The organism is Stenotrophomonas sp. YJH_SMC_133, assembly GCF_059370655.1.
On the sequence record NZ_JCAFTW010000009.1, the window covers coordinates 1 to 57,671 of the forward strand.

A 57,671-nucleotide genomic window follows, 5' to 3' on the forward strand; every position below is an offset into this window, starting at 1 on the left:
CGCCGTAAACCCCCCTTCCGGGGTCCGGCCCAGCCGCTGGCGGCTGTGCGTTCGGGCGCTTGCGAAGCAGTGCTTCGCAAGCAAAGCGCCCTCACCCCTGGGGGCTCGATGGCGCCATCCATGGCGCCAACGGTCCTGCCAACCCACACCGCCCCACCCCCGACAGGTTCCTGGTGACGGTGGTAGATCCACGCCATGCGTGGATGAAATCTGTCAGATCTCGAATTGAATCCGGGGTCAGATCCGTTTTCCTGCGGAAAACGGATCTGACCCCAGGAGCCATTCCGACAGCTCGCAGGAAACTGTCGAAGGCGGGGTGGGTCCGGTTGCGGGAGTGTCCGCGGCATGGATGCCGCGGCCAAGCCCCCAGGGATGGGTTTACGGCGTCTCCCGCAACCGGACCCACCCCGCCTCCCACGGGAAGCCCGCTGTTGCTTCGGCAGTTGCTTCTGAGGTTGCCGGCCAGCGGCCGGCACTACTGCGGGTGCAGGGCGCAGCCCTGCCGATACCCCTCTCCCCGGCCGGGCTGGCAGAATAGGCGTCTCTGCCGTTATCCGAAGCCGACGATGCGCCTCTCCCAGTTCCACCTGCACACCACCAAGGAAACCCCCAGCGACGCCGAGCTCACCAGCCACCGGCTGATGCTGCGCGCGGGCATGATCCGCAAGCTGGCATCGGGCCTGTACACCTGGTCGCCGCTGGGCCTGCGCGTGCTGCGCAAGGTTGAACGCATCGTGCGCGAGGAAATGGACCGCGCCGGTGCCGTGGAATTCCAGATCCCGACCATCCAGCCGAAGGAACTGTGGGAGCAGACCGGCCGCTGGCAGAAGTTCGGCCCGCAGCTGCTGAAGATCAAGGACCGCAAGGACCAGGTGTTCTGCTACAGCCCAACCGCCGAAGAAGCCGCCTGCGACTTCGCGCGCAGCGAGCTGTCCAGCTACAAGCAGCTGCCGGTGAATTTCTACCAGGTACAGACCAAGTTCCGCGACGAGATCCGCCCGCGCTTCGGCGTGATGCGTTCGCGCGAATTCCTGATGAAGGACGCCTATTCGTTCCACCTGCACGATGAGTGCCTGGTGCGCGAATACGAGAACATGAAGTCGGCCTACAGCCGCATCTTCACCCGCCTCGGCCTGGACTTCCGCATGGTGCAGGCCGACTCCGGTGCGATCGGTGGCGATGCCTCGCAGGAATTCCACGTCATCGCCGATTCCGGCGAGGACGCGCTGGTGTTCTCCACCGGTTCGGACTACGCCGCGAACATGGAAGCGGCGATCGCCGCCGACCCGGCACCGCGTGCGGCTGCCAGTGAAGCCATGCGCAAGGTCGACACCCCTACCCAGAAAACCTGCGAGGACGTCGCGGCGCTGCTCGGCATCGAGCTGCAGCGCACGGTGAAGTCGGTGGCGCTGATCGCCGGTGAAGGCGAAGCACAGCAGTTCGTGCTGGTGCTGGTGCGCGGCGACCATGAGGTCAACGAAATCAAGCTGGCCAAGGTTGCCGGCCTGGACGAACAGCGCTTTGCCAGCGAGGCGGAAATCGCCGAGTACCTGGGCAGCGTGCCGGGCTTCCTCGGTCCGGTCGCCCCGGCCAAGGCCATCCGCGTGGTCGCCGACCGCGAAGTGGCCGCGATGTCCGACTTCGTCGTCGGCGCCAACGAAGCCGGTTTCCACCTGGCCGGGGTCAACTGGGGCCGCGACCTGCCGGAACCGGAAGTGGCCGACATCCGCAACGTGCGTGCCGGTGACCGCGCGCTGGACGGTGGCGAACTGAAGATAGCCCGTGGCATCGAAGTCGGCCACGTGTTCCAGCTCGGCCGCAAATATGCCGAAGCGCTGGATGCCACCGTGCTGGACGAGAACGGCAAGGCGGCGGTGATGGCGATGGGCTGCTACGGCATCGGTATCTCGCGCGTGGTGGCTGCCGCGATCGAACAGAACCATGACGATGCCGGCATCATCTGGCCGGACGCGATGGCGCCGTGGCAGGTGGTGGTGTGCGTGATCAACCCGAAGGGCGACGCCGCCGTGGCCGATGCTGCTGCCAGCCTGCTGCAGGAACTCTGCGACGCCGGCCTCGATGCCGCGCTGGACGACCGTGGCCTGCGCCCGGGTGCGATGTTCGCCGACATGGAACTGATCGGCATCCCGCACCGCGTGGTGGTGAGCGAGCGCGGCCTGGCCGCCGGTACCTACGAGTACCGCTCGCGCCGCGCCAGCGAAGCGGAAAGCCTGGACAAGGCCACCCTGCTGCAGCGACTGCAGGGCTGATCAGGAGAAGACCGGGGCACGCCCCGGTCTTTTTTTTTGCCTGTCGCCCAGTTGAGCAATATTGCAGCGGACATAATCCGGTCAGAATCGACGCAATGCAGCCGGGATGCTGCCAGGCCATGACCCGCCTGCATTTGTGCTGTGATTAATTCATCTTTATTCTGTCCCGCGACGCCATGGACTGGCTCGTCCCGTCCACATTTTAGTTTCCGGAGTAACCGTAAATGAGCATTGACCTGACCGGCCTGTCGGCACGCGAGCTGGGCGCCCTGATCCGTACCGCCAAGAAGCAGCAGACCATCGTCGCCAAGCGCCGGCCAATCACCAAGGTCCGGGCCCAGCTGACCAAGCTGGCCAAGACCGAGGGTTACACCATCGAAGAACTGTTCGGCGGCGCCCCGGCACCGCGCGCGCGCAAAGCCGCCCCGGCAGCCAAGGCACCGTCCAAGACCGCCGGCCGCAAGCTGGGCAAGGTTGCCCCGAAGTACCGCAACCCGGCCAACCCCAAGGAAACCTGGACCGGTCGTGGCAAGCAGCCGCGCTGGATGGCCGAGCTGACCGCCAAGGGCAACAAGAAGCCGGAAGATTTCCTGATCAAGAAGGCCTGAGGCCGGATCGGGATGCAATGAAAAACGCCGGCGGAAGCCGGCGTTTTTCATTCTTCGGTGTGCGGGCCAACGGTCCACACCTACAGGGTTTTGCGCGCCGGCATCAGCAGGTTGCCGAACAGCAGGCCGGCCACCAGCGCCATCACCACGTTGAGCACGGTGAGGAACACGCTTTGGCCCGCGCCAACGTCCTGCTGCTGGACCAGGGTCAGCACGCCGCGCAGGCTGGTGCTGCCGGGCACCATCATGATGATGCCGGGCAGGCGGATGATCGCTCCTGGGCGGCCAACGAGGCGGCCGAACAGATTGCCACCGGCGGTCAGCAGCATCGCTGACAGGAAGATGCCGGCCGGCGCGCCCCAGGCGTGCCCGCCGAACTTGGAGATCGCGTAACCCGCCACCGAGGCTGCGATCACCCACGGGTAATCGCGCCGGTTGGCCTTGAACAGCATCGCGAAGGCGAATGCCGCGGTCAGCAGCGAACCCCACTCCACCCACGGCCCCTGCGGCCGCGTGGCGCGGATCACCGGGTCCAGGCCGAGTACATCGGCCAGGGTCACCGCGATCATCGCGCCCACGCTGAGCTTCATGATGGTGGTCAACGCGCCGGCGAAGCGCGCGGTACCGGAGACCCAATGCTGGCTGGCGAGTTCATTGACCGCATTGGTCAGCGACATGCCCGGCAGCAGCACCACCAGCGAGGCGATGATCACCGTGTTGAGGTTGAGTGCGCCGACAAAGGACGCGACCAGAGTTGCGACCATGCCGGCCAGCAGCGCCGCCAGCGCCTCGGCCGCTTCACGGGTGGCCGGGCGACGGTCGGTGACCATGCCGAGCAGGCCGATCATCAGCCCGATGACACCGGCGGTGGCGATGTCCAGCCACGGCAGCTTCCACATGCCGGCCACGCCGGCCGCGCCCAGGGTGAATGAAAGAATGGTGCGCAGCTTGCCGCGCCGGCCCGGATCCTTGTCCAACTGGCGCAGTGCGGTGTGGCCTTGGGCAATGCTCATCCGCCCGTTGGCCACTTCCTCGGCGATATGGTCGGCGACGCTGAGCTTGTGCAGGTCGTTCTCGCCGGGTGCCAGGCGGATCACGCGGGTGATGTCGCTGGAACCGATCGCCTGTGCCGGGTCGCTGAAACTGAGGATGATACCGGTGGGATTCGACCACGGTTCACAATCCAGATCGAGCTGGCGGGCCAGTGCCACCACTGCCGTTTCCAGGCGCTGGGCCGTGGTGCCGTAGCTGTGCAGGCGTCCGGCGATCTCGGAAACAAAGGCCACGCGCTGCGCGTAGGTGGCCTGGGGCGTGGGGATCGTGTGAGCGTCTGCGGACATGCGCCGTAGTATTACCTACTGCCGGGCCGCACTGGATAAATTCATCCGGGTTCGACGCGATGCCCCAGACAGAACGGTTATGCTGCGACCCGAATGGCCCAAGTGACCCCGAACCACGCCCCCCAGCTCGAACAGGATGCCCATGACCCGGGCCTGATCCGCCTGTCCGGCACCTGGACCCTGAAGACCGCGCTGGCCGCGGCCGAAGTCCTGCGCGGCGTTCCCGACACGCTGACCGGCATCGACGCCACCGGCATCGAGAAGATGGATTCGGCCGGCGTGCTGCAGGTACTGCGCGTAGCGCATCGCGCCGACCTTGGCGAGGACGCGTTGCAGTTCCGGCCGGACCACCAGGCGCTGGTCTGCACCATCGAGGAAGTGGCCGACGACCGGCCCCGGCCCAAGCGCGATTTCGGCGTGCTGGCGGCGCTGGAACGGCTCGGTGTCAGCGTCCATGCCACTGGCCACAACATCAAGGCGCTGTGCAGTTTCCTCGGCGAGAACCTGGTCAAGGCGGCGCGCCTGGTCAAGGAACCCCGCCGCTTCCGGATGACGGCCACCGTGCACCAGATGGAGCAGGTCGGGCTGGACGCAGTACCGCTGGTGGCGCTGCTGTCGTACCTGGTCGGCGCGGTGATCGCCTTCCTCGGCTCGACCATCCTGCGCGACTTCGGCGCCGAGATCTACGTGGTCGAGCTGGTCAACATCGCCTTCCTGCGCGAGTTCGCGGTACTGCTGACCGCGATCGTGCTGGCCGGCCGCACCGCCAGTGCGTTCACCGCGCAGATCGGCGCGATGAAGGCGCGCGAGGAAATCGACGCGATGCGCACGCTGGGCCTGGATCCGATCGACCTGCTGGTGCTGCCACGCCTGCTGGCGCTGCTGGTCACCCTGCCCCTGCTGACCTTCATCGCGATGATCGCGGGCCTGGCCGGCGGCATCACTGTCGGCGCGTTCGACCTCGACATCCCGCCGCAGATGTACATCGCGCGCATGCACGAGACGATGGAAGTGCGGCACATGCTGGTCGGCCTGTCGAAGGCGCCGGTGTTCGCGCTGGTGATCGGCCTGATCGGCTGCCTGGAAGGGCTGAAGGTGGAAGGCACGGCGCAGTCGGTCGGTGAACGCACCACCTCCAGCGTGGTGCAGACGATCTCGCTGGTGATCATCATCGACGCCTTCGCGGCGTTGTGGTTCATGCACATGGACTGGTGACATGAGCACGCATCCGACTCCCGAAGAAATACCCATGCAGGACGGCGACGGCCACGACCTGGCCATCCGCGTGCGCGGGCTGGTCAACCGCTTCGGCAGCCAGACCGTGCATGAAGACCTGGACCTGGAGGTGCGCCGTGGCGAGATCCTGGGCGTGGTGGGTGGCTCGGGTACCGGCAAATCGGTGCTGATGCGTTCGATCCTCGGCCTGCGCGTGCCCGATGCCGGGCAGATCGAAGTGCTCGGCCGCGACGCGCGTGCCGACGATGCCGAGAGCCGCCTGCACATCGAGCGCAACACCGGCGTGCTGTTCCAGGACGGCGCCCTGTTCTCTTCGCTGACCGTGGGCGAGAACGTTCAGGTGCCACTGAAGGAGCACCACCGCGAATTGCCCGAGCGCTGGCACTACGAGCTGGCGCTGCTGAAGGTGAAGCTGGCCGGCCTGCCCGCCGATGCGATCAACAAGCTGCCATCGCAGTTGTCCGGTGGCATGCGCAAGCGCGCCGGCCTGGCCCGCGCGCTGGCGCTGGACCCGCCGCTGCTGTTCCTGGATGAACCGACCGCAGGCCTCGACCCGATCGGTGCGGCCGCGTTCGACCGCCTGATCAAGACCCTGCAGGAGGCGCTGGGGCTGACCGTGTTCCTGATCACCCACGACCTGGACACGCTGTACGCCATCTGCGACCGGGTGGCGGTGATCGCCGACCGCAAAGTGGTGGCCAACGCGCCACTGCCGGACATCGAGAAACTGGATCATCCGTGGATCCAGGAATACTTCCACGGACCGCGTGCGCGTGCCGCGCGCGGCGAACAGATCGAGAGTGCCTGAGCCATGGAAACCAAAGCCAACTACGTGCTGATCGGCGCGTTCACCCTGATCACCGGCCTGGCCCTGCTGGCCTTCGGCCTGTGGGCGGCCAAGTACTCCTCCGACCGCACCTGGCAGGAATACCGCGTGGTGTTCCGCGAGGCGGTGACCGGCCTGTCGGTGGGCAGCCCGGTGCAGTACAACGGCATCGCGGTCGGTTCGATCATCGAACTGAACCTGGTGCCGGACGACCCGCGCCAGGTGGTCGCACGCATCCGCCTGAACTCGACCACCCCGGTCAAGACCGATACCCGCGCCAAGCTGGCGATCACCAGCCTGACCGGCCCATCGATCATCCAGCTCAGCGGCGGCACGCCGCAGTCGCCGGCGCTGACCACGGTCAACAAGGATCCGGCGCCGATCATCCCGACCACGCCGTCGGCCCTGCAGAACATCACCGACGTCGCCAATCGCATTGTCGAGCGCATGGACCAGATCCTCAGCGATCGCAACGTGGCTTCGATCAACGCGACGCTGGCCAACCTGGAGACGATCAGCGGCGGCCTGGCCGACCGTGACCAGGGCACGCAGGCGCTGCTGCTCAGCGCGCGCGATGCCGCCCGCAGCCTGGACACCACGCTGAAGACCACCAACGGCACCATCGAGCGCCTGGACAGGAACCTGGTGCAGCAGCTGCCGGGCATCATCGACAAGCTGGACGGCACCCTGGCCAAGCTCGACTCGGCCGCCGGCAACGCCGATTCGATCCTTGGCGAGAACCGCGCCGCGATCAACAGCTTCGCCAATGATGGCCTCGGCCAGCTGGGCCCGACGCTGACCGAACTGCGCGGCCTGATCCGCGACCTGCGCCGGGTCAGCGACCGCCTCGAGAACAACCCCGCGCGCTACCTGCTGGGCCGCGACGCACCGAAGGAGTTCGAACCCAAATGAGCCCGATGCCCCTTCCGCGCCTGCTGCTGGCCGCTTCGCTGGTCACCCTGCTGGGCGGCTGCTCCATCCTTGGCAGCAGCGAGAAAACCGCGGTGACGCTGTACTCGCCCGCCGTGCAGGTGAAGGCCGATCCGGCGTGGCCGCAGGCCAGCTGGCAGCTGGTACTGGCCAAGCCCAGCGCCGCACGCATGGTCGACAGCCCGCGCATCAACGTGCGGCCGACCCCATCGCAGCTGGAGATCTACAAGGGCGCCAGCTGGGCCCAGCCGGCCACCGACATGATCGAGGACACCCTGCTGCGCGGCTTTGAGGATTCCGGACGCATCCACGGCGTCGCCCGCAGCACCGCCGGCATCCGCGCCGACTACAAGCTTTCCACCGACGTGCGCCGCTTCGAGTCGGACTACCAGGGCCAGGCCACGCCGACCGTGGTGATCGAGGTCAACGCCAAGCTGATCCACGTCGCCGACCAGCGCGTGGTGGCCGACCGTACCTTCCGCCAGGCACAGCCGGTCGGCAGTACCGACGTGCCGTCGGTGACCGCCGCGTTCGAGCGCGGCCTGCAGCAGCTGGCGCAGGATGTGGTGGGCTGGACGCTGGTGAGCGGGCAGGCCGACCAGCCGACCGTCACGCGCTGATCGATCAGCGTGGCGCAATCCAGCGGAACGTCAGGTTGATCCGCTCGCCCTGCACGCGCGCCATCTTCGGCAACGCGTGCTGGTAATAGCGCTGGGTCTGCCCGGCCATTACCAGCAGGTCGCCATGGCCGAGCAGGTACTCGGTCTTCTGCGTCGGATCATCACGCCGGCGTAGCAGGAAACGCCGTGCCACCCCCAGGCTCAGCGAGGCGATCACCGGCGCCGGGCCCAGTTCGGGTTCGTCGTCACTGTGCCAGCCCATGTAATCGCCACCGCCGCGATAGCGGTTCAGCAGTACGCTGTTGAAGGCATGTCCACAGAATACCTGCAGCCGTTCGCGAAGCAGCAGCAGGGCCGGCTGCCACGGCTCGGGCAGGAAATCGGCACCCGAATAGCGATAGCGCGCCTCGGCATCTCCCATCCAGCAGCTCAGGCGGGGCGAATCGACGATACGGCCGAACATGCGGATGCGATGCACCTGCCAGGAGATGTGGTGCTCCAGCTGCTGCTGCATCAGGTCCGCCTGGTCCGCGGCCAGCCAGCCCCGATGCCAGTGAATGTCGGCGTCGTCCAGTGGGAAATGCATGCCAGCACGCTAGCACACCCCCTCCGCGGCCAGCGACTATGATGGTCGCCCGCATTCCTGCGCGCCACCTGACGATGATGACGATGAAGCACTCCTGGTACAGCCTCAAATGGCGGATTCGCCAGGCCTCGCGCCGGCTGGCCTCGGTGATTCACAACCTGCGCCAGGTGGGCCCGGCGGCCACGCTGCGCAAGGTCAAGGCGGTGCTTCGCCCACATCCACCGGCCGTAGTATCGGTGCCCGCTCAAGCAGTGTGTTCTTCCGGCGAGGTGCACAGCACCGCCCCTGCACGTGCTGGATACGTGCTGGTGATTGATGCCAGCGCGCCCGATCCGACCCGCGATTCCGGCTCGGTCCGGATGTGCAAGATCCTCCAGTCGATCCGCGAGCTGGGATGGCAACCGGTGTTCATGCCGGACAATGGTGTCATCAGTGCCGAAAGTCGCGCTTTCCTCGACACACTGGGCGTGGACCTGATCGGCATCGCAGGCAGCCCCCGTCTCGACCAGTGGCTGCGTGTGCACGGCCAGCAGCTGCGTGCCACCTTGCTCAGCCGCCACCATGTGGCGGCAGCCCACATCGGGCTGATCCGCGATTACGCCGTCGGCAAGGTGATCTTCGACACCGTGGACCTGCACCATGTGCGTGAGCAGCGTGCTGCGGACCTGCGCCAAGACCCGGACCTGCAGCGTCAGGCCGCACGCACGCGGCAAAGCGAGTTCGCCCTGATCAACGCCAGCGACACGACGCTGGTGGTCAGCCAGACCGAGCTGGAGATGCTGCAGGCGCAACTGCCCGGCAGCGACATCCGGCTGCTGTCCAACATCCATGACGTGCACGGCGGCAAACGCAGTTTCGGGGACACCGCTGACCTGTACTTCGTGGGGGGCTATGCCCATCAGCCCAACCAGGAAGCGCTGGAATGGCTGGTCGGCGAGATCCATCCCCGCATCCGTGCGCAGCGCCCGGAGATCGTCCTGCACCTGATCGGAGAGATTCCGGAAGACGTGGCGGCGCGCTACGCCGGCAACGGCGTCATCGTCCACGGCCACGTGGCATCACTGCAGCCCTTCCTGTCGCGTTGCAGGATCGCGCTCGCCCCGCTGCTCTCCGGTGCAGGCGTGAAAGGCAAGGTCAATGAGGCCATGAGCCACGGTGTTCCGGTGGTGGCCACGCCCATTGCTGCCGAAGGCATGTTCCTGATCGACGGTCAGAATGCACTGATCGCGGCAGATACCGAGGCGTTCAGCAACGCCGTCCTGCGCCTGTACTCGAATGAGGCGTTGTGGTCCCACATCTCCGAACAGGGCTACCACAACATCCGCGAGCACTTCTCCAGCGATGCAGCGCGCAGGAGTCTGGAAGCACTCCTGCGCGACTGATCACTCCGGCGCGAACGCCGATTCAACCTCGGGCGAACGCCACGCCGGTTTTTTCCTTCAGTTCGTCATCGCTGACACCCGGCGCCGCTTCTACCAGCACCAGACCAGCATCGGTGACGTCAAACACGGCCAGGTCGGTGATGATGCGGTCGACCACGCCGACGCCGGTCAGCGGCAGCGTGCATTCGGCCAGGATCTTGTGCTCGCCGTTCTTGGCGGTGTGCTCCATCAGCACCACCACGCGCTGCACCCCGGCCACCAGGTCCATCGCGCCGCCCATGCCCTTGACCATCTTGCCGGGCACCATCCAGTTGGCCAGGTCGCCCTTGTCGGTGACCTGCATGGCACCGAGGATGGCCAGGTTGACGTGGCCACCGCGGATCATCGCGAAGCTGTCGTGGCTGCCGAAATAGCTGGCACCGGCACGCGCGGTGACGGTCTGCTTGCCGGCATTGATCAGGTCCGCGTCGATTTCGGCTTCGGTCGGGAACGGGCCGATACCGAGCAGGCCGTTCTCCGACTGCAGCCACACGTCCACGCCTTCAGGGATGTGGTTGGCGACCAGGGTCGGCAGGCCGATGCCCAGGTTCACGTACGCTCCATCGGTCAGTTCGCGGGCGGCGCGTGCCGCCATCTCGTCACGGGTCCACGCCATGTCAGTTGCCCTCCGCGCGGATGGTGCGCTGTTCGATGCGTTTTTCAGGATGTGCGTTGTGCACGATGCGGTGCACGTAGATGCCCGGCAGGTGCACCTGGTCCGGATCGATGGCGCCAACCGGCACGATCTCCTCGACCTCGGCGATGCAGACCTTGCCGGCCATCGCACAGGCCGGGTTGAAATTCCGAGCGGTCTTGCGGAACACCAGGTTGCCGGCCCCGTCGGCCTTCCACGCCTTGACCAGCGCCACGTCGGCGCGCAGCGCGGTTTCCATCACGTAGTGCTTGCCGTCGAACTCGCGGGTTTCCTTGCCCTCGGCCACCACGGTGCCGTAGCCGGTGGCAGTGAAGAACGCCGGGATGCCTGCACCGCCGGCACGCAGGCGTTCGGCCAGGGTGCCTTGCGGGTTGAATTCCAGCTCGAGCTCGCCGGCCAGGAACTGCCGCTCGAACTCCTTGTTCTCACCCACGTAGGACGAGATCATCTTCTTGATCTGCCGGGTTTCCAGCAGTTGGCCGAGGCCGAAACCATCAACGCCGGCATTGTTGGAGATCACGGTCAGGCCCTTGGCACCACTGTCGCGCAGCGCGGCGATCAATGCCTCGGGAATGCCACACAGGCCGAAGCCGCCCACGGCCAGCGTCTGGCCATCGGCGACCACCCCTTGCAGGGCCTCCGCCGCACTGGCGAAGCGCTTGCTGCGCTTGCCGGTGGAAGTCACGTGTTCCATTTCTACAGCCCCACACGGGAAGAATGAGCGCATTCTAGCGCTACGACCGCATACGGCTGGGATGCGCCGCAGCATGACGCCACGGCGCGTTGCGCCTCAGCGCGTGCCCGGGATCTTCGCGGTGGCGCGATGTTCCAGCGCCAGCAACACCGCAAACCCCAGCAGCAGTGTTACCGGCATGCGGACACGGTCTACACTGGTGCGCAGGTGCCAGTCCAGGTCATGCGGTGTTCCGAGGTAGACCAGGAACAGCACCGCTGCGTACGCCAGCGCCGCCAGCGCGGCGGCCGATGCCGCCGGAACCCGCAGCACCGGGCGCCAGAGCACCGCCAGCACCAGCAACGGCACCAGCACCCACACATCCAGCAGCAGGCGACCGACGATCGGCAGGGTACCGCCCTCGCTGCCAAGCCGCGCCAGCAGCTGCGCCTTCATGTCACTTCCCGCCAGGTCATTGCCCACCCCTGCCTGCCCGACGGCCAGCTTCCATGCCAGCAATGGCAGCAGGGCCACAACCGCGGCCAGGAGGATGCGCCAGCCCAGACGGCGCTCACGCAGCACGCCTTCGCCCAGCACCACGGCCGTCAACAGAGCCGCAAGCACGGCGCCCTCGTTCTTCAACATCGACAGTACGGCCACCAGCAGGGTGAATGCGACCAGCTCACGACCACCACCATGCTCCCCGGACATGCGGTGACGCATCGCTGTCGCCACGGCAGCGACGGCGTAGACCGCCACCAGCGGATCCATGTAGCCGTTGATCAGCATGTCGCGCCCCAGGCGCAGCAGCAGCACTGCGAACAGCACCCCGCACCAGCGCCATCGGAAACTCGGGACGATCAGCAGCAGCGCCGGCAGCAGCAGCAGCGGTGCCACCGCCTTGGGCAGCAGTTCGTTCCAGTGCCCGGCCAAACCTGCTGCGCAGGCCATCAACAACGGAACCAGTGCGGGATAGTCGTTGTGGCTCCACGGCGCGTAATCATCCAGCTGGGCGTACAACGTGCCCTCCAGGTAGATCCGCTTGGCATGGAAGAGCCAGATCGAACGCGGGTCCCAGCCATCGGTGGGGCTTCCCAGCGCGATCAACACCAGCGCCAGAACGGCCAGGACCAGAGGCGCGGTACGCAGGTCACGCACGGCTGGCAGGGCGAGCAGCGCGCTGAGCACGACCGTGCCGAATGCCACCTGCACCAGCCAGCCCGCCAGGCCTACGGCGGCCAGGCCATAGCAGAGAAGAATGGAGACCAGCATGGCCAGCGCCGCACGGCGCCCTGGTTCAGCGGCAGTCAGCAAGAACGACATCTCCGCTCCTCCCCTGGACGTGGCACTGGTCAACCAGCGGATCACCGGCCCTCAGCAGGCGCTGTGGGGTATCGGTATCGCTGAACCGAACCGGATACAGCGCCTCCCACATGCGTTGCTGGATCAAGGGATCGTCCTTCAGTCCCTGCCCGAGCGAAAGCAGCGAAGGCGCGATCGGCTGCGCGCGCACCAGATCACGTGCATCCACCACCTCACGTGGTACGGATGCGTCGAATCCCGCGTCCTCAGCGAAGGCCTGGCGCAGCAGCGACGTCTGATAGTCCGATCGCTTGGCGACCGATACGAGGGAAGCGCTCAACAGCAGCACCAGGATCCCGGCAATCGCCAGGTCCCGGCGCGTAGTGCGCAGGGGGGAAGAGGTGGAGGTCATGTCATCCATGAAACGTTTCAAGGAACCAACGGAAAAACCAATGCGCCAGCAGTACCCAGGCTATTGGCAACGGTAGTCGGACGGCATCCGGCTGTCGCGGAAAGGATCAGTGAGGGCATCGGTGTACTGCCCCATCAGCAGGCGGTGGGTCGGCAGCAGGTTCTGCCGGTAGAAGCGGCCGAACGATGCGAGGCGCTCGCCGCGCGCGGTCAACCGCACACAACCATCATGGATCTGCACGGTTCCGGACTGCAGCTGCTCGGTCAGGCGCACTTCCACCAGGTGATGCTCGCGGACGTACTCTTCCGTGAACACCTGGCGGAACGCGTCTTCGCGTATCCCACCACCACGCTGTTGCAGCTTCTCCAGGATGTAGAAAGACAGCGAGCGGTCGATGACGGTCGGGACCGAGATCGCGAACACATAGCCTCCCAGCAACCAGATGGCGGCCAGCTGGATCAGCTCGAGGCGGCTGAAATCTCTGAACCACTTCAACGCATACAGGCCCGCAAACACCACCACCACTGCGATCACCGCGTCGAGGATGCTGGCATACAGCACCACGTTCACGCGGAACTGGCGCATGTGGACGTAGTAGACCAGCAGCAGGGCGGCAATGAATGCAAGGGTTGCCAGCGCGGCACGCAGATATTTGTTCATTTGAACACCAGGAACTTGTTGGCGACGAAGCTGACGGCCATCTGCATTCCGGTCGCCAGCACGAACCCTGCGCGGTAGTCCAGGCCCCATCGATCGGCCCAGACGTACATCACCAGCGCATGCAGGACGGCGATCGCGGCGTAGATCAGCAGGAACAGCGAGCCCTGCCGCGCCAGGCTGCCCTGCCTGCCATGGAAAACGAAGTAGCGGCTGCCGAGGAACGACACGGTGATGCCAAAGACCGCTGCAATCGCGTTGGCCATCGCGGCCAGCGGGACGTGCAGCACCTCGATGTTGAAGTGCAGCACTCCATAGTGCACCGCGGTGGCGACCAGGCCATTGATCACGTAGCGGACGGCCTGTCCGCCCAGCGCATCCTTAGCCACTGCGACGGCCGGCATGCAGGACCTCGTCAACGAATTCGCGATAGCTGCCCACGCTCATGACGCCACCGCCGCGCATCATCCCCGACAACATCAGGATGATCAGCGTCAGTGCCGCGGTCTGCAGGAACACCAGCACCAGGATGCCGAATGCCAGCGAGAACCAGCCCTGCGATGCAAAGCCCAGCATCTTCAGCCCGGTGGCAACGATCCCGCCGATGATCGACAGTGCCGCCACCATGGTGCAGGCGATGCCCACGCGTACCAGTACATCCTCGGCAAACACCATCAGTGCACGGAATCCGTGCAGGGCCAGGCCGACGAAGTTCATCTTGCTGCGGCCGGCATAGCGCGGACCACGATCCAGCGCACAGGTCTGCACGCGCAGCTTCGAGCCCAGCACGCAGGCGGCAACGTGGATCCACAGCTCCTGCATCGATGCCAACCGGCGCACCGCCGGCATCTTCGCCGCCATGAAGTTGCCGAAGCTGATCTGGCGCCCGCTGAGCAGCGAGAACAGCAGCTTGTAGACGATGTAGAACGACTTGAACTTCAGCGATTCGACCCGGCTGCGACGGCTGGCCACCACCACGTCGACATCGGCCGATTCCAGGCCCGCCACCAGCTCGGTGATGCTCTCCGGCGTATCCTCGCCATCGGAATCCATCACGACGACAATGTCATTGCCATCGAAGTGCTCGGCCACATAGCCCAGGCCGATGGCGATCGCACGCTGATGCCCGACATTGCGACGCAGGCGGATCACCACGCCCTCCAGCCCCGAAGCCTCAATGGCGCTGATCGGCAATGGCTGCCGCACCGAGCCGTCGTCCACGGCCACCACATAGGTGTCCGGACCCTGGGTGCGGGCGAGCTCGACGAAAAGCTTCGAGGAGGCTTCCAGGTCCTCGTAGACCGGCATCACCACGATCTTGCGCATCGTCGCCACCTCAGGCCTGCAAGCGATGGCGGAAATAGGCGATGGTCTCCTTCAGGCCGTCCTCCAGGCCGACCTTGGGCTCCCAGCCCAGATCCGCTTTGGCCAGGCTGATATCCGGCTGGCGTTGGCGTGGATCATCCGAGGGGAGCGGACGGTACTCGATCTTCGACGCGCCGCCGACCAGACGGAGCACGGTCTCGGCCAGTTCCAGCATGGTGTACTCGGACGGATTGCCGATATTGATCGGACCGGTGAGATCAGCCGGCGAGTCCATCAGCCGCAACATGCCCTCGATCAGGTCATCGACATAGCAGAAGCTGCGCGTCTGGCTGCCATCGCCATAGATGGTGATCGGCTCGCCCTTCAGCGCCTGCACGATGAAGTTGCTGACCACCCGGCCGTCATTGGGATGCATGCGCGGACCATACGTGTTGAAGATGCGCATGACCTTGATCTCCAACTGGTGCTGGCGCCAGTAGTCGAAGAACAGCGTTTCGGCGCAACGCTTGCCCTCGTCATAGCAGCTGCGGATGCCGATCGGGTTGACCCGGCCCCAGTAGCCTTCCACCTGCGGGTGGATTTCCGGATCGCCATACACCTCGCTGGTGCTGGCCTGCAGGATGCGCGCGCGCAGGCGCTTGGCCAGGCCGAGCATGTTGATCGCGCCATGCACGCTGGTCTTGGTGGTCTGCACCGGGTCCTGCTGGTAGTGGATCGGTGACGCCGGGCAGGCCAGGTTGAAGATCCGGTCCACTTCCACATAGAGCGGGAACGTCACGTCATGGCGCATGAGCTCGAACCGTGGGTGGCCCAGCAGCCCATCCACGTTCGCCTTGCTGCCGGTGTAGAAGTTGTCCACGCAGAGGACGTCATGGCCGCCCGCGATGAGCCGATCGCACAGATGCGACCCGAGGAAGCCCGCGCCACCGGTCACCAGCACGCGTTTCTGATCGTGAGTGAATTTCAAAGCAAACCTCGATCCTTCTGGAACAGCAGGCCAATCGGCGATGGCCACGCGGGCCATGTCCTCGGTCGTCAGCGCGCAATTGTATGCGAACTGCCTGCTGGCCATGGTCCATTGACGGGGAATCGGCCGGCCCCCTCCCAAGTCAACGCTGCTGGCCGGGCGCCCCTGGCTCACCGGCCGTTTGCAGACCCTCCCGCTATAATCAGGCTTCTCTATCCGGATGGACTGCTTCGATGCCCCTGCCCGCTTTCAAGGCCTACGATATCCGCGGCCGTGTGCCGGAAGAACTGAACGAGGACCTGGCCCGTCGCATCGGCGTCGCCCTGGCCGCACAGCTCGCTCCAGGCCCGGTGGTCCTCGGCCATGATGTGCGCCTTACCAGTCCGGCACTGCAGGATGCGCTGGCCGCAGGCCTGCGTGGGACCGGCCGTGAGGTGATCGACATCGGCCTGTGCGGCACCGAAGAGGTCTACTTCCAGACCGATCACCTCGGCGCGGCCGGCGGCGTGATGGTGACCGCCAGCCACAACCCGATGGACTACAACGGCATGAAGCTGGTGAAGGAGAACGCGCGGCCGATCAGTTCGGATACCGGCCTGTTCGCGATCTCCGATGCGGTCGCCGCCGACACCGCCGAGGCCCAGCCGCCGCGTGCCGGCCAGGTCGCCCAGCATGACAAGAGCGCCTACATCCAGCACCTGCTGAGCTATGTCGATGCCGGCAAGCTGAAGCCGCTGAAGCTGGTGGTGAATGCGGGCAATGGCGGCGCCGGCGCCATCGTCGACCTGCTGGCACCGCACCTGCCGTTTGAGTTCATCCGCATCTGCCACGAGCCGGACGGCAGCTTCCCCAACGGCATTCCCAACCCGCTGCTGCCGGAGAACCGCGCCGCCACCGCCGACGCAGTGCGCGAACACGGTGCCGACTTCGGCATCGCCTGGGACGGTGACTTCGACCGTTGCTTCTTCTTCGACCACAGCGGCCGCTTCATCGAGGGCTACTACCTGGTCGGCCTGCTGGCCAAGGCGATCCTGGCGCGCCATCCCGGCGGCAGGATCGTGCATGACCCGCGCCTGGTCTGGAACACTGTGGACATGGTCGAGCAGGCCGGCGGTGTCGCGGTGCAGTGCAAGAGCGGGCATGCGTTCATCAAGGAAAAGATGCGGGCCGAGGATGCCGTGTATGGCGGCGAGATGAGCGCCCATCACTACTTCCGCGAATTCGCCTACGCCGACTCCGGGATGATTCCGTGGCTGCTGATCGCCCAGCTGGTCTCCGAAAGTGGCCGTTCGCTGGCCGACTGGGTGGAAGACCGGATGGCCGCCTATCCGTGCAGCGGCGAGATCAACTTCAAGGTGGACGATGCCAAGGCCACAGTGGCGCGCGTGATGGAGCACTTCGCGGCGCAATCGCCCAGGCTGGACCACACCGATGGCATCAGTGCCGACTTCGGCGACTGGCGCTTCAACCTGCGCAGCTCCAACACCGAACCGCTGCTGCGCTTGAACGTCGAAGCGCGCGGTGACGCTGCGTTGATGCAGGCGCGCACCGACGAAATTTCCCGTCTGATCCAGCAGTAACCGAGGCCCGCATGAGCAGCATCCAGCCCGTCATCCTGTCCGGCGGATCCGGTACCCGCCTGTGGCCGCTTTCGCGCGAGGCCTACCCGAAGCAGTTCCTGCCACTGGCCGGCGAGCTGACGATGCTGCAGGCCACCTGGCAACGCGTCGCCCCACTGGCGGCGCGTGGCCCGCTGGTGATTGCCAACGAGGAACACCGCTTCGTTGCCGCCGAACAGCTGCAGCAGGTCGGCACCGAACCGGCCGCGATCATCCTTGAACCGGTGGGCCGCAATACCGCACCGGCCATCGCCGTGGCTGCGCTGGAAGCCACCCGGGACGGCGCCGACGCGCTGCTGCTGGTGCTGCCCTCCGATCATGTGATCACCGACGAGGTGGCCTTCCGCAACGCGGTGCAGGCCGCCGCCAGTGCCGCTGAAGCCGGCAAGCTGGTCACGTTCGGCATCGTGCCGACCGGCCCGGAAACCGGCTACGGCTATATCAAGACTGCCAACGGCCAGGGCCTGCGTGCCGTCGAACGCTTCGTCGAAAAGCCCGACCTGGAGACCGCCACCGGCTACGTCAGCAGCGGCCAGTACTACTGGAACAGCGGCATGTTCCTGTTCAAGGCGTCGCGTTACCTGCAGGAGCTGGAGCGCTTCCAGCCGGAAATGCTGGCCCGCAGCCGCCAGGCCTGGCAGCAGGCGCGCCGCGATGCCGACTTCACCCGCCTGGACAGGGATGCCTTCACGGCGGTGCCGTCGGACTCGATCGACTACGCGGTGATGGAGAAGACTGCCGATGCAGTCGTGATCCCGCTGGATGCCGGTTGGAACGACGTCGGTTCGTGGACCGCGCTGCGCGATGTCTCGCAGCAGGACGGCGACGGCAACGCCCATCAGGGCGATGTGATCGCCATCGACTGCCGCAACACCTATGCCTATGCGCAGCGCCTGGTGGCCATGGTCGGCCTCGATGACGTGATCGTGGTCGAGACCGACGATGCGGTGCTGGTCGGCAAGGCCGACCGCATGCAGGAGGTCAAGACGATAGTGGCGAAGCTGAAGGCTGAAGGCCGCAGCGAAGCCACCTGGCACCGCAAAGTGTATCGCCCCTGGGGCGCCTACGATTCGATCGACAACGGCGAGCGTTTCCAGGTCAAGCGGATCACGGTCAAGCCCGGCGGTACGCTCAGCCTGCAGATGCATCACCACCGCGCCGAGCACTGGATCGTGGTCAGCGGCACCGCCGAAGTGACCCGTGGCAGCGAGGTGATCCTGCTCAGCGAGAACCAGAGCACCTACATCCCGCTGGGCGTGACCCACCGCCTGCGCAACCCGGGCAAACTGCCGCTGGAACTGATTGAAGTACAGTCGGGCAGTTACCTGGGCGAGGATGACATCGTGCGCTTCGAAGATACCTACGGGCGGAGTTGACCGGTTTTCCAGGGAACTACAGCGGCAGAACTGCTGGAAGATGCCAGCATCTGCCGCGTTTGTGTTTGATCAAGGTTCACCTATGATATTGCCCTCGGCCGAGCGGCCAAGGGGCAATACGAATGATCAAGGCTGGCACACTGCAATCACTTCAGGCGCTCCGAGGCGTGGGTGCCGTCGCGGTGGTGATCTACCATGCGCTGTCGATACACCCGTTCCTGAATTTCCGGGCGGGTGCCGCGGGCGTCGACCTGTTCTTCGTCATCAGCGGTATCGTCATGTGCCTTTCGCTGAGGCCAGAGACCACCGCACTGGACTTCATGAAGCGCCGGGTGATTCGTGTTGTGCCCATGTATTGGATTGCGACGACGCTGGCAGCAGCGTACTTCTACATTCGCTATCCGGACATTCCACCTTCCACCATACACATCGTGCGTTCCTACCTGTTCGCGCCGCCGCCCGAAGGCTTCGGTATGCCCGTCCTTTACCCGGGGTGGACGCTGAACTTCGAAATGTTCTTCTACGCGGTGTTGTCCGTGATGCTTGTAACCAGGCGCATGGCGATTCCGCTGGCCGCCTGCCTCCTGGTCGTTCTCAGCAGTGTCGGGAGCGTCATCCCCTCGCTCAGCAAGATCTATTACTTCAATCCAATCATCCTGGAGTTTGCAGCGGGCATGGTGATCGGCCTGGCCATCAAAGCAGGTTATCGACCCAGGCTGATGGAAGGCAGCGTCTACCTGATCGGCGCACTGGTCCTGATCGTGGTGCACAATCACTACCGCTCGGAGGGCGTCCTTCCCTGGCTGCTGCCCAGCATTCTGCTGATTGTCGGCTCGCTTGCATTTGAGACATCGAAGGTCGTCACGCATCGCTTCACGCAGTTGATCGGCGAAGCCAGCTACTCGATCTATCTGTTCCACGCACTGGCCATCTGGCTCACCACCTGGATCTGGCGTGGGACGCCGCAGGCTGGGGCGGTTCTGTTTGCAATCGCGCTCTCGGTAGTAATGGGTGTGGCCGCGTACTACACCCTCGAAAAGCCCCTGCTAAACCTGATGCTTCGCCGCAGGAAGTCCAGCGCGAAGAAGTCGCTGGAAGGCCACGCCTGAGCCCGGGATGGGGCAGCGACTACCGACCGTCCAGGACCGCTGCGAGCCCCATGCTGCCTGCCACTCAGGAGGGGCAAGCGGTATGCGACCGTTGCAGCTCCACCATCACCCGCTTCAGGCCGTCCCGCCATTCCGGCAACTCGATGCCGAAATCCTGCTGCAGCCTGCGGTTGTCCAGCACCGACCAGGCCGGGCGCTGGGCCGGGGTCGGATACGCCGAGCTGGGAATCGCCTCGACGACGGGCACCTTCGGCAATACGCCGGTGGCCAGTGCCTCGGCAAAGATCGCCTCGGCAAAGCCGTGCCAGCTGGTCTGGCCGCTGGCGGTCAGGTGCCAGGTGCCCGACAGATGGCGCGGATGCTGCAGCGCCTGCACGGTGACGTCGGCGATCAGCGCCGCCGGCGTGGGCGTCCCGATCTGGTCGTCCACCACCCGCACCTGATCGCGCTCGGCGCCAACGCGGAGCATGGTGCGCAGGAAGTTCGTGCCATGCGCGGCATACACCCACGCCGTACGGAAGATCAGATGGCGTCCTCCCGCGGCACGCACTGCGTCCTCGCCATCGCGCTTGCTGGTGCCGTAGACCCCCAGCGGGGCTGTCGGCGCATCCTCACGGTAAGGTGTGGTGCCCTGGCCATCGAACACGTAGTCGGTGGAGTAATGCACGAACGGCACACCCTTCGCCGCGCACCAGCGTGCGATCACACCTGGCGCCTGCGCATTGGCCGCAAAGGCCGCGTCGACCTCCTGTTCGGCACGATCGACCGCCGTATAGGCGGCCGCGTTGACCACGATCGATGGCTGCAGACGGTCGAGCAATGCAGGCAGGCTGTCGGGCTCGGCGAAATCAGCGGTTTCACAGGCACGGCCATCGGGCAGCACGCCGCTACGGGTGGTCACCGCCACGTTGCCCAGCGGCGCCAGCGCGCGCAGCAGCTCCTGGCCAAGCTGGCCGTTGCCGCCGAACAGCAGGACGGTCATGGCACGTAGACCGGCAGGCGATCTTCGGCGATGTCGCTCAGGAAGGGCGCATGCTCGTCCTTCGCCGACAGGATCGGGCTGCCCAGCGGCCAGTCCACGCCGATGTCCGCATCATTCCAGCGCACGCCGGCATCGAAATCCTTGAGGTACACCTCGGTGCACAGGTAGCTGAACACCGCGCGCTCGGACAGCACCGCAAAGCCATGGGCGAAGCCTTCCGGAATCCAGAACTGCCTCCTGTTCTCCGCGCTGAGCATGACCGCCGCCCACCGGCCGAAGCTCGGCGAACCGCGGCGGATGTCCACGGCAACGTCATAGACCTCGCCCTCGAGCACGCTCACCAGCTTGCCCTGCGGGCGCGGCCACTGGTAATGCAGGCCGCGCAGCACGCCCTGTGCGGAGGTCGAGACGTTGCTCTGCACGAAGCGGTCCGGCAGCCCCTGCGCGGCGAAACGCTCGGCATTCCAGGTCTCGAAGAAGCAGCCACGGGCATCGCCGAACACCGCCGGCTCGATCACCACGCAGCCGGGCAGATCGGTTTCAATCACTTTCACGGAACCACTCCACGCAGGGCGAGCTTGTGCAGGTACTGGCCATAGCCATTCTTGATCAGCGGTGCAGCCAATGCCTCCAACTGCGCAGCGTCGATCCAGCCCTTGCCGAACGCGATCTCCTCCGGGCAACACACCTGCAGGCCCTGCCGGGTCTGGATGGTCTCGATGAAGTTGGATGCTTCCAACAGTGACTGGTGGGTGCCGGTGTCGAGCCAGGCATAGCCACGTCCCAGCGGCTCGAGGTGCAGGCGCCCCTGCTCCAGGTATCGGCGGTTGAGATCGGTGATCTCCAGCTCGCCGCGGGCCGAGGGCTTCAGCTCGGCAGCGTAGTCACAGGCGTGGGAATCATAGAAATACAGGCCGGTCACCGCGTAGTTCGAGCGCGGATTCAGCGGCTTCTCGACAAGGCCGACCACCTTGCCACTGCCGTCGAATTCGGCCACGCCGTAACGCTCGGGGTCGTTGACCCAGTAACCGAACACCGTCGCTCCCTGATCGCGCGCATCGGCACGCCGCAGCATTTCGCTCAGCCCGTGGCCGTGGAAGATGTTGTCCCCCAGCACCAGGCAGCTCGGCTTGCCGGCAACGAAATCGCGGCCGATCAGGTAGGCCTGGGCCAGGCCATCGGGGCTGGGCTGCACGGCATACTGGATGTCCATGCCCCACTGCGAACCATCGCCCAGCAGTTGCCGGAACAGCACCTGTTCGTGCGGAGTGTTGATGATCAGCACCTCACGGATGCCCGCCAGCATCAGCACGCTGAGCGGGTAGTAGATCATCGGCTTGTCATACACCGGCAGCAGCTGCTTGCTGACACCCTGGGTGATCGGGTACAGCCGGGTGCCGGAACCACCGGCGAGAATGATGCCCTTGCGCTGGGTCATGTCGTCTCCTGGACTCAGGCCGCCGTACCGATGCGCTGCAGGCGATAGCTGCCATCCAGCACCCCGTTGACCCAGGCCTGGTTGTCCAGGTACCAGTCAACGGTGCGGGTGATGCCCTGCTCGAAGGTGTAGGCCGGCTCCCAGCCCAGGTCGTTCTTCAGCTTGGACGCATCGATCGCATAGCGGCGGTCATGTCCGGGGCGGTCGGCCACGTGGGTGATCTGGCTGCTGCGCGGCTGGCCGTCTGCACGCGGGCGACGCTGGTCCAGCAGCGCGCAGATCGCGTGCACCACCTCGATGTTCTGCCTCTCCGAATTGCCGCCCACGTTGTAGGTCTCGCCCACCTTGCCGTTGGCCAGCACGGTGCGGATCGCTTCGCAGTGATCGGACACGAACAGCCAGTCGCGTACCTGCCTGCCGTCGCCGTACACCGGCAACGGCTCGCCGGCCAGCGCCTTGGCGATCACCAGCGGGATCAGCTTCTCGGGGAAGTGGTACGGGCCATAGTTGTTTGAGCAATGGGTGGTCAGCACCGGCAGCCCATACGTGTGGTGGAAAGCGCGGACCAGGTGGTCCGAAGCTGCCTTCGACGCCGAGTACGGTGAATTCGGTGCGTACTGCGAGGTTTCGCTGAACGAGCCGGTCTCACCGAGGGTGCCGTACACCTCGTCGGTGGACACGTGCAGGAAGCGGAAGGCGGTCGCCTGCGTGGCCGGCAGCGCCTTCCAGTAATCGCGCACCGCCTCCAGCAGGCCCAGGGTGCCGACCACGTTGGTCTGGATGAAGGCACCCGGGCCATCGATGGAACGGTCGACATGACTTTCCGCGGCGAAGTTCAGCACCGCCTCCGGCTGGTGCTCGGCCAGCAGCCGGCTGACCAGGGCGCGGTCACCGATATCCCCCTGCACGAATACATGGCGGGCATCACCCTCCAGGCTGGACAGGGTCTTCAGGTTGCCGGCATAGGACAGGATATCGAGGTTGACGATCTTCACCCCTCGGGCAACCGCCTCAAGGACAAAATTGCCGCCGATGAAACCGGCACCGCCGGTGACGAGCCAGGTAGGCACCATCCACTCTCCAGGTTCAGGGGACGCGCGCGTCCGGACCCGGCAGCGCTCTCAGGAGGTAGAGGATACCTTCCCGAAGCCGGCTCCTGCGTGACCGGCCCCTGCCCGGATCGCAGTCCCGCTGCCACTGGATCGTCCACCTGCCAGGATCAACATCGCCGGAACAAGCGGAATCAGGTAGCGGCCCTGCCCCTCGAACAAGGCGATGGACAGCGCGCCCAGCACCACCGTGCCCAGCGCCATCAACTGGGTCAGCGTGAGCTGCTGCACCTGTGGCAGCAGCTGCAACGCCCCAAACACCGCAAGAAGTACCAACATGAGGTTCAGCCCTCCGACAAGCCATTCGAGCCAGCGGGGCGCACCTCCGAAATCGATGAGCGGCCAGTACATCAGCGTCGCCGGATCAAGGCTGGTTTCCAGTCGCAGCATGGCCAGGTGCAGCGCCTGCCCAGGATGCTGGCGCATCCAGCCCAACGCCACGGAACGTGCGACACCGTCTGCAGCAGGCGTCCACTGCAGGATCTTGGCATCCTCATCGCCCTCGCTGAAGAACGACATGGGAACCCCAGCCTCGCCCTGGAAGCGTTGCCGGTCATGATCAGACAATGGCACCTGACTCAGCGGCATCCAGTTCCCGGTCTGATTCAGCGCGTTGTTGTTGACCAACAGCACGTACCCGCTGTTGGCACTTACCGGGACGACACGATCGAACAGCCGCTCATTGCGCATGATCCAGGGCAGCAGGAGAACCACGAACGCAACCAGCATCACCAGGCAGCTCCGCATCCGGCTTCAGCCCCCCCCTGCCCAGCAGGACACCGATCACCAACCCGACAGGCAGCGGCAGCAGTTGCGGGCGATTCAATGCGACCAGAGCCAGGACAATGCCAAGCAGCGCTGGCATTGCGGCACGCATCGGCAGTGTCGTCAGCGCAAAAGCGAGGACCGCCAGGAATATGGCAAGCGTTTCGGTACCCAGCAACCCCGTATAGGCCACCAGCGCTGGATGGAAAGCCAGCACCTCCAGGCTGGCCATTTGCCATCCTGGACGCATGCCCGTCCTGAGGCAGGCCCAGGCCCAGAGCGCCAGAGTTGACGCCGACAGGAGCAGATTCAATGCCTTGGCCGCGATGATATGCACGCCGAACAACGACAGCCATGCGCCCAACAGACCGGGATACAGCGGTGGCTGCGAGATGAATGGGGCACCCGATACCGAGAGTCCGCTCCCGTTCGCGACATTCGTTGCCACCTCCATATACCGGGCAAAATCCGAAATTGGCACGACCGGAACAACCACCAGAAACACCACGCGCAGGAGAACACCTGCGACACAAAGCAGCGTCAGGCTGGCGGACAAAGACGGACGGAGGACGGGTGACATGCTAGAGCTGGGCTGGCGCCGCACAAGCGGCGGTATGGAGGGCGGGTCGTCAGGCAACAGGCCCGCCCGTGTTGGCTGCGACACCAGCAGCTATACTTTGGCGCGAGTTCAGGCACTCCCGAGCCTGAAGCATACAGGGAACCCGGCGGATTTCGAATGCAACGAACTGATCACGCGCTTTGCGTAGACCTGGATGGCACTTTGTTGCGATCGGACCTGCTGTACGAGTCGCTTCTGACCCTGCTGGCCGGCAATCCCCTGTACGTTTTCCTGCTGCCGTTCTGGCTGCTCCGGGGCAAGGCCGCACTCAAGCGCGAGATCGCATCCCGGGTCACTTTGCCAGTGGAATGGCTCCCGTACGATGAGCGGGTGCTCGATTTGCTGCGGACCACTCAACAGAGACCCCGCGTGCTTTGCTCGGCATCCGATCAGCGTCTGGTAGAGGCCATCGCGCTGCACCTGGGACTGTTCGACGAGGTCATGGCCAGCGATGGGCGGCGAAATCTCGCCGGTCCCCACAAGGCCGAGGCGCTGAACGCTCGCTTTGGCGCGGGCGGCTACGATTACATAGGCAATGCCAAGGTGGATCTGCACGTCTGGAAGCACGCTGAAGGTGCCTACGTCACAAACGCGGGCAACAGCCTCGCTACGGCGGCAGCCGGAGTCACCACGGTCCTTGGCCATTGGCCCGACCAGGGCGGCGGCCTGCGCAGCTGGATCAAAGCCCTGCGGATCTATCAATGGGCGAAGAATCTTCTTGTACTCGTCCCGCTGCTGACCGCACATCGCTTCTTCGATCCGACATCACTGTTTGAGGCAGCGGTTGCCTTCTTCGCTTTCGGGCTGTGTGCATCAGGTGTTTACCTGCTCAACGACCTGCTCGATCTCACCCCGGATCGGCAGCACGCGCGCAAGCGCAAGCGCCCCTTCGCAGCCGGCGATCTGCCTCTGCTGCATGGCCTGCTGGCGGCTCCGCTGCTGACCCTGGCCGGATTCGCCCTGGCGCTGTGGAACAGCCCGGCATTCGCACTGGTACTGCTGGTTTACTACGTGATGACCCTGATGTATTCGTTTGTTCTCAAACGAATCGTAATGATCGACGTGGTCATGCTTGCCGCGCTCTATACCATTCGCATCATCGGCGGTGCGGTCGCCATAGGCGCCGAACTGTCGTTCTGGCTGCTGGCTTTCTCCATGTTCATTTTCCTCAGCCTCGCATTGGTCAAGCGCTACACCGAGTTGGCCGTGATGTCCGGCTCGGGAAAGCAGAAAGTCGCGGGGCGTGGCTACGATGTATCGGATCTACCGTTGATCCAGTCTCTTGGAGCTGCGGCTGGCTACATCGGCATTCTGGTGTTTGCCCTCTACATCAACAGTCCTGACAGCTTGGAGCTGTATCGCAATCCGCGTGTCCTGTGGCTCCTTTGTCCGGTCCTGCTGTACTGGATCAGCCGGGTCTGGATCATCGCCCATCGCGGCGGTATGCATGACGATCCAATCGTGTTCGCTGCGCGGGATCGTGTCAGCCTGATCGTTGCGCTGGTTTCGATCCTCATCGTCGCTGGCGCCACGATCGCCTGGTAATCGAAAGTCGTCTGTCACGCCCGTTCTTCAATTCAGCTCCCACCGGACACGAAGCATGTACCTGGCCTACATCCCCGCCATCCTGCTTTCCGTTACACTCAATGCAACCGCGCAGATCCTGCTTCGCCAGGGCATGGCCAAGCTGGCGCTGGTTACCGGCGACGGACTGCTTCCTCTGGCGCTGAGCGGAATCAGGATCGTGTTCAATCCTTGGGTATTCTCAGGGCTGTCGTGCTTTGCGGCGAGCCTCGTGCTCTGGATGTACGTGCTGTCCAAGGTACAGGTCAGCTTCGCCTATCCATTCAACAGCGTCGGCTACGTCATTGTTGTCGCAGCGGCGTACTTTTTCTTCCGCGAGCCAATCAGCGCCATGAAGCTCGCGGGCGTCGGACTGATCTGTCTCGGCGTTTTCCTCGTCACCAGGAGCTGATTCTGCGACCTGCCGGAGCATTTGCTTTGGCTGCCCCTCCTCGCCCAGCATTCCATGGGCAGGCCGCAGAAAACGGCTCCCGCACGACGTATCACCGCTCTACCGATCGCGATTGCGGGTGATGCCGCGTCAACAAGCCAGAGATCACAGTGAACATGCAGAATCAGAACACTGCCACCCAGACCGGGGTGGTCATGGGCATCGACGCGCAGAGCCTCTCCGCAAGCATTGTCGGATTGATCCTGACGATCGTGGGAGCCAAGGCAATCGCCGTCTACTTTGCCGCTCCCATCATGTTGTTTCTGCTTCCGGCCGCCGTATTGATCGGCATGTACATGTGCAAGCCAGCACGTGGCCGGACGACATCCGTCGCCATTGCAACTGCATTGCTCATTGCTGCAGCACTAGTCTCGAACGGGATTCCCGATCCAACCTGGGACGGGAACATGTACCACAAGGTGGCAATGGTCGCCCTGCATGACGGATGGAATCCCTGGAGCTTCCCTGAACTCAGCGACTGGATGAAAACCCAAACCGGCTTGGAATACAGCAACTCGGTGTGGGATAGCAACATCGCTGATTCCTGGATCAGCCACTACCCGAATGCGTCATGGCTGTTTGGTGCCGCCATGATGGATTACGGTTTCGGCTGGGAATCTGCAAAGGCGATTAGCCTGCTGCTGGCTGTAGCCGTCACTTTCTACAGCGTATCCGTATTCCGCCAATGGATCACTTCAACTTGGATGAGCGGCCTGCTGGCTGCTGCTGTCGTGCTCTGCCAGCCTCTGCTGGCACAGGCCGGCACCAACTATGTTGATGGCATGACGTACGCGCTGTGCGCACTGATTCTTCTTGCCTTGCTTGATCGCAATCGCGGCTCCGCGGTCAGGACAGTAGTCTGGTGCAGCCTGATCCTGTTGGCCGGACTCAAATTCACCGGCGCGCTGTATGGGGCCCTGCTCGCAGTTCCCTTTGTCCTGGTCTTCCGCCCGCGCATCCGCGAGATGGCAATCTGGGGGGTCATCGGCATCGGTATTCTTTCCCATCCCTACCTGAATCACGTGGTTTCCGGCCTGCCTGTTGGCTACCCAGTAACTTCAGGCGACCAGATCCTGGCCGGGCAGGCGGAAAAGGCGATGCTTGCCCAGTCGCGCCCGCACTCGTTGATGACCTCCCTTCTTTCGAAAGCATCGAACAGCCTTGAGATGCCAGGCCTGAAGGTTCCCGGCACGATCCATTCGGGCGAGATCCTCATTTCGGGTTCTCCCGATACCCGCTATTCTGGATTCGGTCCCCTGTTCTCGCTTGCGTTGCTGCTTGGCCTGGTCGCCAGCATCGCTGCGACCATTGAAGCGTGGCGCCAACGGGATCTGCGCGCCATCTGGCGTTTGCTGGCCTGCATCGCATATGTGCTCGTGTTGACATTGATCCACGCAGCGCCTTGGTGGGCTCGCTACGTGCCCTTCCTCCAGTTCGGCCTGGTGATCGCGCTCCTGGTCGGAATGCGTGCACGCGCGGGTTGGATCAGGGGGTTCGCCGTTGCCGGATGCTTCGTCCTGCTCGTCAACGGTCTGCTCGTCGGCGTGGGTATTGGCGGCTATCTGGGCCGCCTTTCCGTGAAGCAGGGGTTGGCCACGGATCGGCAGATCGTGCATCGCCATGCCCGTGGCGAAAGCGTAATCATCCGATCCCCCAGCTTCATCGCCTTCCCTGCCATCTATCACGGTCGCGAGAATCTCGGCCTTGAGCGGATCGAGTACATCCCCGTTACCCTTGATCAGCTCAACTGCGGTGGCCACGAGGAACTGGGCACCTGGATTGGGCTGGCGAAGTTCTGCCGTGGAGACAAGGCCCCCTGACCCCTCCATACGCATTCGCATGGTCCATCAAGGCCAGTTAGAATCGGGGTCCCACCCCCCGAACCGGTTGCTGTTCCAGGACCGGATGTTCTCCCTGCTTAGTGAAGGACCCCGTACCAGATGAAAATCCTCGTCGCGTACAAGCGCGTGGTGGACTACAACGTCCGCATTCAGGTCAAGCCGGACGGTTCCGGCGTGGTCACCGACGGCGTCAAGCTGTCCCCCAACCCCTTCGATGAAATCGCGCTGGAAGAAGCCCTGCGCCTGCGCGACAAGGGCATCGCCAGCGAAGTCGTGGTTGCCACCATCGCCCCGGCCGATGCCCAGGCGCATCTGCGCAACGGTCTGGCCATGGGTGCCAACCGCGCCATCCACGTCGTCACCGACCAGGCCATCCAGCCGCTGACCGCGTCGCGCACCCTGCTCAAGCTGATCGAGAAGGAACAGCCGGACCTGGTGATCCTGGGCAAGCAGGCCATCGACGACGACGCCAACCAGACCGGCCAGATGCTGGCCACGCTGTGGGGCCGTCCGCAGGCGACCTTCGCCAGCAAGCTTGAGATCGCCGACGGCAAGGCTACGGTGACCCGTGAAGTCGACGCCGGCCTGGAAACGCTGGAAGTGGACCTGCCGGCGGTGGTCACCACCGACCTGCGCCTGAACGAGCCACGCTTCATCAAGCTGCCGGACATCATGAAGGCCAAGGCCAAGCCGCTGGAGACCCTGCAGCTGGCCGACCTCGGCGTTGAAGCCGCCGACACCTTCAAGACCACCCAGTACGCTGCTCCGTCCAAGCGCAACAAGGGTGTGATGGTCAAGGACGCGGCCGAACTGGTGGCCGCACTCAAGCAGAAGGGGCTGCTGTAATGAGCAAGATTCTCGTCATCGCCGAACACCACGAAGGCAAGCTCAACGCCGCCACCGCCAAGACCGTCAGCGCCGCCGCCGCCATCAGCGGTGCCAGCATCGACGTGGTGGTGCTGGCCGCCGATCCGGCTGCCGTCGCCGCTGAAGCCGCGAAGATCAGTGGCGTCTCCAAGGTCCTGACCGTGGCCAACGCCGCCAACGCGCAGGCCATCGCCCAGGTGCTGGCACCGCAGATCGCGCAGCTGGCCAAGGGCTACACCCACGTGTTCGGCCCGTCGACCACCTTCGGCAAGGACCTGATGCCGTGCGTGGCCGCCCTGCTCGGCGTCAACCAGGTCTCCGACCTGATGACCGTCGAAGGCAGCCACACCTTCAAGCGTCCGATCTACGCCGGCAACGCGATCATCACCGTGGAAGCCCCGGCCGACAAGATCGTGGTCGCCACCGTGCGCGCCGCGTCGTGGCCGGAAGCCGCCCAGGGCGGTAGTGCCGCCGTTGAAACGGCCAGCATCGACGCCGCGCTGCCGACCCACACCCGCTTCATCGGCCTGGCCGCCGGTGCCAGCGACCGCCCGGACCTGCAGAGCGCCAAGCGTGTGGTCTCCGGTGGCCGTGGTGTCGGTTCGGAAGAGAACTTCAAAGTCATCTTCCAGCTGGCCGACAAGCTGGGTGCCGCCGTCGGTGCCTCGCGTGCGGCGGTCGATGCCGGCTACGTTCCCAGCGACCTGCAGGTCGGCCAGACCGGCAAGATCATCGCGCCGGAACTGTATGTGGCCGTCGGCATCAGCGGTGCCATCCAGCACCTGACCGGCATCAAGGATGCCGGCACCATCGTCGCGATCAACAAGGACGGCGACGCGCCGATCTTCGAGATCGCCGACATCGGCCTGGTGGGAGATCTGTTCGCGATCCTGCCGGAGCTGGAAAAGGCACTTTGACGTGCACCTGCCGCTGGCTCCGGCCAGCGGCACTGTCCCTCTGAATCCAAGCAGGTAATCGTGAGTACTCCCTACAAGAAGGTAATGGTTGTTTTCGGCACCCGCCCGGAAGCCATCAAGATGGCCCCGGTAGTGGAAGCGCTGAAGGCCCGGCCTGAGATCGAGACAATTGTCGCGGTTACCGCGCAGCATCGGCAGATGCTCGATCAGGTCATGGACCTGTTCGGTATCACGCCGGACGTCGACCTCAACGTGATGGAACCTGGCCAGGCCCTGGCGGGCCTGTTCGCCAAGATCCTGACCGGCATGACCGCGGTGATCGCCGAGCACAAGCCTGACCTGGTGCTGGTGCATGGTGATACCAGCACCACGCTGGCCAGTGCGCTGGCCGCCTTCTACAACCGCGTAGCCGTAGGCCATGTGGAAGCGGGCCTGCGCACCGGTGACATCTATGCACCGTGGCCCGAAGAGGCCAATCGCCGCCTGACCGGGCCGCTGACCCGCCTGCATTTTGCACCGACCACCCGCTCGCGTGACAACCTGCTGGCCGAAGGCACTTCGAGCAGCGATGTCCACGTGACCGGCAACACCGTGATCGATGCCCTGCTCACTGTCGCCGACAAGCTGAAGCACGACACCGCGCTGATTGAATCGATGCGGGCCCGCTTCCCGTTCCTCGACGCCTCCAAGCGCCTGGTGCTGGTGACCGGCCATCGCCGCGAGAACTTCGGCAGCGGCTTCGAGAGCATCTGCGAGGCGCTGAAGGTGCTGGCCGCTCGCGGCGATACGCAGATTGTCTATCCGGTCCACCTCAATCCGAACGTGCAGGGACCGGTCAACCGGATCCTCGCCGATGCCCCGGGCGTGTTCCTGATCGAGCCGCAGGATTACCTGCCGTTCGTGTACCTGATGACCCAGTCGACGCTGATCATCACCGACTCCGGTGGCGTGCAGGAAGAGGCGCCGTCGCTGGGCAAGCCGGTGCTGGTGATGCGCGACACCACCGAACGCCCGGAAGCCGTTGATGCGGGCACAGTGCGGCTGGTGGGCACCGATGCCCAGCGCATTGTCGAGGAAGCCAATACGTTGCTCGACGACAGCCTGGCATACCAGCAGATGTCACGAGCGCACAACCCATATGGCGATGGCCTGGCCAGCAAGCGCATCGCAGACATCATCTGCGGAGCTGCATCGCAGTCCTAAGCGAGCCCCCAATCGCTGCGCAATCCTTGATTGCGCAGCGATGTTGCACGGACGCCGATCATCGATCGCGCCTTGAGCGCCCACGGCAGCCTCGCACTGAAACTCGCGACCATGGTGATGCCGACATGCAAACGAGCATTCCCGTGGCCGCCCGTGCCGCTGGCGGCCGAATCTAGCGGCCAGCGTGGGTGCAAACGTCCCGTTGGACACTGGTACAGACAGCACTCAGTTGCTGCCCGAGACTACGCCAGCTGTACTTCTCGAACGAGTCGGCGCCAACAACAAGGCCATCTTCCAGCTTGGCTTGCTTCTTCATGGATATGAGGTCACCGAGCAAGCTGGCTATATCCGAAGCACACGCATCCACGACGTAACCGCAACGCTCGGCGGAGATAAGCGCCGCCGCGGCATCCCCCGCATCCGAACGGATATGTAGGATGGGCCGTCCACTTCCCATGTACTCGAGCACCTTGCCAGGCACTTGGGTCATTCCGGCGTTCCCGATGCTGACCAGCAGATCCGCCCCCCTCTGCAACCGCAGCGCATCCGCATGCGGCAGGGCACCCAGCCATGAGCAGTTGCCGCGGCCGCCATCCAGGAACTCCTGTACATGGCGAGGAAGCTCCGGTGCCGCCATCACAAGCGCGCACTCCTGGACCTGCGCAACCGCACGCAGCAGCGGCATTGGATCGCGGAAGGGATAGAAGCGCCCGGTATAGACCAGGCGCAGCACATTGTCTTCGACTCGTTCCTCATCAGCCGCACCGGGTTGCGGATCGAAACCCTGCGGGATGACGTGCAGTTCTGCGGTAGCGCCATGCCGCTCCTCGAAAAGCCTTGCAGTCGCGGCCGATGTCAAAACCACTGCAGCGGATTGCTGGCACAACTCGCGCTCAAGACGCAAGGCGCGCGCGTGCCAACGCCGCGTGGTGTAGGTAGCAAGAATCGGATCCCCCAACTCAGAGACCAATGCCACCCCGGTTTCGCCGGCAAATCGCATCGCTGCCATTACCCCAGCCGCCGGCTCATGCGATCCGATGATCAGATCCGGCACGCCCGCACGCGCGACAAGCGCGCGCGCGCGCCGCAACGCGCCCTTCACCCAAAGCGATCGCGAATCCGGGAACAGCAACAGATCGGTCATTCTCCGGATGGAATGGATGCACTTCCCCTTCCAGTTCAGCCCCTTGTGTGCACGAACCGGAGCACTCGCCTGCGGGCTGGCGATCTGCTCTGCCCGCCCCTGCTTCAACCGGACGACGAGACCGTCGATGCCACCAGGATTGACCCGGTGTACTGCAACACCATCAAGCAGTTCGAATGGTAGCGCGGACGTCGGCCCCATCGCAGTGATGACATCCACCTCATGGCCACAGGCCACCAGTTCCCGCATCAAGCGGGAAACACGAAGTGCCTGCGGCGCATCCGAAGGAAGAAACTCATAGCTGAATACAAGAATGCGCATTGTTGCTTCCGACACCAACCACGTCGACCTGCGGCAATGACCCGCCAACCCGCTCAGGATTGGCGGCGCCAGGAATCACCCATGAAGCGGGACATTGAAGAAGTAGTTCGGGCGATGCGCCCACTTTTCCTTGAAGTAGCGCGAATTTTTCAGGAACAACGCGGCGTAGCTCTCGGAACCGGCGCTGGCCGCGGTGGTCTGATGGGGCTGGTGCCGAAGCCCCTGCAGATCGCGATAGGCCAGATAGTACCCAGCATTCAGTACACCAAAGGAAATATCCGTATCCTCGAAGCAGGTCGGATCGTATGCCTCATCGAAACCACCTACCGCATCGAAGGTCACCCTGCGCAGAAACATCCCGCCGGAGCCCAAGTAGGCGATGTCGGTCCTGTAACCCAGCTCACGATACTCGGGCGTAAGCGTTGCGCGGGCTGGAAGATAATCAGCAATAGGCCCCCCCACGCTTTCAGTTCCGCCACTGAACCAACCAGCGGCCCATCCAACCGCGCCGATACGGGAGTTGCCCGCCAGAATCGACAATGCCTCCTCAAAGGTGCCACGGCTCGTCAACCACTGATCCGAATCGAAGAAGGCAATCATCGACCCGCTCGCATGCTGCACGCCCAGGTTGCGGCCGGAGCTGCATCCGTTCTTCGAGTTCCTGACCACCAGCACGTCGGGGAACAGGGATTCAACCAGCTCGGCGCCACCATCGGTGCTGGCATTGTCGACAACAATGATCTCCCGGAGATAGTCCTGGCCATGGAGCCTGAGGCTGGAAATGCAGCGCTCGATGATCCGGGCATTGTTGTGGATCAACACAATCGCACTGGTGTCCTTGCCAAACTGACGCGGAGGCACGATCGCATCGGCACGGGCCGCCCAGGAATTTCTCATCAGGAAGCTGTCCACCTTGGCGGGGTCTGCCCGCAGTTCGGTCGCGCACAGCTCTGCGAAATGCTGTCCGTCGCGAGCAACGAACACGTTCGGGTAGCCGTCCAGTTCCGGGAGCGCATTGGCGATAACCGGAACCCCCATGGCAAGGTACTCGAATACCTTGATCGGAGACACCGCATCGGAAATATGACCTGGAATGAATGGCAGCAATGCCGCGTCGCAGTGACGAAGATAGGCGGGCAGCTCATCGATGTTCTTGCCCCCGAGGAAGTGAACATTCGGGGCCACAGTTCGACCAGCAGGCGCATCACCGATCAGATAGATATTGGCAGCCGGCCCGACGCGGCTCGCCGCCAGGCTGATGGCATCCCAATCGAACCATTCGCCGTAGAGAGAGCCAAAGTAAAGCAAAGAACGCTTGTCCGGGTCGATCTCTGCCGGCCGGGCGTATTCCTTGTAGGAATCGAAAATACGTTCATTTGCAGCATTGGGCAGATAGAGCGCGTCGCTTCGCCCGGCGACTACAAGCTTGTCCCTCAGTACTTTGGCGGTACCAACAACCACTTCGCTTTCAGTGATGTATCGCGACATCACCGCCTCATCAAACCAATCCCCGCCCAGGGAGCTGTCCCAGGCATCGATCAGCTCGAAAACGCGCCGTCCCCCCACTTCGCCGAAATGATCGAAGTACGGCATGAAGCCCTTGTGCGGCATCTCAAACACAGCTACGTCGTTGGGTGAAATCTCACCCACCACGTCCTTGAAAGAAATCCTGTCCAGGAAGAGATGGGTCAAGCCGTCAGTCGTGAACGTACTTTCGACCGGAGCCCCCCCCTCCCATTTGCGGTAGGCATACACGTATGTCACGCGCTCACCGCGCTCAAGCAGAACACGGGTCAGCTGGGCCGCACGCTGTCCGCCACCGATGTCGTCGAACGGCACACCGGTAAAGACGAAGATCCGACGATCCGCCTTCATTGCAGGATTCAGATCGTCCAGCGTCTTCTTGACCTCCACCAATTCAGACCGGAGGTGATCAAAACGACCATGCGATCCCTGCAGGCTGGTTGATATCGGCAGCTCGGGCGCGTCAGCCTGGCCACGGAACCTGGCCATCACCCTTCGCAGCGGGCCGGTAAGCCGCCAGCTCTTGCTGGTACGGATCTGCTCTATCTGTCGAGCCAACTCATCGCGTTGTGCGGTGATATCAGACGCATACGACGAAAGGTCCTTGGCAAGATCGGCCGCACGGCGGATCGATGCACGGGTGTGTGCAACGTCTGCACCGGTATCGACCAGCTGAGCTCGCGACTCCGCCGAGGCGCCCTGCTTCGGCAGGGTCTCAGGAACCGGCAAATCAGGGGTCTTCGACTCAACAATCGGCAGTTCCGGTTCAGATGCCGGCGGCTCCGGTTCAGGCGCCGGCTCATGGACTGCCGCCACCGGCTGGTGGGCCAAAGCCTCCGCCTTGGATACCGCTTCCTGCAGAGCTTCAACTTCCAGGCTCAATCGATCCCGCTCTTCGATCCTGGCCATGGCGACGCTCTTCTCGTAGCTGACGCGCCCCTCAAGCTCGGCGATCATGAGACGCTGCTGCACCGACTGCTGACGTTCCTGGATCAGTGCGTTGATGAGCGCAGCCTCCCCTTCGTTCTGAACGTCCGGGCGCAAAGCTACCGGTGCGGCGATGTGCCCCAGCTTGAGCCTGGCCGCGAGTGGCGCATCGTTGCGAAGATAGACCAGCAGAATCTGCTTTCCGGCCCATTCCGTTTCAGGAATTGAAGAACCATCTACGATTCGATGATATGCGAGGAAGAAATCGCCATCGAGACGGAACGGAATGTTGCCAGCCTCGAAGGTATAGAAATGCTCCTCGATCCTCAGGTATTCCTCATATGGGATCAACAGAATGACACCCATCTTCGCGACGCTCGACACCGCGTCGAGCATTTTCCACGGCGTGTGGAAATGCTCCAACGTGTTGGAGCTGAAGACAAAATCCCACTGCCGGTCGACATCTGCGTCAGCGACATCGAAGCACTGGAAATCAATATTCGGGTAGTGGAGTGTGGCGTCCTCAATGGCTGCAGGCGAGAAGTCACAGCCACTCACGACCGCGCCGTCAATGGACTGGGCCAGCACATCGGTTCCATCGCCGAGCGCACAACCCCAATCGAGAAGGGTCAGCCGGTCCGACGCAAGTGACCATTTCAGCCAGTCAGGCAGGAGACCGACACCCAGGCGTGCAAAAAAACGGCTCTGCTCCCTGCCACGCCGTTCGGCCCAGTTTTCCTTGAAACGCTCGTCCCAATATTCCTTGTCATTCACATCAGACATTTGTGAATTTCTCCTGCTTGACTGTAATGGTTGCCGGGATATTGAAGACCCCGAAGCGCCGGACCCGACTGGTGACCGCGAAGTAATGTGCTCCTTCGACGTACTCGAAGTACTGGATCGCTTCGATGGTTCGATCTTCCAAAGCGAGTACCAGGAGGTACTTGCCCTCGGTCAAGCGATTCACGAATTCAAAGCCGACCTCGACCTCGCCAGCACGGCCGGAGAACAGCATCGGATTCTCATCGTGGGTCGACACCACGAACAAGTCGGTACCCCGCAGATCTTTTACCGACATCGACAGCGCCACATTGGCCGGGTCAACCTGTTCGGGCAGACGGATTCTTATCCGCACCCGAAGCGTATCGCCATACTCGACCACCTTGGCGATTCTTCCATCGACACCCTCGAATGACCATGAGGGAATTGACCCGACATTCGAGCCCCAATGGCTGATCGGCGCCAACCGGGTCTCGCCTGGAAGCAAGCCTGGTGCCAGATCCTGCGCAGCGGCTTCAACGGGCGGCGCAATCCCCTGATCCACCGGTTCGAGCTGCGGGTCGCTTTGAGTCTCTGCGGAAACCGGCGCTACCGACTCATCGGTATCTTCGAACATCTTCTCCATGTAGCGCGATGTCACACCAAAGACATCGCCAAGAGCAACCATCTTGCCGGAATCAAGCCAAAGGGCACGATCGCAGAGCGTTCGCACGATACCTACGTCATGACTTACGAAGAGCAGCGTGCAGCCTCTCTCTCGCAGTGACCTGATCCGCTTGATGCACTTGGCAGAGAATCTCGCATCACCGACGGCAAGAGCTTCGTCCACGATGAGGATCTCCGGATCGACATGCGATGCAACTGCGAATGCAAGCCGCACGAACATTCCGCTCGAGTACGTCTTGACCGGCTCCTCCAGGAATCGGCCAATCTCCGCGAAAGATACGATTTCATCAAAGCGTGCTTCAGTTTCCGCTCGCGTCAGCCCGAGCAACGCGGAGTTCATGAACACGTTGTCCCGACCTGTGAACTCCGGATCGAAGCCAGCCCCCAGTTCAAGCAAGCTGGCGATTCGCCCGCGGGTGCTTACCGTGCCTTCGCTTGGCTCGATGACACCACAGACCAGCTGCAGCAGGGTGCTCTTGCCACTGCCGTTGCGGCCAATGATGCCGACGGATTCTCCGCGATCCACGGAAAAATTGAGATTGCGAAGCGCCCAGAACTGATCGGTAGCGGGTGGCTTTCGATTGAAAAATTTCGCTCGGAACTGCGCTCCCGGTGAAGGCTTCAACGGATAGGCTTTTCCAAGTCCCTCAGCAGAAAGAACGAATGACATCAGATTGCGTCCGCGAAGCCAGATCTCATCCGGCGGAAGAACAGATAGCCAAGCGTCATGACGACCGCTGCAATGAGAAGATGAAGAGGGTAATGCAACAGATCCAGTTTTTCTGGCCACAACAGCAGCGCACGCGAAGACTCGATGGCGTAGCTCAAAGGATTGAACTGCATTACCTGCCTCAGGACCGGAGGAACGCTGGCCATCGGATAGAAGATCGGCGACAGAAACATCAATGCAATGTTGAACGTTCCAACAACCTGGTCAGTGTCGCGGAAGTACGCGCCCAAGGTGGCCAGGATCCAGCAGATTCCCAGCGTGATCATCATCAAGGGCAGCCAGACAAGGGGCAGCAGAAGCACTGCATATGGCAAGGCGCCCTTGATGCAGATGTAGAACACAACCCAAACCAGCAGCGCGATCATCGCGTGATAGGCGGCACTCCCCAGCGAAACCCCTGGAAGAATGGCGAGCGGGAAAACGGCCTTCTTCACCAGGTTGGAATGGGATCGCATCGAGGAGGCAGCCGATGCGAAAGATTCCGTGATGAACAGGTAAGGAATCTTCCCCAGGAACAGGATCAGGACATAGTCCCAAGGACTGGCGATCGACGGCCACCGCGGTTGAAAGATCAATCCAAACACAACGGTATAAATGCCGATCATCATCACCGGCTGGATGATTGCCCACAACATCCCGCCTGCCGTTGATTTGTAGCGCCGTTCAATATCACGCCGAACCATCTGGCTGTAGAGATAGTAGAGCTGTGAGTACCGTCCAGCTGCCGGAGAAGCCTGGGTGCTCACAGCGCCCTCTCCAAATCCACCTGCAGATCCCCCAGCTCCTCCACGCCCACGCTCAGCCTTACCAGCGCATCACTGATCCCCAGCTGTTCCCGCCGCGCGACCGGAATCGAGGCATGCGTCATCACCGCCGGATGGTTCACCAGGCTTTCCACGCCGCCCAGCGACTCGGCCAGGGTGAACAGCTCGGTCTTCTCGCAGAAGCGCTTGGCCGCCTCGAAACCGCCCTTCAGCACGATCGAGACGATGCCGCCGTAGCCGGCCATCTGCCTGCCCGCCAGCTCATGCTGCGGGTGCGACGGCAGGCCCGGGTAGATCACCTTCTCCACCGCCGGGTGCTTTTCCAGCCACTGGGCCAGGGCCAGCGCGTTGGCGCAATGCGCCTTCATGCGCAGCGGCAGGGTTTTCAGGCCACGCAGGGCCAGGAAGCTGTCGAACGGACCCTGCACGCCCCCCACCGAGTTCTGCAGGAAGGCCATCTGCTCGGCCAGTTCGGCGTTGTCGCCGACCACGACCATGCCGCCGACCATGTCCGAGTGACCGTTGAGGTACTTGGTGGCCGAATGCAGGACCAGGTCCGCACCCAGCTCCAGCGGACGCTGCAGCATCGGCGAGGCGAAGGTGTTGTCGACCACCACGATCAGGCCATGGCGCTTGGCGATGGCGGCCACCGCGGCGATGTCGACGATCTTCAGCATCGGGTTGGTCGGGGTCTCGATCCAGACCATCTTCGTCTTCGACGTGATGGCTGCCTCGAATGCCGCCAGATCGGTCAGGTCGGCGAAGCTGAAATCCAGCCCGGCGGTGCGGCGACGCACGCGCTCGAACAGGCGGAAGCTGCCGCCATAGATATCGTCCATCGCCACCACGTGGCTGCCGGCGTCCAGCAGTTCAATCACGGTCGAGCTGGCCGCCATGCCCGAGGCGAAGGCGAAGCCGCGGGTGCCACCTTCCAGCGACGCTACGCAGCGCTCGTAGGCGAAGCGGGTCGGGTTGTGGGTACGCGAGTACTCGAAGCCCTGGTGCTCGCCCGGGCTGGACTGCGCATAGGTCGAGGTGGCGTAGATCGGCGGCATCACCGCGCCGGTGCTGGGGTCGGGCGATTGGCCGCCGTGGATGGCCAGCGTGGCCAGGGCCAGGGCGCGATCCTGGGAAGTAGCGTTGGACATGTTCTTTCCTGAGGGGCGCCGACACGCGGCGCCATCGAAGGTGCGGAAGTCTACCAGCGCGGCCTTAACGACCTTTGACGCGGATAAACCGGGATTCAGCAGCGAACGTCGGCGATCAACGGCCTACTGCACGCGACGGCGCAGATAGTTCAGCAGGTCGATACGGGTGATCAGGCCCAGGAAGGCGTTGCCGTCCATCACGATCGCCACCTGGCCGCGGTCGAACACCGGCAGCAGCGCCTCGATCGGCGACTTCACGTCCAGCCGGTCCAGCTTGCTGACCATCGCCGTGGCGACGGTGTCGCGGAAACGTGCTTCGTCACCATAGACGTGCAGCAGCACGTCGCTTTCGTCGACGATGCCGACCAGCTGGTCACCGTCCATCACCGGCAGCTGCGACACGTCGTACAGCTTCATGCGCTGGTAGGCGGTGGTCAGCAGGTCGTTCGGGCCGATCACCACGGTGTCGCGCTGGCCGTACGGGCGCAGGATCAGGTCGCGCAGGTCACCGTGCTGCGGGCGCTCCAGGAAGCCGTTGTCCAGCATCCAGTAGTCGTTGTACATCTTCGACAGGTACTTGTTGCCGGTATCGCAGACCAGCACCAGCACCTTCTTCGGCGTGGTCTGCTCCTTGCAGTACTTCAGCGCAGCGGCCAGCAGGGTGCCGGTGGACGAGCCGCCGAGGATGCCTTCCTTGCCCAGCAGTTCACGCGCGGTGTGGAAGCTCTCGGCGTCGCTGATGGCATAGGCCTTCTTGACGCGGCTGAAGTCGGAGATCGACGGCAGGAAGTCCTCGCCGATGCCCTCCACCAGCCAGCTGCCCGACTTGTCGTTGAGCACGCCGTCATTGATGTATTCGGCCAGGATCGAGCCGACCGGATCGGCCAGCACCAGCTCGGTCTTCGGCGACAGCTTGGCGAAGGCACGCGACAGGCCGGTCATGGTGCCGGAGCTGCCGCAGCCGAACACGATGGCGTCGAGGTCGCCGCCCATCTGCTCCAGGATCTCCGGGCCGGTACCGAATTCATGCGCGGCCGGGTTGTCCGGGTTGCCGAACTGGTTGATGAAGTAGGCGCCCGGGGTCTGCTCGGCGATGGTCTTGGCCAGGTCCTGGTAGTACTCCGGATGGCCCTTGGCCACGTCCGAGCGGGTCAGGCGGACTTCGGCGCCCATCGCCTTCAGGTTGAAGATCTTCTCGCGGCTCATCTTGTCGGGAACGACCAGGATCAGCTTGTAACCCTTCTGCTGCGCGACCAGGGCCAGGCCCAGCCCGGTGTTGCCGGCGGTACCCTCGACCAGGGTCGCACCCGGCTTCAGGTCGCCGCGCTGCTCCGCCGCCTCGATCATCGACAGGCCGATGCGATCCTTGATCGAGCCACCCGGGTTGGCGCTTTCGAGCTTCAGGTAGAGCTCGCAGACGCCGGTGTCCAGGCGCTGGGCCTTGACGATCGGGGTCTGGCCGATGAGTTCGAGGACGGAAGAATGAATGGGCATTCGGAGGACTTTCGGTTCGCGCCGCAGGGGGCCGGACCGATGATTATCCGTCGGATGGCGATGAATGTCAGGTCGGCGCGGAGACGGGCCGCAAGCCCGCAGAAAGAGATGCGGACGGCCCCGGATCGACGAGGAGACCGGTACCGCCCGCATCGGTGAGTTGTGCCTGCAGGCCAAGGCACCACCGCCTGTGGTGCCTTGGCGCGGCCGCCTCATCGGCGGTGCCGCGATGCCGGGGCAGGAGCGCCCGGCGGGGCCATCGATGGCCGGGTCACGCCGTTCCAGGCGTGACGGGGTGCGTCAAAGCGTGGGGGACGTCGTTGGGAGCGGTGTTTCGTACATTCGCAGAAGTCGTTGCTTGGCCAGCAGCTTCTCGCGCTTCATGCGACCCAGGGTGACATCATCGATCGGGAGTACACCCAACTCCGCGTCCATGCACTTCTTGTTCAACTTGCGGTGCTGGTCATGGAGTGCCCTGAACTCCGGATCACGCGCGCGACGTGCGTCGATCTCGCTCTGGGGCTGATCTTCAAACATGATGGACCTCCTTCGACAGATACACGAACGCCCCGGCCGCAAGGCACGGGGCGTTGTTCATGGAGGAGCGCCGGTCGATGGCCACCTGGACGCCTGCAACGACCTGCGGCACTGGCCTGCGCACGTCGATCTGCTGCGGTTCGCGCCCTGCTTGCATCGGCCCGGCCCTCCCATCGTCCGGTCCGCGGCATTGCGTCCCGGACGATTGACCCTACGCCTGCTCAAGGCGGGGTACAAGACCCCTGCGGCAAAAAGACCGAACCCCGCCGGGGCGGGGTTCAGGCTGAATGCTCATCACAACGAAAAACAAACAATATCAAGCAATTACGGGGCGATGATGACTTCGGCTGAACGTGCCTGGGTGGAGGCCGCCTTCTTGCCGGCAAGCTGGATCCGGTTGCTCGCGACACCCGCCGCAACCAGGGCATCGCGCAGGGCCTCGGCACGCTTCTGGCCTACGCCGTTGGCACTGTCGTAAGCCTCGATGCGCAGGCGGCCCTTCTTGCCGATGTTCAGGTATTCGGCCAACGCCTTGGCCTGGTTGCGGGCGCCGCCGGACAGGCTGGAGGCGCCGGCGGCAAACGCATCGCCACGGAAGGTGAAGACCTCGCCGCGGCCATCGAACTTCGAGCCCGGCAGCTTCTGACCGGACACCAGCTCGGCTTCCTCGCGGGCGAGCTTGGCGGCGTTCTGCTGGGCGGCGCTGAGGCGCTGCTGCTGCTTGCCGGCGACGCTGGTCAGGGCGTTCTCGGCGTCCTGGCGGGCCAGGGTCTCGGCCTCGGCGGCCTGGCGCAGGCGTTCAGCCTCCTCGGCCTGCATCTGTGCCTGCATGCGCAGCTGCTCGGCCTCCTGGCGGGCGCGGGCGGCGTCGCGGCGGCTGGCCTCGATCAGCAGGTCGCTGCGGGTCCGCTCCAGGCGGTCGACCTCGCGGGCGGCCAGCGCGGTACGCACGGCCGTCTCGGCGATCTCCACCCGGCGCTCGGCCAGGTAGGTGGCCAGCTCCTGGTCGCGGCGCTTGGCCTTGTCCAGGGTGGCGATGGCCTGCTGGGCCTGCATGCGCTCGAAGGCGCCCAGCTCAGCGGTATCCGGGTTGGCCTGGATGGCCATCAGGCGCTGGCTCAGCTGCGCCACCATCGGGTTGTCGGCGGCCACGGCCAGGGTCGGCAGCGCCAGCAGCGCGGCCAGGGTTGCGGCAGTCATCGGCTTCACCGGCGATCCTCCCCGGTCGACAGCTGGCGTTGCAGCTGGTTGACCTCGTTGCGGCGCAGCTGCAGCTGCGCGGTCACGGTGGCTTCCTCGCTGCGCACGCGGGCCAGGTCGGCATCGGCGGCGGCACGCAGGGCCATGGCCGGGGCATTCTTGCGCTCGCGGCGGTCGCCGGCGGCGCGCTGGGCCTGCTCCAGCCCCTGCCGGGCCAGCCCGATCAGGTCCGGGGCGTACTGGTCGGCATCGGCCTGGGTGGCCTTGTCGACCGCCTGCCGGGCCTGGGCCAGTTCCATCGCGCCATCCTGCGCCCAGGCCGGGGCAGACAGTGCGAATGCAAACGCCATCACATACAGGCTGTGGCGCATTCGTGCGAAGCTAAGTCGTTTCATTGGGGAGGCCGTACCGGTTGTCGGTTCACGGCCATTGTCGTCAAGCCGACACCGTGCTGGCAACGGGCGTCGGCCGTTTCGTTGGGGAAAATTCGCAATGGATATCGGCTACTTCCTGAAGCTGATGACCGAAAAGAACGCTTCGGACATGTTTCTGACCACCGGGGCACCGGTCTACATCAAGATCGAGGGGAAGCTCTATCCGCTGGGCAACACCGGCCTGCCGCCGGGCATGGTCAAGAAGATCGCCTACTCGCTGATGGACGAAGGCCAGGTGCCGCAGTTCGAGCGCGAGCTGGAACTCAACATGGCCATCGCCCTGCCCGATGCCGGTCGCTTCCGCGTCAATGTGTTCAAGCAGCGCGGCGAAGTGGGCATGGTCATCCGTGCCATCCGCAGCCGGATTCCGAGCATCGAGGAGCTGAACCTGCCGCAGGTGCTGAAGGACGTCATCATGACCCCACGCGGGCTGGTACTGGTGGTGGGGTCCACCGGTTCCGGCAAGTCCACCTCGCTGGCGTCGATGATCGACCACCGCAACAGCACCACCACCGGTCACATCCTCACCATCGAAGACCCGATCGAATACCTGCACAAGCACAAGATGTCGATCGTCAACCAGCGCGAGGTCGGGCTGGATACCCATGCCTTCCACAACGCGCTGAAGAACGCGATGCGTGAGGCGCCGGACGTGATCCTGATCGGTGAAATCCTGGACGCGGAGACGATGGAGGCGGCGATCGCCTTTGCCGAAACCGGCCACCTGTGCCTGGCCACCCTGCACTCCAACAACGCCGACCAGACCATCGAGCGCATCCTCAACTTCTTCCCGGAAAGCGCGCACAAGAACGTGCTGATGAACCTGGCGCTGAACCTGCGTGCGGTGATCAGCCAGCGCCTGGTGAAGAACAAGGAAGGCCGTCGCCTGCCGGCCACCGAAGTGCTGCTCAACACGCCGATGATCCGCGACCTGCTGCGTCGCGGCCAGGTGCACGAGATCAAGGCGGCGATGGAAGCATCGCTGGAAGAGGGCATGGAGAGTTTCGACCAGTGCCTGTTCCGGCTGGCCAAGGCCGGCACCATCGAGCAGGAGGAGGCGCTGCGCGCGGCCGACTCGCGCGATGGCCTGGCGCTGAAGTTCCGCCTGTCCGAAGGCAGCAGCGGCGAGCATGACCCATACGCGGATTTCTCGGCCGGCGCACCCAGCATCACCCACGGTTTCTGACCGCACGAAAAAGGGGACGGAGGGGATTAAGTCGTATATGCACTTACGACTCAATCCCCTCCGTCCCCTTTTCCTGAAGAATTCAGGGGCCGTCTCATCCAATGAGACCCCTCATCCGTAGGTTTCCTCAATGGAAACCATCCGCAAGCTGGCCATTCTGGCCGATGCCGCCAAATACGACGCCTCCTGCGCCTCCAGCGGCTCGGGCAAGCGCGATTCGCGCGCCAGCGGCGGTATCGGCAGCACCGAGGGCATGGGCATCTGCCACAGCTATACGCCCGATGGCCGCTGCGTATCGCTGCTGAAGATCCTGCTGACCAACTTCTGCGTCTACGACTGCGCCTATTGCGTCAATCGCGTGTCCAGCAATGTGCCACGCGCGCGCTTCAGCGTCGACGAGGTGGTCACGCTTACCCTGGACTTCTACAAGCGCAACTACATCGAGGGCCTGTTCCTCTCCAGCGGCATCATCCGCAATGCGGACTACACCATGGAGCAGATGGTGGAGGTGGCCCGGCAACTGCGCGAAGAACACCGCTACGCCGGCTACATCCACCTCAAGACCATTCCCGAGGCCTCGCCGGAACTGCTGGCCAGCGCCGGGCGTTACGCCGACCGCCTGTCGATCAACGTCGAACTGCCGACCGAAGCCGGGCTGAGCGCCTTGGCGCCGGAGAAGACGGTGCATTCGATACGCGGCGCGATGGGCGAACTGCGTTGGCGCATCGAGGAAGCCAAGGAGGCGCGCAAGGCCCCCGCAGCAGTGGCGCCGACGGCCAGCCGCAGCGCACGCCCGCGCCCTCCCCGTTTCGCCCCGGCCGGGCAGAGCACGCAGATGATCGTCGGTGCGGACGGGGCCAACGACCAGCAGATCCTGGCCAGCGCCGACAGCCTGTACGGCAGTTACCGGATGCGCCGGGTCTACTACTCCGCGTTCAGCCCGATTCCCGATGCCAGCCGGCAGCTGCCGCTGCAGCCCCCACCCCTGCAACGCGAGCACCGGCTGTACCAGGCCGACTGGCTGTTGCGCTTCTATGGCTACGGCGTGGACGAGATCACCGACACCACCCAAGGCGGAATGCTCGATCTGGATATCGATCCGAAGATGGCCTGGGCGATCCGCCATCCCGAACGCTTCCCGGTCGATCTGAATCGTGCACCGAAGGAAATGCTGCTGCGGGTGCCCGGCCTGGGCGTGCGCAATGCAGAGCGCGTGCTGATGGCGCGCCGGCACGGGCGCCTGCGCGTGGCGGACATCGCCCGCCTGAAGGCGCCGATGAGCAAACTGCTACCGTTTGTGCTGTTGGCCGACCATCACCCGCGCAAGGCACTGGATGACCCGGCCGCACTGCGAGCACAACTGGCCCCGCCGCCGCGCCAGGGATCACTGTTCGATGCACCGCCGGCAGCCTGACGCGCCGCGCTGGTCGCAGCGGGTGGATCCGCCGTGGTCGCTGCAGGCCTGGCGCGACGGCGCGCGTGATGCGCTGCTGCGGGGCGTGCGGCCCGAGCAATTGGACTGGCTCGAAGGCGGCGAGGCATCGCTGCTGGATGCGCCGCCGGTGCAGCAGGCACCGGTGGCGGCACAGGCAAGCGCTCCCGGCGTCCCGCGCGAATTCCTGGAACTGGCCGACACCTGCCTGTGCCATAGCGAACCGCAGCGCCTGTCACTGCTGTACCGGCTGCTGTGGCGGATCACCCATGGCGAACGCGCGGTGCTGACCAATCCCGCCGATGCCGATGTGCTGCGTGCGATGACATTGGCCCAGGCCGTCCGCCGTGACACGCACAAGATGAAGGCATTCGTGCGCTTCCGCGAGGTGCCTGGCCAACCTGATGCGTTCATCGCCTGGTTCGAGCCACAGCACCACATCGTCGACCGGGTCGCGCCGTTCTTCGCACGCCGCTTCACCGGCATGCGCTGGGCGATCCTCACTCCTTCGCGCAGCGTGGCGTGGGATGGACAGGCGCTGACCTTCGGCCCCGGCGCACGCCGCGAGGACGCCCCGGCCGAAGATGCGCGCGAGGCCCTGTGGCAGACCTATTACGCCAGCATCTTCAATCCGGCCCGGCTCAACACCCGGATGATGATGCAGGAGATGCCGGCCAGATACTGGCGCCACCTGCCCGAGGCGCAGCTGCTGCCGCGCCTGGTGCGCGATGCGGGCGATCGCGTGCAGGAAATGCATGACCGGCCCGCGCAGGCACCCCAGCGCAGGATTCCCATGCGTGGGGACGCTGCGGCAGCGCGCCCAGATACCGCCAGCCTGCAGACGCTGCGACAGCAGGCCAACGCCTGCCGCCAGTGCCCGCTGTGGGAGACCGCCACACAGACGGTGTTCGGCCAGGGGCCGGCCGATGCGCAGGTGATGGTGATCGGCGAGCAGCCTGGCGATACCGAGGATCTGCGCGGCCAGCCGTTCGCCGGCCCTGCCGGCCAGTTGCTGGACCGCGCATTGGCCGAGCTGGGAATCGATCGCGCCACGCTGTACCTGACCAACGCGGTGAAGCACTTCCACCATGAGCGGCGTGGCAAGGTGCGGCTGCACAAGCGGCCGGAAAGCCGCCACATCCAGGCGTGCCGGCCGTGGCTGATGGGCGAGATTGCGCGCGTGCGACCGCAACTCATCGTCTGCCTGGGCGCAACCGCGGCAGCCTCGGTATTTGGCCGTGATTTCAATCTGTCGCGCGACCGTGGACGCTGGCACACGCTGGAGGAAGGCACCCGCGGCTACGCCACCGTGCACCCGGCGTGGGTGCTGCGGCAAGGCGATGGCGCGCGCCGCGAACGGGCCTATGCACTGTTCCGCGATGATCTCGCGCAACTGCTGCAAAAAGGGGACGGAGGGGATTAAGTCGTGAATGCACTTACGACTTGATCCCCTGCGTCCCCTCTACTTTCAGGCTGCGTCGGGCTGGTTTTCCGGGCGCGCGCGGTCGAAGGCGTCCAGCGCCTGGCAGGCGGCCTCGATGCGGCGAAGGGTCGGGTACGGCGCAAGGTCCAGGCCGAAACGATGGGCGTTGTACAGCTGCGGCAGCAGGCAGAGGTCGGCCAGCCCGGGGCGGTCACCGTGGCAGAAGGTGCTAGTGTCACGGCTGTTGGCCAGCATCGCCTCCATTGCCGCGAAGCCCTCGGCCATCCAGTGCAGGGTCCACTGCATACGGGCGTCGGCCGGCAGCTGCAGGTCGCGCTCCAGGTACTGCATCACCCGCAGGTTGTTGATCGGGTGGATGTCGCAGGCCACCAGCTGGGCCAGTGCCCGCACCCGCGCACGGCCGGCGGCATCGGCCGGCAGCAGCGGCACCTGCGGGAAGCACTCGTCCAGGTACTCGACGATCGCCAGCGACTGCGTCAGCGCATGCCCTTCGTGCAGCAGCGTCGGCACCAGCTGCTGCGGATTGAGCCTGCGATAGGCGTCCAGGTGTTGTTCGCCGCCGTCGCGCACCAGATGCACCGGCCGCGCCTCCCAGGCCAAGCCCTTCAGCTCCAGACCGATGCGCACGCGGTAGGCGGCGCTGGATCGCCAGTAGGTGTACAGCACGATGCCGTCGTCGACCGGAATCTCCATGGCCGCCTCCATGCTCAGGGCTTGGCGGCCTGTTCGATGCGCTGCTCGATCGCACCGAAGATGCTGTTACCGGCGGCATCGAGCATCTCGATGCGGACCACGTCGCCGAACGACATGAAGGGCGTGCTCGGCTTGCCGTCGCGCAGGGTTTCGACCACGCGCTGCTCGGCGAAGCACGACGCACCCTTGCTGGTGTCTTCATTGGCGATGGTGCCCGAGCCGACGATGGTACCGGCGCCCAACGGACGGGTCTTGGCCGCATGCGCGACCAGCTGGGCGAAATTGAACTGCATGTCCACGCCCGCTTCCGGTGCACCGAACCACTTGCCGTTGATGTGGGTCAGCAGCGGCAGGTGCACCTTGCTGTCCTGCCACGCAGCGCCCAATTCGTCGGGGGTGACGAACACCGGCGACAGCGCCGAGCGCGGCTTGGACTGCAGGAAGCCGAAGCCCTTGGCCAGCTCGCCCGGAATCAGGTTGCGCAGCGACACATCGTTGACCAGGCCGACCAGCTGGATGTGGCCCGCCGCCTGTTCCGGGGTGGCCGCCATCGGCACGTCGTCGGTGATCACCACGATCTCCGCTTCCAGGTCGATACCGTACTCCTCGCTGACCACCTTGACCGCATCGCGCGGGCCGTAGAAGCCGGCACTGGTGGCCTGGTACATCAGCGGATCGGTGTAGAAGCTCTCCGGCACCTCGGCGCCACGGGCGCGGCGCACGCGCTCGACGTGGGGCAGGTAGGCACTGCCGTCGACGAATTCATAGGCGCGCGGCATCGGCGCGGCCAGGGCCTGCGGGTCGAGGTCGAACACACCGTCGGCGTCGCCGGCATTGAGCGATTCGTACAGGGCGTTCAGGCGCGGCGCGATGTGGCTCCAGTCTTCCAGAGCCTGCTGCAGGGTGGCGGCAATGCCGGTGGCGCGCACGCCGTGGCGCAGGTCACGCGAGACGACGATCAGGGTGCCGTCGCGGCCGCCTTCCTTCAAAGAACCAAGCTTCATGGGTGGGTGTCCGGAGTCGTGGGCAAACAAGTTTCAAGTGTAATCAAATCTGCGGCGACGCCAAGCTGCAGCGCGGCATCGGCCCACCCTACCGTAGTGGGGGGTTCGGCAGGGCTTGCAGCCCTGCACCTGCTCAATGCAACAGCAACGGCAACGTCAAAAGCGGCTCTGGCTTTCTGCTGGTTGGGCGGGGCGGTGTGGGTGGGCAGGACACGCCGTAAACCCATCCCTGGGGGCTCGATGGCGCCATCCATGGCGCCAACGGTCCTGCCCACCCACACCTCCCCACCCCCGACAGGTTCCCGATGACGGATCGAACATCCACGTCATTCATCGTCGAAATCCATCAGATATCGAGATAAATCGAATGAGATCTGACAGATCGCAGGAAACTGTCGAAGGCGGGGTGGGTCCGGTGGCAGGGGCGTGAGCCGCATGGGCCCGAGGCATGCCTCGGGCGGGTTGGGCAGGACGCCCAACCCCGGTCTTGCCGTGTGCGCAGGACTGCGCACACGAGCAAGCGGCGACCGAGCTTACATGGACGTACTTGCAGCGCCCCCTGCCACCGGACCCACCCCGCCTCCCACAGGAACCCGGCCTTTGACGTTGCTTCAGCCTCTGCGGGTGCAGGGCGCAGCCCTGCAGAGAGAACCCCTACCTGAACAGGTCTTTTTGCGTGAAGTCTCAAACATCGTTTAGACTTGCGCGGTCTGCAGCGGCCGTCCGTTTCCCTCCGGGATCGCCGGCGACCAGGGTCCGCCCTCTTCGCCCGCCCCCACTCCGACGCCGTTCGTCACGCATTCCAGCCTGCGCTTCGTGCCGGCTGCACCCAATTCTCGCAGCGCGGTTCACGGGAACGCTCCGAGTCAGCCGATCAGTTTGATCTGCCCCCGTCTGTCCGTTCGGACAGGCGTTTCTTGTACTTGGAGCAAACTCAATGTCTTTTGAATCGCTGGGCCTGGCGCCCTTCCTGCTGCGTGCGCTTGCCGAGCAGGGCTACGAAAACCCGACCCCGATCCAGCAGCAGGCGATCCCGCTGGCACTGGCCGGTCGTGACCTGCTGGCCGGCGCACAGACCGGCACCGGCAAGACCGCCGCCTTCGGCCTGCCGCTGCTGCAGCACTTGGGCACCGCCTCGCAGGAAGTGCGCAGCGGCCCGCGCAAGCCGCGCGCGCTGATCCTGGCCCCGACCCGCGAACTGGCCACCCAGGTGCACGACAGCCTGCGCGGCTACAGCAAGTACCTGCGCATTCCCAGCGCCTGTATCTACGGCGGCGTCGGCATGGGCAACCAGCTGGACATCCTGCGCCGTGGCGTGGACCTGCTGGTGGCCTGCCCGGGCCGCCTGATCGACCACCTGGAGCGTCGCAGCATCGACCTGTCCGGCATTGAACTGCTGGTGCTGGACGAAGCCGACCGCATGCTCGACATGGGCTTCCTGCCGTCGATCAAGCGCATCCTGGCCAAGCTGCCGAAGCAGAACCGGCAGACCCTGCTGTTCTCGGCCACCTTCGAGGACAACATCCGCCAGCTGGCGCTGGAGTTCATGCGCAACCCGGAACAGATCCAGGTGACGCCGAAGAACACCGTGGCCGAAACCATCACCCACCGCGTGCACCCGGTCGATGCCGGTCGCAAGCGCGACCTGCTGCTGCACCTGCTGGCGCAGGACAGCCGCGAGCAGACCCTGGTGTTCGCCCGCACCAAGCACGGCAGCGACAAGCTGGCCTCGTTCCTGGAAAAGTCGGGCATCAAGACTGCGGCGATCCACGGCAACAAGAGCCAGGGGCAGCGCCTGCGTGCACTGGGTGACTTCAAGGCCGGCCGCGTGACCGTGCTGGTGGCGACCGATATCGCTGCGCGCGGCATCGACATCAACGAGCTGCCGAAGGTGATCAACTTCGACCTGCCGATGGTGGCCGAGGACTACGTGCACCGCATCGGCCGTACCGGCCGCAACGGCGCGACCGGCCAGGCGATTTCGCTGGTGGCACAGGATGAAGTGAAGCTGCTGCGTGCGATCGTGCGCCTGCTGGGCCGCGACATGGACATCCGCGATGTACCGGGCTTCGAGCTGCAGGTGCCGATCCGCTGGGGCAACAGTGCGCCGGGCAAGGCCGAGCACGATACCGGCGAGCGCGCACCGCGCAAGAGCCATGCGCGCCGTCCGCACGGTGATGCGCCGCGCCACGCGCACGCAGGCCCGAAGAAGGCCGGCGGTGGCCGCCGCGAAGGCGGTGGCAATGGCCAGCAGCGTGCAGGCGCCGGCCAGGGCCAGCGCCGTGGCGGTGGTGGCAATGGTGGCGGCCGTGGTCGTGGCCAGGGTGGCGGCGGTGGTCGCGCCGGCTGATCCCAGCCGACATGGAGCGTGCTTCCCGCTGCGCGGGGGCTATCGAGGGACGGCGCTGACGCGCCGTCCTTTTTTGTTGCGGGCTACCGGGTGATAAAGCACGCGGTGGCAGTACCGAGGGCGAATGGGCATGGGGGCAGCGCAGAACACGCTGTAAATACGTCCATGTAAGCTCGATGGCGCCATCCATGGCGCCAACGGTTCTGCGCTGCCCCCATGCCCATCCGCTTCAAGCATTGCCTGCGCCTTCTTCTCCCGCCGGGTAGCCGGGAGAAGAAAGATCAAATTCAAATTCAAATTCAAATTCAAACTCAAATTCAAAGGCAAAAGCCGAAGTCGCAATTCCTGGCTTTGCTTTTGCTTTTGCTTTTGTATTTGCCCTTGCTCCCGCCTTGGGGTCTGATGCGTCCGCGCCCGCAGGAAACTGTCATGGGAGGCAGGGGGCCTCAGCCAGGACCGTTGGCGCCAAGGATGGCGCCATCGAGCCCCCATGGATGGGTTTACGGCGTGTCCTGGCTGAGGCCCCCTGCCTCCCAAGCACAACAGAAACTCGGCGCCAAACACCTCAACCCCGCGCTTTCGCCGGATTCACCAGATTCCCGAAGAAGATCGCGTTGATCAGCAGTCGGTCCGTTCCGTGCCAGTACTTGCGGTGTGCCGGGTCATCGGCAAACAGCACCACGTTGCCCTGCCCCTGCGCCGACACCAGCAGCCATGCACTGCCTGCCACCCGCGTGCGGTTACGCTCGGACAGGTAGCCGTTCACCCGCGGCGGCGTGTCGATGCGCACCACCGTGGAGAACGGGTTCGCGCTCGGCTGCAGCGTCCCCGTGTTCTCCTTGTTGATCGCCAGCTGCCGGCGCGGCACGCCGAATGCCAGCGGATGGCTGGTATCCACGTCGGCACTGAGAATGTTGCCGCTGACCCGCTCGATCGCGGCAATGTCGCGCTGATCGCCGAACGCACGGCGGCTTTCGTCAGCAGCGTCTTCTTCCTTGCCGAGCTTTTCGCCGTCGGCCAGCCTCTGCTCGATCGCCCACTTCGAGGCACTGCCGTAGGTCACCAGTGAACCACCGGCCTGCACCCAGCGCTTCAGTGCAGCCACCGCCGTGGCATCGACGCCCGTGTAGGTACCACCGGACAGCACGATCGTGGTGTAGCGGTCCAGCGGTACCTTGCCCAGCTGCTGCGGATCCAGCTTGCTGGCTGGCAACTGCAGCTGCTGGTCGAGCAGGAACCACGCCGATCCGATTTCGGTGGCGGCCACGCCCTCGCCCATCACCAGTGCCACCGCAGGCTTGCGCAGCGCCTTGACGCCGTCACTGCCGAGGTCGATGCCTTCGCGGCTCCGGCCGCTGGACAGCGCGTGGACCTGTACGCCCGCCTCGCGCGCGGCCGATGTCACTGTCTCGAGCAGCGCCGCGCCCTGCAGCGATTGCCCGGCAACCGGAATGACCAGGCTGCCGGCGGCGAAGCTGATGTCGCCCTGCGCGGTCGCGGTGGTGAACGGCTGGAATGCCGCGCGTGCATTCACGCCCTTGCCCTGCAGCGCGGCCAGCACGCGCCCGGCGTTGTAGTTGCGCCAGTCGATGGCGTAGGCGAATCCGGCCTCGCCGCCCAGTACCGCGCCCTGCTCCACCGGCAGCGCGGCCACGCGTGCGCCGCCTTCGATACGGCTGCGGCTGCCCGCAAAGGCCACGCCGTAGGCCGGTGCGATCGCATAGCTGGTGCTGCCGTAGAACACATCACCCTTGATCGGCGGCGTCTCGGCAAAGATCGAATGCACCAGGCGGAACTGCGCCTGCTGCACCGGCACCACGTAGGCGCTGCCGGCATCGAAGCGCTGCCCATCGACAGTGACGGCACGGTCCAGTGCGCGCACCTCGATCCGGTGCAGCAGCAGCAGTTCCAGCAGGCGACGGGTCAGGGCCGGGTCATGCGCATCGCCGAACACGAAGCTCTTCACCGGCTGCTGCGCAGCCTGCTTCAGCGCGCTCTGGAAGAACTGCTTCTGCAGGTCGAACAGGCCGCTGCGCTCGGCCACTGCGCCACGCACCGTGCCCAGCCCAGTGGCGACCTGGTTGCGGATGGTGAACGGGAACGTCAGCAGGCCATTCACCGATTCCTGCACGCGGCCGCGCGAGCTGGCCTGCTCGACGGTAACGCCGACAGCGCCATGGAAGTCCGGATAGGTGGAACCGTACACCGGCGAGAAGTTGTCGAAATTCTCGCCGGTGTAGTACAGCGACCCCAGCGCATCCAGCGCCTGCGCGTGGTACTTGGCGAGGGTCTTGTTGAATTCATACGACGCCGCCGGAATCAGCGGGCTGTGCATGCTCTTCGGCGAGGGCTCGAAGTAGTAGGTGCTGTCCTTGCCCATTTCGTGGAAGTCGATCTGCACGTTCGGGTACCACTGGTGGAACACCTCCACCTTCGGCCGTGAGTCCTGCTGGGTCAGGGCCAGCCAGTCGCGGTTGAGATCGGTGAAGTAGTGATTGGTACGACCCTGCGGGAACGGCTCGACGTGTTCCTTGTCGGCGGGGTCGGCAGAAGCTGGGTCGGACGCCCAGGCGTTGTGCCAGTTGGCAGCACGGTCACGACCATCCGGATTCTGCGCCGGATCGAACAGCACCACCGCCTGCTGCAGCCATTGCTGGGTTTCTGCGCTGCGGTTGGCCACCAGGTAGTACGCCGTCAGCATCGCTGCCTCGGCACTGGAGGTCTCGTTGCCGTGGACGCTGTAGCCCAGCCACACCACCACCGGGCTGTCACCGGCGGCGCTGCGCGGCTGCGCCGGATCGGCCAGGGTCGCGTGCTGCTGGCGGATCTGTTCCAGCCGCGCATGATTACCTGCAGCGGTGACGGTGGCGATCAACAGCGGGCGGCCTTCATAGCTGCGGCCGATCTCGCGCACGCTGATCTTGTCCGAGCGTTTCGCCAGTTCCTGGAAGTACGCCACCAGCTGGTCGTGCCGGGTGTAACGGCTGCCGATCGGGTAGCCGAGGAACTGCTCCGGCGTCGGCACCGCTGCATCGAACGCCGCCGCGTTGGTGACCTGCGGAAAGAAGTACGCGCTCTGTGCCTGCGCCGGCTGCGGCGAGGACAGTGCGGTGGCGGCGGCAAGCAGCAACGGAAGAACGGCACGGCGATGCAAGGACACGGTGACTCCCCTGGAACACAACGGCAGACGATCGCGCGGCCGGTCCCCTCAGGTGACCGGCCGCGGCGGATGGATCAGAAGCGGTAATCGAAGCCCAGCGTGAAGTAGCGGCCACGCAGGTCGTACTGGCTGAAGTCGTACGGCGCGCGGATGCCCGGGAACGAGGCGTCGTACGGCGGCGTCTTGTCGGCCAGGTTCTGCACCTTGGCATACACGGTCAGCTTGTCGATGCCGGTGTAGGCCAGGTACAGGTCGTACTGGCTGTAGCTGCCGACGCGCTGCTGCACGGCTTTGGCGGCGGTGCTGGCCTCCTGGCGGTAGCTGCTGGTGTAGTACCAGGTCACGGCTGCGTTGAAATCACCGTACTTCCAGTCCAGCGTGGTGGTGGCCTTGTCCTTGGGCAGGGTCGCGCCCAGGTTGCTGCCGGCGTAGTCGACCAGCGGCCCACCGACCACGGTGGGGCGACGGTAGTCGCGCACGTGGGTGTAGGCCGAGGACACGGTGAAGTCACCCAGCGCCGCGGTCGGGATGCGCTGGCGCAGCTCGACATCGATGCCCGAGGTCTTCAGCTCGCTCAGGTTCTGGTAGCGGTTGTAGACCGCCTGCAGCTTGCCACGCTCATCGCGCTGCACGGCGCCGGCCACGTTGTCGTTGACCAGGGTCTGGGTGTTGTTGGTGCCGACCAGGTTGTCCAGCTGGATGCGGTAGTAGTCCACGCTCAGGTTGGTGTTGGCCCACGGCGACAGCACCACACCGAAGTTGACGCTCCTGGTGCGCTCCGGCTTGAGTTCGTTGTTGCCGACGGTGAAGAAGGTGGGGTTCTGGCGCGAGCCCGGCACGTCCGGATCACGCGGGTCGACCACGCTGCCGTAGGCGATGCTGGTGCTGTTGGAGTTTTCCGACAGCGACGGTGCCCGGAAGCCCTTCGACGCCGACGCACGCACCAGCAGGACATCCAGCGGCTGCCAGCGCAGGCCGATCTTCGGCGAGAACGCATCGCCGAAATCATCGTAGTGATCAGCGCGCGCGGCGGCGGACAGCTCCAGCGTCGAGGCCAGCGGCACGTTCACTTCGGCGTAGGCCGCACTGACCTGGCGCTTGCCGTGTACTTCGGCAATGGCCGGGCGCACCTGCAGGCCGGCATCGATCTGCCACGGATTGTTGGAGTCGAGCTTTTCGCGGCGCCACTCGGCGCCGGCGGCGAAGCCGATCTCGCCGGCCCAGGTGTGGCCCAGGCTGCCGGAAATCTTCGCATCGATGCCCTGCAGCTTGGATTCGGCCGGACGCAGCGTGGCGATGTTGATCGAATCACGCACCGACTGCGGCGTGGCCGCCGGGTTGAGCAGGTTGTAGCTGCCCGTGGCCAGCGCGTCGGCCAGCGCCCAGCGGTTGGCGAAGCCACCGGACACGCTCTCACGCTCGCTGCTGCGCGCACCGAATGCAGCCACTTCCCAATCCCACTTCGCGGTGGTGCCGCGCAGGCCGAACACACCGCGGTAGGCGGTGGAACGGTTGGTCTTGATCGTGCCGCCCAGGTCGAAGAAGGTGTACTCGACGGGAATCGCGCGACCGTACGGGTTGTACGGATTGTTGGCCGGCAGCAGCGACGACACCGGCTCTGCCAGGCCGCTGTTCGCGTTCAGTGCGAAGCGGCCGCTCTCCAGGGTGAAGAACGGGCTGCTGCCGAACCACGCGGCACTCTTGATCTGGCTGTACAGCACTTCGCCGAACGCTTCGACGTTGTCGTTCAGGCGGAAGGTACCGTTGGCGTAGGCCTGGTAGCGCTTGGTCGAGGGGATCAGCGTGGTGAACGGTGCCTGGTTGAAGCCGCAGGTGTCGCCGGCCAGGCCGTCGATCGGTGCGCTGGCCACGCGGGTGGTGCCGGTCGGGCAGTTACCGTTGGCATCGAGCATCGGCACCGAGACGCCGTTGACCAGGTAGCGCGCGCCCTTGGCCGACCAGCCGTTCCAGCGGCCACCCGGCTTGTCGGTGTAGATGCCGCTCCTGGTCAGGTTGCGCTCGTCCTGGTCCAGGCGCTCACGGTTGTACCCCTGCAGGCTGAAGAGGATGTTGTAGCCATCGGTGTCGAGATCACCGAGGCCGCCGACGAACTTCAGGTTCTGCTCGTGCAGGCCGCCCTGGTCGGCACCGCCGAAGCTGCCGCCGATCTCGGCGCCTTCGAAGTTCTGCCGGGTGATGATGTTGACCACGCCGGCCACGGCGTCGGAGCCGTACACCGCCGAGGCGCCGTCCTTGAGCACCTCAATGCGCTCGACCGCGACCAGCGGCAGCGCATTGAGATCGACGAAGGTGTCGGACAGGCCACCGGCCGGGAAGCCGTAGTTGGCCAGGCGACGGCCGTTGAGCAGCACCAGCGTGTTTTTCTGCGACAGGCCACGCAGGCCGATGCCGGCCGAGCCGGACGCCCAACCATTGTTGGTGGTTTCGTTGCTGGCGTTGCCGGTGTTGGCCGAGATCGAACGCAGCACATCGGCCACGGTGGCCTTGCCGGTCTGTTCCAGCTGCTGGCGGCCGATCACCTGCACCGGGTTGGAAGCCTCGGTATCGGTGCGCTTGATGTTGGAACCGGTGACGCGCACGGCGGCCAGGGTACTGGCTTCGCCACTGGCATCGGCGGAGGTTTCGGCGGCGGCGGACAAAGGCGCGGCCAGAGCGACGGCCAGGGCCGCCACGAGCAGGGTGTGCTTGGGCATGACGATGTGGGGGAGGTGGAAAGGGCGACGTAGTTCCGCAGTAGTCCATGCCTGGCCGGGGTCCGGCCAATAACATCTCTTCATACGGATATAAGAGAAGCTATCATCTCTTCATCCGGATGGAAAGAGTTACTTCACGAAAGCCCAACATCCGCTCAGGATGGCCGGCCACCTGCGGCGTACAATCGCGCCATGGAAATCTTCAAAGTCTTCATGCTCGAGGCGGCGCACCGCCTCCCCAACGTGCCGCCGGGGCACAAGTGCGCGCGTCTGCATGGCCACTCGTTCCGGGTGGAACTGAAGGTCGAGGGCGAGCCGGGGGCGCAGACCG

At 64.6% G+C, this 57,671-nt stretch carries 50 protein-coding genes (1 of these 50 running past the window's edge); 21 read left to right on the plus strand and 29 right to left on the minus strand.

The window, feature by feature from the left end; translation table 11 throughout:
• The first annotated feature begins 566 nt into the window (after positions 1 to 566).
• Positions 567 to 2,270, plus strand: coding sequence for a proline--tRNA ligase (locus AC5P78_RS13845; RefSeq protein ID WP_099527092.1), 1,704 nt, complete (start codon positions 567 to 569; stop codon positions 2,268 to 2,270).
• 224 nt (positions 2,271 to 2,494) lie between these two features.
• Positions 2,495 to 2,878: an H-NS histone family protein gene (locus tag AC5P78_RS13850; RefSeq protein WP_005408004.1), complete on the plus strand. Its 384-nt coding sequence runs from the start codon at positions 2,495 to 2,497 to the stop codon at positions 2,876 to 2,878.
• Positions 2,879 to 2,958: 80 nt separating this feature from the next.
• Here the strand turns inward: AC5P78_RS13850 and AC5P78_RS13855 are convergent, their stop codons facing one another.
• Positions 2,959 to 4,218: a threonine/serine exporter family protein gene (locus tag AC5P78_RS13855; protein ID WP_005408003.1), complete on the minus strand. Its 1,260-nt coding sequence runs from the start codon at positions 4,216 to 4,218 to the stop codon at positions 2,959 to 2,961.
• 93 nt (positions 4,219 to 4,311) lie between these two features.
• On the opposite strand from AC5P78_RS13855, the gene AC5P78_RS13860 reads away from it, so the two are divergent.
• From AC5P78_RS13860 to AC5P78_RS13875, 4 genes are read left to right on the plus strand one after another with little or no spacing between them, the layout of a single operon-like run.
• Positions 4,312 to 5,433: an ABC transporter permease gene (locus AC5P78_RS13860; RefSeq protein ID WP_060381089.1), complete on the plus strand. Its 1,122-nt coding sequence runs from the start codon at positions 4,312 to 4,314 to the stop codon at positions 5,431 to 5,433.
• Between the two features lies 1 nt (position 5,434).
• Positions 5,435 to 6,262: an ABC transporter ATP-binding protein gene (locus tag AC5P78_RS13865; RefSeq protein ID WP_100438861.1), complete on the plus strand. Its 828-nt coding sequence runs from the start codon at positions 5,435 to 5,437 to the stop codon at positions 6,260 to 6,262.
• 3 nt (positions 6,263 to 6,265) lie between these two features.
• Positions 6,266 to 7,192: an MlaD family protein gene (locus AC5P78_RS13870; RefSeq protein ID WP_005408000.1), complete on the plus strand. Its 927-nt coding sequence runs from the start codon at positions 6,266 to 6,268 to the stop codon at positions 7,190 to 7,192.
• Positions 7,189 to 7,830, plus strand: a complete 642-nt coding sequence (locus AC5P78_RS13875) for an ABC-type transport auxiliary lipoprotein family protein (RefSeq protein WP_099481351.1) — start codon at positions 7,189 to 7,191, stop codon at positions 7,828 to 7,830. Before AC5P78_RS13870 ends, AC5P78_RS13875 begins: the two co-directional genes overlap by 4 nt.
• A gap of 4 nt (positions 7,831 to 7,834) precedes the next feature.
• Here the strand turns inward: AC5P78_RS13875 and AC5P78_RS13880 are convergent, their stop codons facing one another.
• Positions 7,835 to 8,416, minus strand: coding sequence for an alpha-ketoglutarate-dependent dioxygenase AlkB family protein (locus AC5P78_RS13880; protein WP_138970083.1), 582 nt, complete (start codon positions 8,414 to 8,416; stop codon positions 7,835 to 7,837).
• An 83-nt stretch (positions 8,417 to 8,499) separates the two neighbouring features.
• Between AC5P78_RS13880 and AC5P78_RS13885 the strand changes: the two genes are divergently transcribed.
• A complete protein-coding gene (locus AC5P78_RS13885; protein WP_164225689.1) occupies positions 8,500 to 9,798 on the plus strand; it encodes a glycosyltransferase in 1,299 nt (432 codons plus the stop codon).
• Between the two features lie 22 nt (positions 9,799 to 9,820).
• On the opposite strand, the gene AC5P78_RS13890 is transcribed toward AC5P78_RS13885, so the two are convergent.
• From AC5P78_RS13890 to AC5P78_RS13925, 8 genes are all read right to left on the minus strand, one after another.
• Positions 9,821 to 10,453 carry a CoA transferase subunit B gene (locus AC5P78_RS13890; protein WP_100438857.1) on the minus strand — a complete coding sequence of 211 codons (633 nt, stop codon included), beginning with the start codon at positions 10,451 to 10,453 and terminating at the stop codon, positions 9,821 to 9,823.
• A 1-nt stretch (position 10,454) separates the two neighbouring features.
• Positions 10,455 to 11,186 carry a CoA transferase subunit A gene (locus tag AC5P78_RS13895; RefSeq protein WP_005407996.1) on the minus strand — a complete coding sequence of 244 codons (732 nt, stop codon included), beginning with the start codon at positions 11,184 to 11,186 and terminating at the stop codon, positions 10,455 to 10,457.
• 96 nt (positions 11,187 to 11,282) lie between these two features.
• Positions 11,283 to 12,488, minus strand: a complete 1,206-nt coding sequence (locus AC5P78_RS13900) for a hypothetical protein (protein WP_414498408.1) — start codon at positions 12,486 to 12,488, stop codon at positions 11,283 to 11,285.
• Positions 12,463 to 12,888: a hypothetical protein gene (locus AC5P78_RS13905; protein WP_111197605.1), complete on the minus strand. Its 426-nt coding sequence runs from the start codon at positions 12,886 to 12,888 to the stop codon at positions 12,463 to 12,465. Before AC5P78_RS13905 ends, AC5P78_RS13900 begins: the two co-directional genes overlap by 26 nt.
• A gap of 51 nt (positions 12,889 to 12,939) precedes the next feature.
• Positions 12,940 to 13,539, minus strand: coding sequence for a hypothetical protein (locus AC5P78_RS13910; RefSeq protein ID WP_005407993.1), 600 nt, complete (start codon positions 13,537 to 13,539; stop codon positions 12,940 to 12,942).
• Positions 13,536 to 13,940 (minus strand): GtrA family protein, encoded by a 405-nt coding sequence (locus AC5P78_RS13915; protein ID WP_100438856.1) that lies wholly within the window; start codon positions 13,938 to 13,940, stop codon positions 13,536 to 13,538. The genes AC5P78_RS13910 and AC5P78_RS13915 overlap by 4 nt, the downstream gene beginning before the upstream one ends.
• Entirely contained in the window at positions 13,918 to 14,862 is a 945-nt protein-coding gene (locus AC5P78_RS13920; protein WP_111173909.1) for a glycosyltransferase, read from the minus strand. Before AC5P78_RS13920 ends, AC5P78_RS13915 begins: the two co-directional genes overlap by 23 nt.
• Positions 14,863 to 14,872: 10 nt before the next feature.
• Positions 14,873 to 15,829, minus strand: coding sequence for a UDP-glucuronic acid decarboxylase family protein (locus AC5P78_RS13925; protein WP_099527084.1), 957 nt, complete (start codon positions 15,827 to 15,829; stop codon positions 14,873 to 14,875).
• A gap of 233 nt (positions 15,830 to 16,062) precedes the next feature.
• Between AC5P78_RS13925 and AC5P78_RS13930 the strand changes: the two genes are divergently transcribed.
• The 3 genes from AC5P78_RS13930 (at position 16,063) to AC5P78_RS13940 (ending at position 19,933) form a co-directional block, all read left to right on the plus strand.
• Complete coding sequence (locus AC5P78_RS13930) at positions 16,063 to 17,409, plus strand: phosphohexomutase domain-containing protein (RefSeq protein ID WP_111197609.1); 1,347 nt, start codon at positions 16,063 to 16,065, stop codon at positions 17,407 to 17,409.
• Positions 17,410 to 17,420: 11 nt separating this feature from the next.
• Positions 17,421 to 18,824, plus strand: a complete 1,404-nt coding sequence (locus tag AC5P78_RS13935) for a mannose-1-phosphate guanylyltransferase/mannose-6-phosphate isomerase (protein WP_111197611.1) — start codon at positions 17,421 to 17,423, stop codon at positions 18,822 to 18,824.
• A gap of 122 nt (positions 18,825 to 18,946) precedes the next feature.
• On the plus strand, positions 18,947 to 19,933 hold the full coding sequence (locus AC5P78_RS13940) for an acyltransferase family protein (protein WP_111197614.1): 987 nt from the start codon (positions 18,947 to 18,949) through the stop codon (positions 19,931 to 19,933).
• Between the two features lie 64 nt (positions 19,934 to 19,997).
• On the opposite strand, the gene rfbD is transcribed toward AC5P78_RS13940, so the two are convergent.
• From rfbD to AC5P78_RS13970, 6 genes are read right to left on the minus strand one after another with little or no spacing between them, the layout of a single operon-like run.
• Complete coding sequence (gene rfbD / locus AC5P78_RS13945) at positions 19,998 to 20,915, minus strand: dTDP-4-dehydrorhamnose reductase (RefSeq protein WP_111197617.1); 918 nt, start codon at positions 20,913 to 20,915, stop codon at positions 19,998 to 20,000.
• Positions 20,912 to 21,469 (minus strand): dTDP-4-dehydrorhamnose 3,5-epimerase, encoded by a 558-nt coding sequence (gene rfbC / locus AC5P78_RS13950; protein ID WP_111197619.1) that lies wholly within the window; start codon positions 21,467 to 21,469, stop codon positions 20,912 to 20,914. Before rfbC ends, rfbD begins: the two co-directional genes overlap by 4 nt.
• Positions 21,466 to 22,353 (minus strand): glucose-1-phosphate thymidylyltransferase RfbA, encoded by an 888-nt coding sequence (gene rfbA / locus AC5P78_RS13955; protein ID WP_111197621.1) that lies wholly within the window; start codon positions 22,351 to 22,353, stop codon positions 21,466 to 21,468. The genes rfbC and rfbA overlap by 4 nt, the downstream gene beginning before the upstream one ends.
• Positions 22,354 to 22,367: 14 nt before the next feature.
• Positions 22,368 to 23,423, minus strand: a complete 1,056-nt coding sequence (rfbB, locus tag AC5P78_RS13960) for a dTDP-glucose 4,6-dehydratase (protein ID WP_111197656.1) — start codon at positions 23,421 to 23,423, stop codon at positions 22,368 to 22,370.
• Between the two features lie 51 nt (positions 23,424 to 23,474).
• Entirely contained in the window at positions 23,475 to 24,191 is a 717-nt protein-coding gene (locus tag AC5P78_RS13965) for a hypothetical protein (protein WP_111197623.1), read from the minus strand.
• The gene (locus tag AC5P78_RS13970) at positions 24,142 to 24,807 is read right to left on the minus strand and encodes a hypothetical protein (protein WP_133050802.1); all 666 of its coding nucleotides are present in this window, start codon (positions 24,805 to 24,807) and stop codon (positions 24,142 to 24,144) included. The genes AC5P78_RS13965 and AC5P78_RS13970 overlap by 50 nt, the downstream gene beginning before the upstream one ends.
• A 156-nt stretch (positions 24,808 to 24,963) precedes the next feature.
• On the opposite strand from AC5P78_RS13970, the gene AC5P78_RS13975 reads away from it, so the two are divergent.
• From AC5P78_RS13975 to wecB, 6 genes are all read left to right on the plus strand, one after another.
• Positions 24,964 to 26,391 carry a UbiA family prenyltransferase gene (locus AC5P78_RS13975; RefSeq protein ID WP_111197627.1) on the plus strand — a complete coding sequence of 476 codons (1,428 nt, stop codon included), beginning with the start codon at positions 24,964 to 24,966 and terminating at the stop codon, positions 26,389 to 26,391.
• Between the two features lie 55 nt (positions 26,392 to 26,446).
• Positions 26,447 to 26,821, plus strand: coding sequence for an SMR family transporter (locus AC5P78_RS13980; protein WP_495217226.1), 375 nt, complete (start codon positions 26,447 to 26,449; stop codon positions 26,819 to 26,821).
• 149 nt (positions 26,822 to 26,970) lie between these two features.
• Positions 26,971 to 28,680 (plus strand): hypothetical protein, encoded by a 1,710-nt coding sequence (locus tag AC5P78_RS13985; protein ID WP_133050805.1) that lies wholly within the window; start codon positions 26,971 to 26,973, stop codon positions 28,678 to 28,680.
• Between the two features lie 120 nt (positions 28,681 to 28,800).
• On the plus strand, positions 28,801 to 29,547 hold the full coding sequence (locus AC5P78_RS13990; protein WP_111197635.1) for an electron transfer flavoprotein subunit beta/FixA family protein: 747 nt from the start codon (positions 28,801 to 28,803) through the stop codon (positions 29,545 to 29,547).
• Positions 29,547 to 30,485: an electron transfer flavoprotein subunit alpha/FixB family protein gene (locus AC5P78_RS13995; RefSeq protein WP_111197638.1), complete on the plus strand. Its 939-nt coding sequence runs from the start codon at positions 29,547 to 29,549 to the stop codon at positions 30,483 to 30,485. The genes AC5P78_RS13990 and AC5P78_RS13995 overlap by 1 nt, the downstream gene beginning before the upstream one ends.
• 60 nt (positions 30,486 to 30,545) lie before the next feature.
• Complete coding sequence (gene wecB / locus AC5P78_RS14000) at positions 30,546 to 31,688, plus strand: non-hydrolyzing UDP-N-acetylglucosamine 2-epimerase (protein WP_315974368.1); 1,143 nt, start codon at positions 30,546 to 30,548, stop codon at positions 31,686 to 31,688.
• Positions 31,689 to 31,860: 172 nt separating this feature from the next.
• Here the strand turns inward: wecB and AC5P78_RS14005 are convergent, their stop codons facing one another.
• The 9 genes from AC5P78_RS14005 to AC5P78_RS14045 form a co-directional block, all read right to left on the minus strand.
• The gene (locus tag AC5P78_RS14005; protein WP_111197643.1) at positions 31,861 to 33,153 is read right to left on the minus strand and encodes a glycosyltransferase; all 1,293 of its coding nucleotides are present in this window, start codon (positions 33,151 to 33,153) and stop codon (positions 31,861 to 31,863) included.
• Positions 33,154 to 33,228: 75 nt separating this feature from the next.
• Positions 33,229 to 36,387, minus strand: a complete 3,159-nt coding sequence (locus AC5P78_RS14010; RefSeq protein WP_111197645.1) for a glycosyltransferase — start codon at positions 36,385 to 36,387, stop codon at positions 33,229 to 33,231.
• Positions 36,380 to 37,720: an ABC transporter ATP-binding protein gene (locus AC5P78_RS14015; RefSeq protein WP_111197647.1), complete on the minus strand. Its 1,341-nt coding sequence runs from the start codon at positions 37,718 to 37,720 to the stop codon at positions 36,380 to 36,382. Before AC5P78_RS14015 ends, AC5P78_RS14010 begins: the two co-directional genes overlap by 8 nt.
• Complete coding sequence (locus AC5P78_RS14020; RefSeq protein ID WP_133050807.1) at positions 37,720 to 38,526, minus strand: ABC transporter permease; 807 nt, start codon at positions 38,524 to 38,526, stop codon at positions 37,720 to 37,722. The genes AC5P78_RS14015 and AC5P78_RS14020 overlap by 1 nt, the downstream gene beginning before the upstream one ends.
• Positions 38,523 to 39,692 (minus strand): cystathionine gamma-synthase, encoded by a 1,170-nt coding sequence (locus tag AC5P78_RS14025; RefSeq protein ID WP_138970086.1) that lies wholly within the window; start codon positions 39,690 to 39,692, stop codon positions 38,523 to 38,525. Before AC5P78_RS14025 ends, AC5P78_RS14020 begins: the two co-directional genes overlap by 4 nt.
• 123 nt (positions 39,693 to 39,815) lie before the next feature.
• Positions 39,816 to 41,186 (minus strand): pyridoxal-phosphate dependent enzyme, encoded by a 1,371-nt coding sequence (locus AC5P78_RS14030; RefSeq protein ID WP_005407965.1) that lies wholly within the window; start codon positions 41,184 to 41,186, stop codon positions 39,816 to 39,818.
• 300 nt (positions 41,187 to 41,486) lie between these two features.
• The gene (locus AC5P78_RS14035; RefSeq protein ID WP_005407964.1) at positions 41,487 to 41,723 is read right to left on the minus strand and encodes an HP1242/YdcH family protein; all 237 of its coding nucleotides are present in this window, start codon (positions 41,721 to 41,723) and stop codon (positions 41,487 to 41,489) included.
• A 324-nt stretch (positions 41,724 to 42,047) separates the two neighbouring features.
• Positions 42,048 to 42,932, minus strand: coding sequence for an OmpA family protein (locus tag AC5P78_RS14040; RefSeq protein WP_005407962.1), 885 nt, complete (start codon positions 42,930 to 42,932; stop codon positions 42,048 to 42,050).
• Positions 42,929 to 43,294: a DUF4398 domain-containing protein gene (locus AC5P78_RS14045; protein ID WP_005407961.1), complete on the minus strand. Its 366-nt coding sequence runs from the start codon at positions 43,292 to 43,294 to the stop codon at positions 42,929 to 42,931. The genes AC5P78_RS14040 and AC5P78_RS14045 overlap by 4 nt, the downstream gene beginning before the upstream one ends.
• A gap of 121 nt (positions 43,295 to 43,415) precedes the next feature.
• Here AC5P78_RS14045 and AC5P78_RS14050 point away from each other — a divergent pair, with 121 nt between their 5' ends.
• The 3 genes from AC5P78_RS14050 to AC5P78_RS14060 all read left to right on the plus strand — a co-directional run bounded on the left by AC5P78_RS14050 (position 43,416) and on the right by AC5P78_RS14060 (position 47,398).
• Complete coding sequence (locus tag AC5P78_RS14050) at positions 43,416 to 44,543, plus strand: PilT/PilU family type 4a pilus ATPase (RefSeq protein WP_004141526.1); 1,128 nt, start codon at positions 43,416 to 43,418, stop codon at positions 44,541 to 44,543.
• A gap of 130 nt (positions 44,544 to 44,673) precedes the next feature.
• A complete protein-coding gene (locus tag AC5P78_RS14055; RefSeq protein WP_005407960.1) occupies positions 44,674 to 45,957 on the plus strand; it encodes a putative DNA modification/repair radical SAM protein in 1,284 nt (427 codons plus the stop codon).
• Positions 45,938 to 47,398: a UdgX family uracil-DNA binding protein gene (locus AC5P78_RS14060; RefSeq protein ID WP_201861690.1), complete on the plus strand. Its 1,461-nt coding sequence runs from the start codon at positions 45,938 to 45,940 to the stop codon at positions 47,396 to 47,398. Before AC5P78_RS14055 ends, AC5P78_RS14060 begins: the two co-directional genes overlap by 20 nt.
• Positions 47,399 to 47,443: 45 nt before the next feature.
• Here AC5P78_RS14060 and maiA read toward each other — a convergent pair whose 3' ends face one another.
• Together maiA and AC5P78_RS14070 are read right to left on the minus strand one after the other, a co-directional pair.
• Entirely contained in the window at positions 47,444 to 48,112 is a 669-nt protein-coding gene (maiA, locus tag AC5P78_RS14065; RefSeq protein WP_495217228.1) for a maleylacetoacetate isomerase, read from the minus strand.
• A gap of 14 nt (positions 48,113 to 48,126) precedes the next feature.
• Positions 48,127 to 49,116, minus strand: coding sequence for a fumarylacetoacetate hydrolase family protein (locus tag AC5P78_RS14070; RefSeq protein WP_043033907.1), 990 nt, complete (start codon positions 49,114 to 49,116; stop codon positions 48,127 to 48,129).
• Positions 49,117 to 50,053: 937 nt separating this feature from the next.
• On the opposite strand from AC5P78_RS14070, the gene AC5P78_RS14075 reads away from it, so the two are divergent.
• The gene (locus tag AC5P78_RS14075; protein ID WP_005412154.1) at positions 50,054 to 51,466 is read left to right on the plus strand and encodes a DEAD/DEAH box helicase; all 1,413 of its coding nucleotides are present in this window, start codon (positions 50,054 to 50,056) and stop codon (positions 51,464 to 51,466) included.
• Between the two features lie 565 nt (positions 51,467 to 52,031).
• On the opposite strand, the gene AC5P78_RS14080 is transcribed toward AC5P78_RS14075, so the two are convergent.
• Together AC5P78_RS14080 and AC5P78_RS14085 are read right to left on the minus strand one after the other, a co-directional pair.
• Entirely contained in the window at positions 52,032 to 54,626 is a 2,595-nt protein-coding gene (locus AC5P78_RS14080) for a M14 family zinc carboxypeptidase (protein WP_414498309.1), read from the minus strand.
• A gap of 74 nt (positions 54,627 to 54,700) precedes the next feature.
• A complete protein-coding gene (locus tag AC5P78_RS14085; RefSeq protein WP_012479047.1) occupies positions 54,701 to 57,340 on the minus strand; it encodes a TonB-dependent receptor plug domain-containing protein in 2,640 nt (879 codons plus the stop codon).
• Positions 57,341 to 57,532: 192 nt separating this feature from the next.
• Between AC5P78_RS14085 and queD the strand changes: the two genes are divergently transcribed.
• Positions 57,533 to 57,671, plus strand: partial view of a 6-carboxytetrahydropterin synthase QueD gene (gene queD, locus AC5P78_RS14090; RefSeq protein ID WP_005407953.1) — the beginning only. It continues 224 nt past the right edge of the window; the window shows 139 of its 363 coding nt (coding positions 1-139); the start codon lies at positions 57,533 to 57,535; the stop codon falls past the right edge of the window.

Bases quoted from the DNA above. Each gene is read 5' to 3' on its own strand.
- AC5P78_RS13845 (WP_099527092.1), top strand. From the start codon at position 567: ATGCGCCTCTCCCAGTTCCACCTGCACACCACCAAGGAAACCCCCAGC.
- AC5P78_RS13850 (WP_005408004.1), top strand. From the start codon at position 2,495: ATGAGCATTGACCTGACCGGCCTGTCGGCACGCGAGCTGGGCGCCCTG.
- AC5P78_RS13855 (WP_005408003.1), bottom strand. From the start codon at position 4,218: ATGTCCGCAGACGCTCACACGATCCCCACGCCCCAGGCCACCTACGCG.
- AC5P78_RS13860 (WP_060381089.1), top strand. From the start codon at position 4,312: ATGGCCCAAGTGACCCCGAACCACGCCCCCCAGCTCGAACAGGATGCC.
- AC5P78_RS13865 (WP_100438861.1), top strand. From the start codon at position 5,435: ATGAGCACGCATCCGACTCCCGAAGAAATACCCATGCAGGACGGCGAC.
- AC5P78_RS13870 (WP_005408000.1), top strand. From the start codon at position 6,266: ATGGAAACCAAAGCCAACTACGTGCTGATCGGCGCGTTCACCCTGATC.
- AC5P78_RS13875 (WP_099481351.1), top strand. From the start codon at position 7,189: ATGAGCCCGATGCCCCTTCCGCGCCTGCTGCTGGCCGCTTCGCTGGTC.
- AC5P78_RS13880 (WP_138970083.1), bottom strand. From the start codon at position 8,416: ATGCATTTCCCACTGGACGACGCCGACATTCACTGGCATCGGGGCTGG.
- AC5P78_RS13885 (WP_164225689.1), top strand. From the start codon at position 8,500: ATGAAGCACTCCTGGTACAGCCTCAAATGGCGGATTCGCCAGGCCTCG.
- AC5P78_RS13890 (WP_100438857.1), bottom strand. From the start codon at position 10,453: ATGGCGTGGACCCGTGACGAGATGGCGGCACGCGCCGCCCGCGAACTG.
- AC5P78_RS13895 (WP_005407996.1), bottom strand. From the start codon at position 11,186: ATGGAACACGTGACTTCCACCGGCAAGCGCAGCAAGCGCTTCGCCAGT.
- AC5P78_RS13900 (WP_414498408.1), bottom strand. From the start codon at position 12,488: ATGTCGTTCTTGCTGACTGCCGCTGAACCAGGGCGCCGTGCGGCGCTG.
- AC5P78_RS13905 (WP_111197605.1), bottom strand. From the start codon at position 12,888: ATGGATGACATGACCTCCACCTCTTCCCCCCTGCGCACTACGCGCCGG.
- AC5P78_RS13910 (WP_005407993.1), bottom strand. From the start codon at position 13,539: ATGAACAAATATCTGCGTGCCGCGCTGGCAACCCTTGCATTCATTGCC.
- AC5P78_RS13915 (WP_100438856.1), bottom strand. From the start codon at position 13,940: ATGCCGGCCGTCGCAGTGGCTAAGGATGCGCTGGGCGGACAGGCCGTC.
- AC5P78_RS13920 (WP_111173909.1), bottom strand. From the start codon at position 14,862: ATGCGCAAGATCGTGGTGATGCCGGTCTACGAGGACCTGGAAGCCTCC.
- AC5P78_RS13930 (WP_111197609.1), top strand. From the start codon at position 16,063: ATGCCCCTGCCCGCTTTCAAGGCCTACGATATCCGCGGCCGTGTGCCG.
- AC5P78_RS13935 (WP_111197611.1), top strand. From the start codon at position 17,421: ATGAGCAGCATCCAGCCCGTCATCCTGTCCGGCGGATCCGGTACCCGC.
- AC5P78_RS13940 (WP_111197614.1), top strand. From the start codon at position 18,947: ATGATCAAGGCTGGCACACTGCAATCACTTCAGGCGCTCCGAGGCGTG.
- rfbD (WP_111197617.1), bottom strand. From the start codon at position 20,915: ATGACCGTCCTGCTGTTCGGCGGCAACGGCCAGCTTGGCCAGGAGCTG.
- rfbA (WP_111197621.1), bottom strand. From the start codon at position 22,353: ATGACCCAGCGCAAGGGCATCATTCTCGCCGGTGGTTCCGGCACCCGG.
- AC5P78_RS13965 (WP_111197623.1), bottom strand. From the start codon at position 24,191: ATGCTGGTTGCGTTCGTGGTTCTCCTGCTGCCCTGGATCATGCGCAAT.
- AC5P78_RS13970 (WP_133050802.1), bottom strand. From the start codon at position 24,807: ATGTCACCCGTCCTCCGTCCGTCTTTGTCCGCCAGCCTGACGCTGCTT.
- AC5P78_RS13975 (WP_111197627.1), top strand. From the start codon at position 24,964: ATGCAACGAACTGATCACGCGCTTTGCGTAGACCTGGATGGCACTTTG.
- AC5P78_RS13980 (WP_495217226.1), top strand. From the start codon at position 26,447: ATGTACCTGGCCTACATCCCCGCCATCCTGCTTTCCGTTACACTCAAT.
- AC5P78_RS13990 (WP_111197635.1), top strand. From the start codon at position 28,801: ATGAAAATCCTCGTCGCGTACAAGCGCGTGGTGGACTACAACGTCCGC.
- AC5P78_RS13995 (WP_111197638.1), top strand. From the start codon at position 29,547: ATGAGCAAGATTCTCGTCATCGCCGAACACCACGAAGGCAAGCTCAAC.
- AC5P78_RS14005 (WP_111197643.1), bottom strand. From the start codon at position 33,153: ATGCGCATTCTTGTATTCAGCTATGAGTTTCTTCCTTCGGATGCGCCG.
- AC5P78_RS14010 (WP_111197645.1), bottom strand. From the start codon at position 36,387: ATGTCTGATGTGAATGACAAGGAATATTGGGACGAGCGTTTCAAGGAA.
- AC5P78_RS14015 (WP_111197647.1), bottom strand. From the start codon at position 37,720: ATGTCATTCGTTCTTTCTGCTGAGGGACTTGGAAAAGCCTATCCGTTG.
- AC5P78_RS14025 (WP_138970086.1), bottom strand. From the start codon at position 39,692: ATGTCCAACGCTACTTCCCAGGATCGCGCCCTGGCCCTGGCCACGCTG.
- AC5P78_RS14030 (WP_005407965.1), bottom strand. From the start codon at position 41,186: ATGCCCATTCATTCTTCCGTCCTCGAACTCATCGGCCAGACCCCGATC.
- AC5P78_RS14035 (WP_005407964.1), bottom strand. From the start codon at position 41,723: ATGTTTGAAGATCAGCCCCAGAGCGAGATCGACGCACGTCGCGCGCGT.
- AC5P78_RS14045 (WP_005407961.1), bottom strand. From the start codon at position 43,294: ATGCGCCACAGCCTGTATGTGATGGCGTTTGCATTCGCACTGTCTGCC.
- AC5P78_RS14050 (WP_004141526.1), top strand. From the start codon at position 43,416: ATGGATATCGGCTACTTCCTGAAGCTGATGACCGAAAAGAACGCTTCG.
- AC5P78_RS14055 (WP_005407960.1), top strand. From the start codon at position 44,674: ATGGAAACCATCCGCAAGCTGGCCATTCTGGCCGATGCCGCCAAATAC.
- AC5P78_RS14060 (WP_201861690.1), top strand. From the start codon at position 45,938: ATGCACCGCCGGCAGCCTGACGCGCCGCGCTGGTCGCAGCGGGTGGAT.
- maiA (WP_495217228.1), bottom strand. From the start codon at position 48,112: ATGGAGATTCCGGTCGACGACGGCATCGTGCTGTACACCTACTGGCGA.
- AC5P78_RS14070 (WP_043033907.1), bottom strand. From the start codon at position 49,116: ATGAAGCTTGGTTCTTTGAAGGAAGGCGGCCGCGACGGCACCCTGATC.
- AC5P78_RS14075 (WP_005412154.1), top strand. From the start codon at position 50,054: ATGTCTTTTGAATCGCTGGGCCTGGCGCCCTTCCTGCTGCGTGCGCTT.
- AC5P78_RS14085 (WP_012479047.1), bottom strand. From the start codon at position 57,340: ATGCCCAAGCACACCCTGCTCGTGGCGGCCCTGGCCGTCGCTCTGGCC.